The sequence below is a fragment of the Granulicoccus phenolivorans DSM 17626 = NBRC 107789 = JCM 15570 genome, from assembly GCF_000423085.1.
Lineage (GTDB): Bacteria > Actinomycetota > Actinomycetes > Propionibacteriales > Propionibacteriaceae > Granulicoccus > Granulicoccus phenolivorans.
In genome coordinates, this window is the sequence record NZ_AUHH01000036.1 from 1 (window position 1) to 44103 (window position 44103).

The 44103-nt window shown below is 69.7% G+C and carries 41 protein-coding genes; 33 read left to right on the top strand and 8 right to left on the bottom strand.

Annotated elements, in window-relative coordinates; all coding sequences use genetic code 11:
• A partial coding sequence (locus tag G531_RS25775; RefSeq protein ID WP_211221858.1) for a hypothetical protein occupies positions 1–420 on the bottom strand: 420 nt, incomplete at its 3' end.
• A 42-nt stretch (positions 421–462) separates the two neighbouring features.
• Here G531_RS25775 and G531_RS26770 point away from each other — a divergent pair.
• From G531_RS26770 to G531_RS0113960, 17 genes are all read left to right on the top strand, one after another.
• The gene (locus G531_RS26770) at positions 463–1299 is read left to right on the top strand and encodes a tetratricopeptide repeat protein (RefSeq protein WP_174522491.1); all 837 of its coding nucleotides are present in this window, start codon (positions 463–465) and stop codon (positions 1297–1299) included.
• The gene (locus G531_RS22685) at positions 1296–2288 is read left to right on the top strand and encodes an HAD-IIA family hydrolase (protein WP_035759019.1); all 993 of its coding nucleotides are present in this window, start codon (positions 1296–1298) and stop codon (positions 2286–2288) included. The genes G531_RS26770 and G531_RS22685 overlap by 4 nt, the downstream gene beginning before the upstream one ends.
• Positions 2285–2458 carry a hypothetical protein gene (locus G531_RS25780; RefSeq protein WP_155827974.1) on the top strand — a complete coding sequence of 58 codons (174 nt, stop codon included), beginning with the start codon at positions 2285–2287 and terminating at the stop codon, positions 2456–2458. Before G531_RS22685 ends, G531_RS25780 begins: the two co-directional genes overlap by 4 nt.
• Before the next feature lie 9 nt (positions 2459–2467).
• Complete coding sequence (locus G531_RS0113895) at positions 2468–3205, top strand: TlyA family RNA methyltransferase (RefSeq protein WP_026927719.1); 738 nt, start codon at positions 2468–2470, stop codon at positions 3203–3205.
• The gene (locus tag G531_RS0113900) at positions 3202–4200 is read left to right on the top strand and encodes an NAD kinase (protein WP_245630557.1); all 999 of its coding nucleotides are present in this window, start codon (positions 3202–3204) and stop codon (positions 4198–4200) included. The genes G531_RS0113895 and G531_RS0113900 overlap by 4 nt, the downstream gene beginning before the upstream one ends.
• Positions 4200–5969 (top strand): DNA repair protein RecN, encoded by a 1770-nt coding sequence (gene recN, locus G531_RS22690; protein ID WP_081684131.1) that lies wholly within the window; start codon positions 4200–4202, stop codon positions 5967–5969. Before G531_RS0113900 ends, recN begins: the two co-directional genes overlap by 1 nt.
• Positions 5970–5980: 11 nt before the next feature.
• Positions 5981–7708, top strand: a complete 1728-nt coding sequence (gene pyrG, locus G531_RS22695) for a CTP synthase (protein ID WP_051215505.1) — start codon at positions 5981–5983, stop codon at positions 7706–7708.
• 1 nt (position 7709) lies between these two features.
• A complete protein-coding gene (locus tag G531_RS26775) occupies positions 7710–8372 on the top strand; it encodes an NUDIX domain-containing protein (protein ID WP_051215506.1) in 663 nt (220 codons plus the stop codon).
• Complete coding sequence (locus G531_RS0113920; RefSeq protein ID WP_487042734.1) at positions 8365–9333, top strand: site-specific tyrosine recombinase XerD; 969 nt, start codon at positions 8365–8367, stop codon at positions 9331–9333. Before G531_RS26775 ends, G531_RS0113920 begins: the two co-directional genes overlap by 8 nt.
• 28 nt (positions 9334–9361) lie before the next feature.
• On the top strand, positions 9362–10285 hold the full coding sequence (locus G531_RS0113925) for a ParA family protein (RefSeq protein ID WP_026927723.1): 924 nt from the start codon (positions 9362–9364) through the stop codon (positions 10283–10285).
• The gene (locus G531_RS27015; protein ID WP_026927724.1) at positions 10270–10650 is read left to right on the top strand and encodes a hypothetical protein; all 381 of its coding nucleotides are present in this window, start codon (positions 10270–10272) and stop codon (positions 10648–10650) included. Before G531_RS0113925 ends, G531_RS27015 begins: the two co-directional genes overlap by 16 nt.
• The gene (locus tag G531_RS22700; protein ID WP_051215507.1) at positions 10647–11510 is read left to right on the top strand and encodes a segregation and condensation protein A; all 864 of its coding nucleotides are present in this window, start codon (positions 10647–10649) and stop codon (positions 11508–11510) included. The genes G531_RS27015 and G531_RS22700 overlap by 4 nt, the downstream gene beginning before the upstream one ends.
• Entirely contained in the window at positions 11503–12141 is a 639-nt protein-coding gene (gene scpB / locus G531_RS22705; RefSeq protein ID WP_035759022.1) for an SMC-Scp complex subunit ScpB, read from the top strand. Before G531_RS22700 ends, scpB begins: the two co-directional genes overlap by 8 nt.
• Positions 12134–12883: a pseudouridine synthase gene (locus G531_RS0113945; protein ID WP_026927725.1), complete on the top strand. Its 750-nt coding sequence runs from the start codon at positions 12134–12136 to the stop codon at positions 12881–12883. The genes scpB and G531_RS0113945 overlap by 8 nt, the downstream gene beginning before the upstream one ends.
• Positions 12884–12890: 7 nt before the next feature.
• Positions 12891–14336: a Pup--protein ligase gene (gene pafA, locus G531_RS0113950; protein ID WP_245630558.1), complete on the top strand. Its 1446-nt coding sequence runs from the start codon at positions 12891–12893 to the stop codon at positions 14334–14336.
• A gap of 62 nt (positions 14337–14398) precedes the next feature.
• Positions 14399–14962, top strand: a complete 564-nt coding sequence (locus G531_RS22710; protein ID WP_051215508.1) for an RDD family protein — start codon at positions 14399–14401, stop codon at positions 14960–14962.
• Positions 14963–16116: 1154 nt separating this feature from the next.
• Positions 16117–17163, top strand: a complete 1047-nt coding sequence (locus tag G531_RS0113960; RefSeq protein ID WP_026927727.1) for an FKBP-type peptidyl-prolyl cis-trans isomerase — start codon at positions 16117–16119, stop codon at positions 17161–17163.
• Between the two features lie 40 nt (positions 17164–17203).
• Here G531_RS0113960 and gluQRS read toward each other — a convergent pair whose 3' ends face one another.
• On the bottom strand, positions 17204–18088 hold the full coding sequence (gene gluQRS / locus G531_RS0113965) for a tRNA glutamyl-Q(34) synthetase GluQRS (protein WP_026927728.1): 885 nt from the start codon (positions 18086–18088) through the stop codon (positions 17204–17206).
• Positions 18089–18127: 39 nt separating this feature from the next.
• On the opposite strand from gluQRS, the gene G531_RS0113970 reads away from it, so the two are divergent.
• From G531_RS0113970 to G531_RS22720, 6 genes are read left to right on the top strand one after another with little or no spacing between them, the layout of a single operon-like run.
• Positions 18128–19087 carry a helix-turn-helix transcriptional regulator gene (locus tag G531_RS0113970; RefSeq protein WP_026927729.1) on the top strand — a complete coding sequence of 320 codons (960 nt, stop codon included), beginning with the start codon at positions 18128–18130 and terminating at the stop codon, positions 19085–19087.
• A complete protein-coding gene (locus G531_RS0113975) occupies positions 19084–20079 on the top strand; it encodes a WYL domain-containing transcriptional regulator (RefSeq protein ID WP_026927730.1) in 996 nt (331 codons plus the stop codon). The genes G531_RS0113970 and G531_RS0113975 overlap by 4 nt, the downstream gene beginning before the upstream one ends.
• A 10-nt stretch (positions 20080–20089) precedes the next feature.
• Complete coding sequence (locus G531_RS0113980) at positions 20090–20356, top strand: hypothetical protein (protein ID WP_026927731.1); 267 nt, start codon at positions 20090–20092, stop codon at positions 20354–20356.
• 54 nt (positions 20357–20410) lie between these two features.
• Complete coding sequence (tatA, locus tag G531_RS22715; protein WP_081684134.1) at positions 20411–20680, top strand: twin-arginine translocase TatA/TatE family subunit; 270 nt, start codon at positions 20411–20413, stop codon at positions 20678–20680.
• A gap of 50 nt (positions 20681–20730) precedes the next feature.
• Positions 20731–21597 (top strand): twin-arginine translocase subunit TatC, encoded by an 867-nt coding sequence (tatC, locus tag G531_RS0113990; protein WP_051215513.1) that lies wholly within the window; start codon positions 20731–20733, stop codon positions 21595–21597.
• Positions 21594–22577, top strand: a complete 984-nt coding sequence (locus G531_RS22720) for a diacylglycerol/lipid kinase family protein (RefSeq protein ID WP_051215509.1) — start codon at positions 21594–21596, stop codon at positions 22575–22577. Before tatC ends, G531_RS22720 begins: the two co-directional genes overlap by 4 nt.
• 12 nt (positions 22578–22589) lie before the next feature.
• Here the strand turns inward: G531_RS22720 and G531_RS22725 are convergent, their stop codons facing one another.
• Positions 22590–25277, bottom strand: a complete 2688-nt coding sequence (locus G531_RS22725) for a winged helix-turn-helix domain-containing protein (RefSeq protein WP_162143182.1) — start codon at positions 25275–25277, stop codon at positions 22590–22592.
• 270 nt (positions 25278–25547) lie between these two features.
• Here G531_RS22725 and G531_RS0114005 point away from each other — a divergent pair, with 270 nt between their 5' ends.
• The 7 genes from G531_RS0114005 to hisF all read left to right on the top strand — a co-directional run bounded on the left by G531_RS0114005 (position 25548) and on the right by hisF (position 37349).
• Positions 25548–27467 carry a hydantoinase/oxoprolinase family protein gene (locus G531_RS0114005; protein ID WP_026927733.1) on the top strand — a complete coding sequence of 640 codons (1920 nt, stop codon included), beginning with the start codon at positions 25548–25550 and terminating at the stop codon, positions 27465–27467.
• A gap of 34 nt (positions 27468–27501) precedes the next feature.
• Positions 27502–27942 carry an acetone carboxylase subunit gamma gene (locus tag G531_RS0114010; protein WP_026927734.1) on the top strand — a complete coding sequence of 147 codons (441 nt, stop codon included), beginning with the start codon at positions 27502–27504 and terminating at the stop codon, positions 27940–27942.
• A 12-nt stretch (positions 27943–27954) separates the two neighbouring features.
• Positions 27955–30099, top strand: coding sequence for a hydantoinase/oxoprolinase family protein (locus tag G531_RS0114015; RefSeq protein WP_026927735.1), 2145 nt, complete (start codon positions 27955–27957; stop codon positions 30097–30099).
• A 28-nt stretch (positions 30100–30127) separates the two neighbouring features.
• The gene (locus G531_RS0114020; protein WP_026927736.1) at positions 30128–32458 is read left to right on the top strand and encodes a hydantoinase B/oxoprolinase family protein; all 2331 of its coding nucleotides are present in this window, start codon (positions 30128–30130) and stop codon (positions 32456–32458) included.
• A gap of 82 nt (positions 32459–32540) precedes the next feature.
• A complete protein-coding gene (locus G531_RS0114025) occupies positions 32541–33314 on the top strand; it encodes a hypothetical protein (RefSeq protein WP_035759024.1) in 774 nt (257 codons plus the stop codon).
• A gap of 301 nt (positions 33315–33615) precedes the next feature.
• On the top strand, positions 33616–36498 hold the full coding sequence (locus tag G531_RS0114035; RefSeq protein WP_081684136.1) for a DEAD/DEAH box helicase: 2883 nt from the start codon (positions 33616–33618) through the stop codon (positions 36496–36498).
• An 86-nt stretch (positions 36499–36584) separates the two neighbouring features.
• Positions 36585–37349: an imidazole glycerol phosphate synthase subunit HisF gene (hisF, locus tag G531_RS0114040; RefSeq protein WP_026927739.1), complete on the top strand. Its 765-nt coding sequence runs from the start codon at positions 36585–36587 to the stop codon at positions 37347–37349.
• A 16-nt stretch (positions 37350–37365) separates the two neighbouring features.
• On the opposite strand, the gene G531_RS0114045 is transcribed toward hisF, so the two are convergent.
• Genes G531_RS0114045 through G531_RS0114060 form a run of 4 tightly spaced genes read right to left on the bottom strand, consistent with a single transcriptional unit; the run spans position 37366 to position 39658 of the window.
• Positions 37366–38127, bottom strand: coding sequence for an ABC transporter permease (locus tag G531_RS0114045; protein ID WP_026927740.1), 762 nt, complete (start codon positions 38125–38127; stop codon positions 37366–37368).
• A 3-nt stretch (positions 38128–38130) separates the two neighbouring features.
• Entirely contained in the window at positions 38131–38946 is an 816-nt protein-coding gene (locus tag G531_RS0114050) for an ABC transporter ATP-binding protein (RefSeq protein ID WP_026927741.1), read from the bottom strand.
• Entirely contained in the window at positions 38943–39323 is a 381-nt protein-coding gene (locus tag G531_RS0114055) for a DUF1048 domain-containing protein (RefSeq protein ID WP_026927742.1), read from the bottom strand. The genes G531_RS0114050 and G531_RS0114055 overlap by 4 nt, the downstream gene beginning before the upstream one ends.
• A gap of 2 nt (positions 39324–39325) precedes the next feature.
• Positions 39326–39658: a PadR family transcriptional regulator gene (locus G531_RS0114060; RefSeq protein WP_026927743.1), complete on the bottom strand. Its 333-nt coding sequence runs from the start codon at positions 39656–39658 to the stop codon at positions 39326–39328.
• A 136-nt stretch (positions 39659–39794) separates the two neighbouring features.
• Between G531_RS0114060 and G531_RS0114065 the strand changes: the two genes are divergently transcribed.
• Positions 39795–40505, top strand: coding sequence for a hypothetical protein (locus tag G531_RS0114065; protein ID WP_026927744.1), 711 nt, complete (start codon positions 39795–39797; stop codon positions 40503–40505).
• A gap of 530 nt (positions 40506–41035) precedes the next feature.
• Here the strand turns inward: G531_RS0114065 and G531_RS0114070 are convergent.
• Complete coding sequence (locus G531_RS0114070) at positions 41036–41470, bottom strand: PPOX class F420-dependent oxidoreductase (protein ID WP_026927745.1); 435 nt, start codon at positions 41468–41470, stop codon at positions 41036–41038.
• 83 nt (positions 41471–41553) lie between these two features.
• Here G531_RS0114070 and G531_RS0114075 point away from each other — a divergent pair, with 83 nt between their 5' ends.
• Complete coding sequence (locus G531_RS0114075) at positions 41554–42468, top strand: 2-hydroxyacid dehydrogenase (RefSeq protein WP_026927746.1); 915 nt, start codon at positions 41554–41556, stop codon at positions 42466–42468.
• Complete coding sequence (locus G531_RS0114080) at positions 42465–43745, top strand: glycosyltransferase 87 family protein (RefSeq protein ID WP_026927747.1); 1281 nt, start codon at positions 42465–42467, stop codon at positions 43743–43745. Before G531_RS0114075 ends, G531_RS0114080 begins: the two co-directional genes overlap by 4 nt.
• The last annotated feature ends 358 nt before the right edge of the window (positions 43746–44103 follow it).

The following is a 44103-nucleotide window of genomic DNA, read 5'->3' on the forward strand; positions in this document are numbered from 1 at the left end:
CGGTTCGATGATCGCGGCGATCGTGGTGGTCGGGGTGAGCGTTCCGGTGGGGAGCGTGGCCGGTACCAGGATCGCGAGGGCGGGCGTCGGTTCGACGATCGCGCTCGGCGTGATGATCGCGATGGCCGGGGCGAGCGCTCCGGTGGCGAGCGTGGCCGCTACCAGGACCGTGAGGGCGGACGTCGGTTCGGTGGCGAGGGACGCGGCGACGACCGTCCCTTCCGGAGCCGCGACGACCGCGGGGGACGAGCCGACCGTGGAGAGCGAGCCGACCGCGGGGAGCGAGCCGATCGGGGACCCCGACGTGATTCCGGGGAGCGCTTCGACCGCTCCCGCCCGGATCGTCGCGGGAGTGGCGACCGTCCGCGGCGCGATGACCGTCCGCGCCGCGATGACCGCCCCGCCCGCGACGATCGCCACTCCCGCGACGACCGGTACGGCGATGAGCGCGAGGAACGCTATGTGCCGCCGGGCCTGGAGGCTCGCGACGACGAACCGGACCTGCCGCGCGACCTGGACCTGAGCGGGCTGCCCCGCGGCGTCCGGGCCGAACTGCGCGGCCTGCCGCCCGAGCTCGCCGAGAAGGTCAGCGGACATCTGGTGATGGCCGGTGAACTGATCGAGGACGACCCGCCGCTGGCGTTGCGGCACGCCCTGGTGGCGCGCCGGCTGGCGTCCCGACTTCCGGTGGTCCGCGAGGCCGCCGCGGAGGCGGCGTACGCGGCCGAGGACTGGGCCACCGCACTCACCGAATACCGGGCGCTGCGCCGGATCAGCGGGGACGACGCGTACCTTCCGGTGATCGCCGACTGCGAGCGGGCCGTGGGCAAGCCGGAGGAGGCCCTGCGGGTGATCCGCGAAGCCGCCGGGCGCGACCTCGACGAGGACACCGCGGTGGAACTGCGCATCGTGGAAGCCGGCGCCCGCAACGACACCGGGCAGCGGGCGGAGGCGCTGCGGCTGCTGAAGCGAGAGATCCAGACCAAGCACCGGGGCGGCCCGGCGGCCCGGCTGCGTTATGCGTACGCCGACCTGCTGCTGGCCGGCGGCGACACCGCCGCGGCCCGGGAATGGTTCGAGGTGGCCGCGCGGCTGGACACCGAGCACACCACCGACGCCGAGGAACGCCTCGGCGAACTGGACGGCGTACGGATCGACTTCGACGATTCTCCCGCCGATGCGGTGGCCGAGGACGCGGGCACCGAGGAGACCGACGTCGCCGAGGACGGGAAGCCGGCGTCGACCGAGCAGCGCAACGGGACCCACTCCCGGGGCGACGACCCGGCGGGGGAGCAGTGAGCCCGCTGCTTGCCGATCGCCATGATGTTGCCCTCTTCGACCTGGACGGAGTGGTCTACCTGGGACCGCGGGCCGTGCCCGGCGCCCCGGAGGGAATCGCCGCGCTGCGGGCGCACGGCGTCCGGGCGGCCTTCGTCACCAACAACGCCGCCCGGTCCCCGCAACACGTCGCCGACCATCTCAGCGAACTCGGCATCCCGGCGGAATTCGACGACGTGATCGCCTCCAGCCAGGCCGGGGCGCACCTGCTCAGTGCCCGACTCCCGGCCGGGGCCAAGGTCCTGGTCGTCGGTACCGACGCCCTCGCCGCGGAGGTCCGCCAGGTCGGCCTGGAGCCGGTCAGCAGCTACACCGACGGGCCCGCCGCGGTGATCCAGGGCTACCACCCGCAACTGCGCTGGCCGATGCTGGACGAGGCGGCGTACGCGATCCAGCGCGGGGCCTGGTGGGTGGCCACCAATACCGACTCCACCCGCCCCACCGATCTCGGTCTGGTGCCGGGCGCGGGCACCGCGGTCGCCGCGGTCCGGGCCGCGGTCGACGTCGATCCGGTGGTCGCCGGGAAACCGTTCGCACCGCTGATGACCGAGGCCGTACGCCGCACCGCGGCCCAGCGCCCGATCTTCGTCGGCGACCGGATCGACACCGATATCGCCGGCGCGGCCACCGTGGGCATGGACAGCCTGTTCGTGTTCACCGGGGCGCACGGCAAGGCCGACGTCGTCGCCGCGGCCGCCACCCCGCCGACCCACCTCGGCTGGGATCTCGGCGCCCTGCTCGACCCCGTCCGCGACCTCGCCGGCACCGACCGGGATCGCCGCTGCGGCACCGCGCGCGCCACCCTCACCGCCGCCGGGCCCGAACTCACCGGGATCGGTGACACCCGCGCCGAGCAGCTGGATGCTCTGTGGGCGTACGCCAATCTGTGCTGGCACCATCCGGACGCGATCTCGACCGAGCTGCTGGATCGACTGGACCAACTGCCATGAGTGAGCTCCGGGCCGAGGCGGCGGCGGATCAGCCGCCGCAGACCGGCGACGCGCGGGTCGATGCGGTCCTGGCCGAACTGGGCGACCTCGCCACGACGCCCCTGGCGGAGCATCCCGCGCGACTGGCCGAGGCCCAGCAGGCGCTGCACCGGATCCTGGATGAGGCCTAGGCCCGGCCGGTGCGACTCGATCGGGCGCTCACCGAGCGCGGCCTCGCGCGGTCCCGCAGCCACGCCGCGCAACTGATCCGGGCCGGCCGGGTCACCGTCGCCGGTACGCCGGGGCGCCGCCCGGCCCAGGAGGTCGGTTCCGACACCCCGCTCACCGTCGCCGACGACGGCTACGTGTCCCGGGCGGCGTACAAGTTGCTCGGGGCCCTCGCCGCGACCGGGGTCGCGGTTCCGCCCCGGGTCCTGGACGCCGGCGCCAGCACCGGCGGCTTCACCCAGGTGTGCCTGGAGCGCGGCGCGCAGACCGTGTACGCCGTCGACGTCGGCCACGACCAACTCGCCGCCGAGCTGCGCACCGACCCCCGGGTCCGGGTCCGCGAACGGCTCAACCTGCGCGAACTGACCCTCGCCGACGTCGACGACACGCCCGTGGACCTGGTGGTGGCCGACGTCTCGTTCATCTCCCTGACCCTGCTGCTGGCCCCGATGCTCGGCGTCCTGCAACCCGCCGGGGACGCCCTGTTGATGGTCAAGCCGCAGTTCGAGGTGGGCCGCGAACGCCTCACCCGCACCGGGGTGGTCCGCGATCCCGCCCTGCACGACGCGGCCGTCGACGGGGTGCTCACCGCTGCCGCCGACCTGGGCTGGCACTGCCACACCCGACAGCGCAGCGTCCTGCCCGGTCAGGACGGCAACGTGGAATTCTTCGTCTGGCTGCGGCGCGACTCACCTATGCTGGCCCGGTGAGTTCCGTGCCCGACGCCCCGACCGCCCCCGAACCGCCCGCCGGCAACAACGGCATCCCCGCGGGGTCCCGGACGGTGGCCGTGCTCACCAACGTGCGCCGCCCGAATGCGATCGAGGCCGCCGCCCGCTTCGTCGCCGGCCTCACCGAGCACGGTCTGGTCAGTCTGCTGCCGGCCTACGACATCGAGCAGATGGGCGCCCGCGTCGACGGGCTCAGCGTCTCCACCCTGGACACCCGCCATCCGATCGCCGACTGCGAACTGGCCGTGGTCTTCGGTGGCGACGGCACGATTCTGCGCGGCTCGGAATGGGCGCTCAACCGGGATATCCCACTGCTGGGGGTCAACCTCGGCCACGTCGGCTTCCTCGCCGAGGCCGAGGCGACCGAGATCGACGCGGTGATCACCGGGGTCGTCGACCGGGCCTGGACCATCGAGAAACGCAGCACCGCCCAGATCACCGTGCGGGACCGGCCCCTGCTCGAGGGCGGGGACGTGGTCTGGACCTCCTTCGCGATCAACGAATGCTCGGTGGAGAAGGCCGCCCGGGAGAAGATGATCGAGGTCCTGATCGCCATCGACGACCGGCCGCTGTCGCGGTGGGCCTGCGACGGCGTCCTGGTCTCCACCTCCACCGGCTCCACCGCGTACGCCTTCTCCGCCGGGGGACCGGTGATGTGGCCCGACGTGGAGTCCCTGCTGGTCGTCCCGCTGTCCGCGCACGCCCTGTTCGCCCGGTCCCTGGTCGTCGGCCGCGACTCCAAGGTGACCGTACGCATGCTCGAACGTGACGACAACACCGGCGTGATCTGGGCCGACGGGCGCCGCAGCGTCAACCTGACCCCCGGGATGGAGATCGAGGTGGTCCGCGGCGAACACGACCTGCGGATGGCCCGACTGTCCCCGGCCCCGTTCACCGACCGGCTGGTCCGCAAGTTCGATCTGGTCGTCGACGGCTGGCGGGGGACCGCCGAGCGACGGGAGCGGCGGCACTGATGCTCTCCGACCTGCACATCACCAATCTCGGGGTGATCGCCGAGGCGACCTGTGAACTGTCCGGCGGCTTCACCGTGGTCACCGGCGAAACCGGCGCCGGCAAGACGATGGTGGTGACCGGACTCGGCATGCTGCTGGGCCACAAGGTCGACTCCGGCCTGGTCCGCCGCGGCACCGACAAGGCCCGGGTGGAGGGCACCTTCACCGCCGTCCGCGCCGACATCGCCGCCCGCGTCGACGAGGCCGGCGGAGCCGTGGAGGACGACGAACTGCTGGTCGCCCGCCAGGTCTCCGGCGGCCGCTCGCGGACCTTCCTCGGCGGGACCGCGGTGCCCACCGCCGTCTGCGCGGAGGTCTCCGAACAACTGATCACCATCCACGGCCAGTCCGGCCAGGCCCGGCTCGCCTCGCACGACCACCAGCGCCATCTGCTCGACCGCTTCGCCGGTCCCGCCCTGGCCGAGGTCGCCGCCGAGCACCGCGCGGCGTACACCCGCCGGCGCAGCCTGGCCGCCGAACTGAGCGAACTCACCGAACGCTCCCGGGAACGGGCCCGCGAGATCGATCTGCTGCGCTTCGGGCTGGATGAGATCAGCGCCGCCGACCCGCAGCCCGGCGAGGACCACGACCTGCTCGCCGAGGCGAACCGGCTGCAGGACGTCGACGACCTGCGCCTGGGCGCCCAGGAAGCCCTGGCGGCGCTGGCCGGCTCCGAGGACGACATCGACGCGGCCAGCACGCTGACCAGCGCCGCGATCGCGAACAAGGCCCTGCAGCGGATCGCCGCCGCCGACCCCACCGCCGCACCGTACGCCGAACGCGCCGCCGAGATCTCCGCCCTGGCCGCGGATCTGGCCACCGACCTGTCGGCCTACCACGGCGACCTGCAGGCCGACCCCGGCCGGCTCGCCTGGATCGGGGAACGCCGCGCGGTACTGCAGACCCTGACCCGCAAGTACGGCGACAGCATCGACGAGGTCCTGACCTGGGCGAGTGAGGCCGCGCGCTCCCTGGAGACCCTCACCTCCTCCGACGACCGGATCGAGACCCTGCGCGCCGAGATCGCCGACCTGGACGCCCAACTGGAGCGCACCTCGACCCGATTGACCGCGTTGCGCACCGACGCCGCGGCCCGGTTCGCCGAGCAGGCCCAGGCCGAGCTCGCCGCTCTGGCGATGCCGCACGCCCGGCTCCAGTTCACGCTGGACACCCTGCCCGAGCCGGGCCCGACCGGGATCGACCGGGTCGAGCTGGAGTTCACCGCCAACCCGGGCAACCCGCTGCGCCCGATCGGGAAGGTCGCCTCCGGCGGCGAACTGTCCCGGGTCCGGCTGGCGCTGGAGGTGGTGCTGGCCGGGGAGGAGGAGGCCGCGACCTTCGTCTTCGACGAGGTCGACGCCGGGATCGGCGGCCGGGTCGGGCTGGAGATCGGCCGGCGGCTGGCCCGGCTGGCCCGGCACAACCAGGTGATCGCGGTGACCCACCTGGCCCAGGTGGCCGCCTTCGCCGACCGGCACCTGGTGGTGGCCAAGGCCTCCGACGGGGCCGTCACGACCTCCGGCGTACGCACGGTCGCCGAGGCCGATCGTGCCGTGGAACTGGCCCGGATGATGGCCGGCCTGGACACCTCCGACACCTCGCTGGCGCACGCCCAGGAGCTGCTCGACACCGCCGCCGGCGACCGGGCAGCCGCCCACACCGACCCCCCGCCCCGGAACGGCCGCGCCACCCCGCGAACCGGTCCCGACAAATTCGACTCGGCAAGATAGGCTGGAATCCCGTGGGAGCGCATCAAACCAAGCACGTTTTCGTCACCGGAGGCGTTGCCTCCTCGCTCGGCAAGGGGCTGACCGCCTCCAGTCTGGGAACCCTGCTCGTCGCCCGCGGTCTGCGCGTCACGATGCAGAAGCTCGACCCCTATCTCAACGTCGACCCCGGGACGATGAATCCGTTCCAGCACGGTGAGGTCTTCGTGACCGAGGACGGTGCCGAGACCGACCTCGACATCGGCCACTATGAGCGCTTCCTGGACCGGAATCTGTCCGGGGACGCGAACGTCACCACCGGCAAGGTGTACTCCACCGTCATCGCCAAGGAACGGCGCGGGGAATACCTCGGCGACACCGTTCAGGTGATTCCGCACATCACCGGCCAGATCATGTCCGAGATGATGGCGATGGGCGGGCCCGGCATCGACGTGGTGATCCACGAGATCGGCGGCACCGTCGGGGACATCGAATCCCTGCCGTTCCTGGAGGCGGCCCGGCAGGTCCGCCGGGAGGCCGGCCGGGAGAACGTGTTCTTCGTGCACGTGTCGCTGGTGCCCTACATCGGCCCGTCGCGCGAGCTGAAGACCAAGCCGACCCAGCATTCGGTGGCCCAGTTGCGCCAGGTCGGCATCCAGCCCGACGCGCTGGTGTGCCGCGCCGATCGGGATCTGCCCGAGGGGGTCAAGCGGAAGATCTCGCTGATGTGCGACGTCGAGGAGGAGGCGGTCATCTCCTGCCTGGACGCGCCGAGCATCTACGAGATCCCCAAGGTGCTGCACTCCGAGGGCCTGGACGCGTACGTGGTCCGCAAGCTCGATCTGCCCTTCCGGGACGTGGACTGGACCACCTGGAACGATCTGCTGGACCGGGTCCGCAACCCCAAGGACACCGTCACCATTGCCCTGGTCGGCAAATACATCGACCTGCCCGATGCCTACCTGTCGGTGGTCGAGGCGCTGCGCGCCGGCGGGTTCGCCGCCCGGGTGAAGGTGAACGTCAAGTGGGTCGAATCCGACTCCTGCGAGGATCCGGCCGGCGCCCGCGAACACCTCGGCGAGGTCGACGGGATCGTCGTCCCGGGTGGCTTCGGGATCCGCGGCGTCGACGGCAAGATCGGCGCGATCCGCTTCGCCCGGGAGAACGGGATCCCGCTGCTCGGGCTGTGCCTGGGCCTGCAGTGCATGGTGATGGAGTACGCCCGCAACGTGCTGCACCTCAGCGGCGCGGCCTCCACCGAGTTCGACCCGGACACCGAGTTCCCGGTGATCGCGACGATGGAGGAACAGAAGGCCTTCGTCGAGGGCGCCGGCGATCTGGGCGGCACGATGCGACTGGGCGCCTACCCGGCCGAACTCGCCCGCGGCTCGGTGGTCGCCGGGCTGTACGGCATGCACCAGGTCAGCGAGCGGCACCGCCACCGCTACGAGGTGAACAACGCCTACCGCAAGCAGCTGGAGGACGCCGGGCTGGTCATCTCCGGCACCTCGCCCGACGGCGGCCTGGTCGAGTTCATCGAACTGCCCACCGCGGTGCACCCGTTCTTCGTGGCGACCCAGGCCCATCCCGAGCTCAAGTCCCGCCCGACCAAGGCGCACCCGCTGTTCGCCGGCCTGGTCCGCGCCGCGCTGCGGAACAAGGCCAACTCCCCGCTCCCGGTGGAGGACGAACCCGGCGACGGGGCCGACCCGGTGGCGGTGGCCGGGGACGGCGCCCGCCCCGCGGCGGCCCGGGAGGGCTGAGATGGATTTCCCCGTCCTGTCCGCCGCCGAGCTGACCGACCGGGCGACCACCTGGCCCACCGTCGGCCACCGCGAACTGGCCGCCGGCAAACTGTTCGGGTTCGTCGAGGACCGGGTCACCACCCCCGACGGTGGTGAGATGGTCCGCGAATACCTCCGGCACACCGGCTCGGTCGGCATCATCGCGCTCGACGACCGGGACCGGGTCGCGCTGGTCCAGCAGTACCGGCATCCGGTCGGGTTCGAACTGATCGAGCCGCCGGCCGGGTTGCTCGATGTCCTCACCGAGGACCCGCTGGACGCGGCCCGGCGCGAGCTGGCCGAGGAGGTGGGCCTGGCCGCCGACCAGTGGGCGGTGCTGGTGGACGTGTTCAACTCCCCGGGGTGCTCCGATGAGTTCCTGCGGATCTTCCTCGCCCGCGGGCTGCGCTCGACCCCCGCCCCCGACGGGTTCGAGGTGCACGGCGAAGAGGCCCACATGCGGCGCTACTGGGCCCACCGCGACGACCTCACCCGGGCGGTGTTCGCGGGCCGACTGGCCAATCCGGTCCTGGTCGCCGGGGTCCTGGCGCTGGCCGCCACGGGCACGGCGTACGCCTCGTTGCGCCCGGCCCACACCCCCTGGCCGGCGCGCGATCAGCGGCCGGTCCGCACCGGTGCCTGAAACCGGCCCGGACGACGTCCCCGGCGGTGCCCTGGCGGGATTCGTCACCGGGTTCTGCGATCACCTGAGCGTGGAGCGCGGCCTGTCCCCGCACACCGTCGGCGCCTACCGGCGGGACCTGCGCCGCTACCTGACCTACCTCGCCGAACAGGGCGTCACCGACCCCGACGCGATCACCCCGGCCACCGTCACCGGCTTCGCGCCCTGGCTGGCCCGGGGGGACGCCGACCATCCGCCGCTGGCCCCGGCGAGCATCACCCGTGCGGTGGCCGCGGTCCGCAGCCTGCACCGGTTCGGGCTCGAGGAGCGGATCACCGCGCACAACCCGGCGGCCACCGTGTCCGGCCCCAAACAGGGCAGACGGCTGCCGAAGGCGCTCAGCCAGCACGAGGTGCAGCGGCTGCTGGACGCGCCCGAGCCGACCGATCCGATCGGCCTGCGGGACGCCGCGCTGCTGGAACTCCTTTACGGCACCGGCGCCCGGATCAGTGAGATCACCGACCTGAACGTCGATGACGTGGCCGGGCTGGTCGGTCCGCAGGCGGCCGAGCGGGCCGGTCTGCGGCTGATCGGCAAGGGGGACAAGGAACGGATCGTTCCGCTGGGTTCGTACGCCCGGGCAGCCGTCGAGGCGTGGCTGGTCCGCGGTCGCCCCGGGCTGGCCGAGCGGGGCCGGGGGAACCCGGCGCTGCTGCTCAACGCCCGCGGCGGGCGATTGTCCCGGCAGAGCGCCTGGGCGGTACTGCGCGCCCGGGCCGAGCAGGCCGGGCTGACCACCGAGATCTCCCCGCACACGTTGCGGCACTCCTATGCCACCCACCTGCTCGACGGAGGTGCCGATGTCCGGGTCGTGCAGGAGCTACTTGGACACGCCTCGGTCACCACGACGCAGATTTATACACTGGTGACCATTGATCATCTGCGTGAAACTTACCTGACCGCCCATCCCCGGGCGTACTAGGTTGGAGGGCCCAGCGGAAGGAGCCCGTGTGCCTCAGGACCAGCAGGTCGATGAACTCTTCGATGTCCCCGATGTCGAGGAGGGACATACCGTTGACGAGGAGACGGTGATTCTCGGCCCGACCCAGCGGCCGGTGCCCGATTTTCCCGAGCCCGGACCGCCCCCGCCCGGACCGAAGCACGCCATGGTCATCGCCATGTGCAACCAGAAGGGCGGCGTCGGCAAGACCACGACCACGATCAACCTGGGCGCGGCACTGGCCGAGACCGGCCGCCGGGTGCTGCTGGTCGACTTCGACCCGCAGGGCTCGCTGTCGGTGGGGCTGGGGATCAACCCACACACCCTGGACCAGAGCGTCTACGATCTGCTGCTGGCCAGCAATGTCGATGCCTTCGACGTGATCGAGGAGTCCGTGGTGGAGAACATGGACATCCTGCCGGCCAACATCGACCTGTCCGCCGCGGAGATCCAGCTGGTCTCCGAGGTGGCCCGGGAAACGATTCTGAACGGGGTGCTCACCCCGCTGAAGAGTCACTACGACATCATCCTGATCGACTGTCCGCCGTCGCTGGGTCTGCTGACGATCAACGCGCTGACCGCCTCCGACGGCGTGATCATGCCGCTGGAGTGCGAGTTCTTCGCGTTGCGCGGGATCGCACTGCTGACCGACACGATCTCCAAGGTGCAGGCCCGGCTGAATCCGCGTTTGGAGATCATCGGGATCCTCGGCACCATGTACGACCACCGCACGCTGCACAGCCGTGAGGTGCTGGAGCGGGTGGTCGAGGCGTTCGGGGACCGGGTCTTCCACACCGTGATCAAGCGCACGGTGAAGTTCCCCGAGACCACCGTCGCCGGGGAGCCGATCACCACCTACGCCTCGTCCACCGCCGGGGCCACCGCGTACCGCAACCTGGCCCGGGAGGTCTTGGCGCGATGCCCAGGAAAGTGAGCGGCGCCGATCCCGGCGAATTGCTCAACAGCGGGCCCGGCGGGACGCCCGCCGATCCGCCCGCGCCGGAGCCGGACATTCCGGCCACGGCGGAGCCGGAACGGGCAGCCGCGCCGGCGCAGCCGGATCCGGCAGCTGCGCGGCCCACCGCCTCCGGTCGGGTCCGGCACGAGGACAAGATCACCGTCTACGTCAGCCGCCAGGAGTTGCTGCGGCTGGAACAGGCCCGGTTGAAACTGCGCGGGGAGCACGGGATCAGCGCCGACCGCGGCCACATCGTGCGCAGTGCCGTCGCCGCCGCCCTCGACGATCTCGCCGAGCACGGAGCGGACGCCGAACTGGTCCGCCGGCTCGCCCAGGAGTGAGCGCCGGTGAGCAGGAGTTCCACCTGCGCCTGGACAACTTCGAGGGACCCTTCGACCTGCTGCTGCAACTGATCGCCAAGCACAAACTGGACATCACCGAGGTGGCCCTGTCCCGGGTCACCGACGAGTTCATCGCGCACGTCAAGGCCCTCGGCCCGGTCTGGGATCTGGAGCAGACCTCCCATTTCGTGCTGGTCGCCGCCACCCTGCTGGACCTCAAGGCCGCCCGGCTGCTGCCCAGCGGAGAGGTGGAGGACGCCGAGGACCTGGCCCTGCTCGAGGCCCGGGACCTGCTGTTCGCCCGGCTGCTGCAGTACCGGGCATTCAAACAGATCGCGGCACTGATGGGGGAGTCGCTCACCGACCAGGACCGTTGGTACGCCCGGCCGGGCGGGCTGGAGCCGGCGTACGCGACCCTGCTGCCCGAGGTCACGATCGACCTGACCCCGCACCAGTTCGCGCTGCTGGCCGCGACCGTGCTGACCCCGAAGCCGGATCCGCAGGTGTCACTGGCGCACCTGCATGCCCCGCGGGTGAGTGTGCGCGAGCAGGCCGACATCATCGTGGCCCGCCTCCGCTCGCATCCGGTGCTGACCTTCCGGGCGCTGACCGGGGACGCACCGGACCAACTGACCGTGGTGTGCCGGTTCCTGGCGCTGTTGGAACTGTTCCGGCAACGGGCGGTCTCCTTCGAGCAGGCGGCCCCACTGGGCGAACTGACCATCCGGTGGACCGGCCGCGCGGAGACCGAACTCGCCGAGATCGACGAATTCGACGCGCCGGTGCCCGGCGCCGATGACGATGAGCGCGAGGATGACCACGACGACGACGCGCAGACCCGGGGAGAGGGCGATGGCTGAGGTACCCGCCGACCGGTGGCCGGCCGCACTGGAGGCCCTGCTGCTGATGGCCGACGAGCCGATGCGTACCGCCACCATGGCCGAGGCGCTGGGCATCCCCGAGCCTGCGGTGACCCCGATCCTGACTGAACTCGCCGCCGAATACACCCGGACCGGGCGCGGTTTCGAGCTGCGCCGCGCCGGTGGCGGCTGGCGCTACTACACCCGGCCGGAGTTCGCCGACGTACTCGCCGAATGGGTCGTCTCCGGGCGGCATGCCCGGCTCTCCCAGGCGGCCCTGGAGACGCTGGCGGTGGTGGCGTACCTGCAACCGGTGTCGCGGGCGCGGGTGGCCGCGATCCGGGGTGTCTCGGTCGATGGGGTGATGCGTACGCTGGTAGCACGCGGCCTCATCACCGAGGCCGGCGCCGATGAGCGGACCGGGGCGACCCAGTTCGTCACCACCGATCATTTCCTGACCAGGCTCGGGCTGAACTCGCTGACGGAGTTGCCACCCCTGGCCCCGCACCTGCCCGATACCGCCGACCTGGCCGACGAACTCGGGCGGCTCGCCGAATCCGGCCCGACCGAACCCGACCCCACCCAGACCAACCCCAGCCAGACCCCGACCGAGAGGCAGCCCGATGAGTGAGACCCCCGAGACCGACGAAGGCATCCGCCTGCAGAAGGTCCTGTCGCAGGCCGGCGTCGCCTCCCGACGGGCGGCCGAGCAGATGATCGCCGAGGGCCGGGTCGAGGTGAACGGGGAACTGGTCCTGGAACAGGGGCGGCGGGTCAATCCGCAGAAGGACACCATCCGCGTCGACGGGTCCCGGATCCCGGCTCCGCGCCGGCACATGTACACCGTGTTCAACAAGCCCCGCGGGGTCGTGTCGACCATGGACGACCCGGAGGGCCGCCCGACCCTGACCGACTACCTGCCCCGGAACACCCGGCTGTTCCACGTCGGCCGCCTCGACACCGACACCGAGGGGCTGCTGCTGATGACCAATGACGGCGAGTTCGCCAACCGGCTCGCCCACCCGCGCTACCAGGTCCCCAAGACCTACCTCGCCGACGTCGAGGGCCTGGTCGACAATCACGCGCTGAAGCGGCTCACCCAGGGCGTCACCCTGGAGGACGGACCGGCCCGGGCCGACAAGGTCAAGCTGATCGCGCGGAACCCGCAGGCCCAGCGGACCCAGCTCCAGATCACCCTGCACGAGGGCCGCAACCGGATCGTGCGCCGGATGATGGATGCGATCGGCCACCCGGTGAACCAGCTCGCCCGGATCTCGATCGGCCCGGTCCGCCTGGGGCAACTGAAGGCGGGGGAGTGGCGCGACCTGACCCGCGAGGAACTCGGCGGCCTGCTCGACCTGGTCCAGATGTGAGGCCGTGATGAGCGAGCACCCGTACCTGCCGCGCCGGATCTACGGCCTGGAGACCGAGCTCGGCGTCGCGTACGTGCCCGCCGAGACCCAGGAGCGCAGCCGTCGGGTCACCCCCGACGAGATCGCCCGGTACCTGTTCCGCGGCGTCGTCGACTGGGGGCGCTCCAGCAACGTGTTCCTGCGCAACGGGTCCCGGGTCTATCTGGACGTCGGGTCGCATCCGGAGTACGCCACCGCCGAATGCGACGATCCGACCGAGGTGACCATCCAGGACCGGGCCGGGATGGAGATCCTGCAGGCCCTGGCCGATGACGCCGAGGGGGCCCTGGCGCAGGAGGAACTCGGCGGCGACATCTACCTGTTCAAGAACAACACCGATTCGCACGGCAGTTCCTACGGGTGTCACGAGAATTATCTGGTGGCCCGGGAGGGGCGCTTCGGCGATTTCGCGCACCAACTGCTGCCGTTCCTGATCACCCGGCAGTTGCTGTGCGGGGCGGGTCGGATCGTGCCGCACACCGGGCTGGTGCTCTCCCAGCGTGCCGCGCACATGTGGGACACGGTCTCCTCGGCGACCACCCGGACCCGGCCGATGATCAACACCCGTGACGAGCCGCATGCCGACCCGGCAGAGTACCGCCGGCTGCATGTGATCATCGGCGACTCCAACATGGCCGAGCCGACCACCCGGCTCAAGGTCGGGATGACCGAGTTCGCGTTGCGGCTGATCGAATCCGGGACCCCGATGCGGGATCTGAGTCTGGCGAACCCGGCCAAGGCGATGCGGGAGATGGCCGCCGATCCGACCGGCCGGGTGCCGCTGGAACTCAGCAACGGGCGGACCGCCAGTGCGCTGGACCTGCAGCAGGAGTACTTCACCGCGACGCTGGACCTGGTCGCCCGGCACGGCGATCCGGGGCCGACCCTGACCGCGGTGCTGGACCTGTGGCGGCGCGGCCTGACCGCGATCGGGACCCAGGACTTCACCGGGGTGCAGACCGAGCTGGACTGGGTGATCAAGCGCCGGGTCCTGCAGCGGTACGCCGACCGGCACCAGTTGCCGCTGGATGATCCGCGGATCCGCCAGTTGGAGCTGGCGTACCACGATCTGAATCCGCGGCGCAGCCTGTTCGCCCGGCTGGAGCGCAGCGGGGCGATCACCCGGCTGTCGACCGCGGAGCAGGTGACCGCCGCGCGGACGGTCCCGCCGCAGACGACCCGGGCCAAGCTGCGCGGAGATTTCGTGGCCGCCGCCGAGGACGCCGGGGCCGGCCATGTGGTCGACTGGACCTCGGTGCGGTTGCTGGAAAAGGCGCAGCGGCCGTGGTCGGCGCCGATGGCCGAACCCCGGCTGCCGGTGCACACGGTGGTGGTGACCGATCCCTTCGCCACCAGTGACCCCGATGTCGATGAGTTGATGGAGGCCGTCGCGCACTACCGCGCTGAGGACTGAGCCCGGTTTGAGCAGCCGGGAACCGGGATCGGGGACGCCGGCGCAGGATCAGGAGCCCTGAGATGAGACGACACCCGTGGCGCCGGATCGCCGCCTGGCTGATCGACTGCGGCCTGATCATGTTGTACGCCGGGCTGCTCGCCCTGGTCGGCGTACCGCTGACGAGGGCGGGGGTGCTCGGCCCCCTCCCGCTGGCGGCGGCCAACGTGCTGGCCGCGCTCGTGCTGGTCGTTCCGGTGGTGCTGGTGCTGGCCGGTCTGGAGGCCGGGCGGCGCGCGGCCACGGTGGGGAAGCGGGTGCTCGGGCTGCGGCTGGCCGGTGCTGCGGGTGCCGGTGCTGCGGGTACTGGTGCCCCGGGGGCCCCGGGGTATCCCCGGGCACTGCTGCGCAATGCGGTGAAGGTCGCCCTGCCGTGGCTCATCGCGCACAGCGCGGTCTACGGAATCTGGGACGGTTCGGCCCGGGGCGCGGTCCCCGGCTGGGTGTGGCCGGCGTTCGCCGTGGCGTACGCGATCCCGCTGGTGTGGCTGGTGACCCTGTTCGTCGGGACCGGGCGGACCCCATACGACCGGCTGGCCCGGGTCTCGGTGATCGAGGCATCCGGGGACGCCGCGACGCGCGCCTAGTCCGGATCGGCTGGTCGGGCGGGTCCGCTGGTCAGCGCCCGTGACGGGGTCAGCCCGGGCGGGCCCGCGTACCGCCACTGGGGCTCCCGCTGCGATCTCCGGCTCCGGTTTGCGGGTTGGGTTCGGTCGCGCGGGTCCTGCAGGGGCCGCGGGCCGGATCCGGACCCGCGAGACGGCACGAGCACCCGCGAGCAGCCGGAAGGGCCCCCGCACCGTCAGGAAGCTCCCGTGGGACCTGCCGAGCAGCACCCGCGACTCGGGTGAACATCCGCGAACCGGCACCAGCCACCGCGAGCAGCCGGGAGGCCCGCGTGCCGCGAGGAAGCCCCGCGCGCTGGACGTGGCCAGCACCGGCGAACCGGGGGAGGGCCCGCGTACCGCCACCGGGCCCCGCGGACGGTCGGGGAGGCCCGCGGACTGCGATCTCCCGATTCGGGTTTGCGGGTTGGATTCGGTCGCGCGGGTTGGGTTCGGTCGCGCGGGTTGGGTTCGGTCACGCGGGTCCTGCAGGGGCCGCGGGCCGGATCCGGACCCGCGAGACGGCACCAGCACCCGCGAGCAGCCAGGAGGGCCCGCGCACCGTTATGAAGCTCGCGTGGGACCTGCCGACCAGCACCTGCGGGCCATATCTGGACCCGCGAGACGGCACGAGCACCCGCGAACTGGGGGAGGGCCCGCGTACCGCCAGGAAGCCCCGCGCGCTGGATGTGGCCAGCACCTGCGAACCGGGGGAGGATCCGCGTACCGCCACCGGGGCCCGCGGACGGTCGGGGAGGCCCGCGGACTGCGACCTTCCGATTCGGGCACGCGGGTTGGGTTCGGTCGCGCGGGTTGGGTTCGGTCGCGCGGGTCCTGCAGGGGCCGCGGGCCGTATCCGGACCCGCGAGACGGCACCAGTACCGCGTGCTGCCAGGAGAACCCGCGAATTGGCACCTGCATCCGCGTACCCGGCCCGGGCCGGGCTCCGCCCCAGGGGAACACCGGCGCCAGGACCCGCGAACCGGCGCCAGCACCCGCAAACCAGCGCCAGCCCCGCGAGCCGGGCGAACATCCGCAAATCGACACCAGCCCCCGCGCCCGGCCGCGTCCGGCCGCGCCCCGGACCACGATTCGCGCGATTCCGACGCATCCGGGGCGTCGGGTAGCCTGTCCGGGTGCCGAGAACGATCCTGAACCGCCGCTTCATCACGGGCCTGGCGGGTGCGACCGCAGCCATGGTCCTGCTTGCCGGATGCTCCTCCCCGCAACCGGATTCGGGGCAGTCCCCGAGCCCGACGCCGGCCTCGGCCAGCCCGACCGCGCCCGCCTCGGCGGACCCGTCGGCCACCCCGACGCCCACGCCGATCCCGCCGGCGGCGAATCTGGACGGGATCGCGGTCGCCGGTGCGTTCAACGCCGAGCCCCAGGTGACGTTGCCCGGCCCGTTCGCGGTCGAGGAGACGATGTCGAAGGTGCTCACCGAGGGCACCGGTTCAGTGATCAAGGAGAACGGCGTCGCCGAGGTCCACTATGTCGGGCTCAACGGCCGCACCGGCCAAAAGTTCGACGACTCCTACTCCCGCGGGCAGACCGTCGAGTTCACCCTGTCCCAGGTGGTACCCGGGTTCAAGAAGGGCCTGACCGGTAAGAAGGTCGGCAGCCGCGTCCTGATCGCGATGCCGGGCAAGGACGGCTACGACTCCTCCGGCGGCAACGCGAATGCCGGCATCGAGGTCGGCGACACCCTCGTGTTCGTCGTCGACATCGTCGCGGCACCGCTGGACACCGCCGCCGGAACCGAGCAGCCCGCCCCCCAGGGCGGGCCGACCGTCCAGTTCGGCGCCGACAACAAGCCCACGATCACGATCCCGGCCAACACCAAGGCGCCGACCGAGCTGCAGTCCCATCCGCTGATCGTCGGCACCGGCAAGAAGGTCGCCGCGGGGGACACCGTCACCGTTCAGTACGCCGCCTCCTCCTGGCGTACCGGCGAGTCGATCATCGACATCTACGGTCAACCCGAGCAGGGCGCGCTGAACAAGATGATCCCGGCCTGGCAGGAGGCGCTGGTCAACCAGCCGGTCGGCAGCCGGATCCTGATCGTCGCGCCGCCGGACAAGGCGTACCCCGAGGGCAGCGATCGGCCGCGGGTCCAGGCCGGCGACACCGTCGTGTTCGTGGTCGACATCCTGTGGACCGCGCAGGCGCAGAGCGGCTTCTGAGCCCCGCCCCCACGGGGGCCCGGGCCGAAAACCCCACGGTTCAGCCGAACACCCACGGGTCACGGGGGAGCCGGGCCGGATCGAACCGGTCCAGCAACAGCTCCGGCGTGACCGGTTCGCCCGGGGCGGCCAACCCCACCGATGCCGCCAGCAAGCTGAGCACCGCGGCGGCGTCGGTGCCGGCGGCGGCCAGATCGGCCAGGGTCACCGCGCCGTCGCGCTTGGCCAGCCGCTGACCGGCGGCATTGACCACCAGCGGCACATGGGCGTACGCCGCGGGCGTACCCCCCAACCGGCTGGTCAACCAGGCCTGCCGCGGCGCCGACGACAGCAGGTCGTCGCCGCGCACGATCTGGTCGATGGCCATCGCGAGATCGTCGACCACCACCACGAAGTTGTACGCCCAGGCGCCGTCATTGCGGCGGATCACGAAATCGTCGACCTCACCGGTCACCTCCCCGTGCAGCAGATCGGTCACCGTCCAACTGGTCACGTCGGCGCGGATCCGCAGCGCGGCCGGCCGTTCCCGGCGCCGGCGGGCCCGCTCGGCCTCGGTCAGGTCCCGGCAGGTGCCCGGGTAGGCCGTCGGGGAGGTGTGCGGGGCACCCACGGACTCCGCGATCTCGCGGCGGGTGCAGTAGCACTCGTAGACCGGCAGCCCCGCCGCTGCCTGCTGGTAGGCGGCCAGTCGCGCGGACTGGAACACCACCGGAGGATCGAAGTCCAGACCCAGTGCGGCCAGGTCGGCGATCTGTTGCTCGGCGCTCGCCGGGGACGCCGCGACCCGGGCCCGATCCAGATCCTCCACCCGGATCCGGAACCCGCGTCCGGTCGAGCGTGCGAACAGCCAGGCCAGCAGCGCCGTCCGCAGGTTCCCCACGTGCAGGGCGCTGGTGGGGCTGGGGGCGAACCGGCCGGCCGACATGGGCCTCCTCGGGGCGGGGTGGCTGATAACTTCAGCATCATGGCACCCCGGACCACTGAGCGCTTGGTCAACCTGACGATCTGCCTGCTGACCACGCGCCGCTTCCTGAGCAAGGAGGAGATCCGGCGCGTCGTGGAGGGCTACCGTGGTCTGAACGACAGCAACTTCGAGCGCACCTTCGAACGCGATAAGGACGATCTGCGGGAGCTGGGCATCCCGATCGAGGTGGGCAACCATGAACCCCTGTTCGATGACGAACCGGGGTACCGGATCTCTCGGCAGGATTTCGAACTCCCGCCGATCGAGCTGACTGCCGAGGAGGCCGCGGTGGTGCTGGTCGCCTCCCGGGCCTGGCAGCAGGCCCGGCACGCGGAGTCCTCGATGACCGCGATCAGCAAGTTGCGCGCGGCCGGGGTGACCGCCGACACCGCCCGGCTGGATGCCCTGATGCCGACGGTGAACGCGAGCGAGCCGGCCTTCGACCCGGTCTGGGACGCGGTCGCCAGCGGGACTCCGATCCGGTTCGAGTATCGCGGATCCGAGCAGCGTCACCTCGAACCGTGGGGCATCCTCACCCATCGCGGCAAGTGGTACGTGATCGGCTTCGACACCGATCGGCAGGACCGGCGGATGTTCAAGCTGTCCCGGATCAGCGACGGTCCGTACCGCGACGGCCCCGCCGGCAGTGTCACGATTCCGCCGGGCGTGGTGCTGCGTGATCTGGCCGGCGCGCTGGATCCGGCACGTCCGGACCGCACCGCGACCCTCGCGATCCGGGAGGGGACCCTGGCGGTGTTGCGGCGGACCGCGAGCCCGACCGAGTGGCCCGCGCCGCTGCCGGCCGGCTACACCGCCCACCGGGTCGAGTACGCCTCCACCTCCGACTTTGCCGCCGAGGTGGTGGCCGCGGGGCCGGATGTGCTGGTGCTGGACCCGCCGGAACTGCAGGAGCGGGTGATCGCTGCGCTGCGCGATCTCCGGGACGGGGGACAGCGATGAGTACGTCGGCGGATCAGGTGGCCCGGTTGCTCGCGCTGGTGCCCTACGTCCAGGCGAATCCGGGAATCAGCGTGAAACAGGTGGCCCGGGAGTTCGGGATCGCGCCCCGGCAGGTGGTCAAGGATCTGCAGGTGGCGTACATGTGCGGGCGGCCCGGGGGCCTGCCCGGTGACCTGATCGAGGTCGACATGGAGGCGGTCGAATCCGACGGGGTGATCCATCTGGACAACGCCGAGGAGCTGCAGCGGCCGATGCGCCTGCGGGCCGACGAGGCGCTGTCGCTGACCCTGGGGCTGCAGTCGGTTCGCGAGGTCGCCCCGCCGCAGTTGACCGGTCACGTCGACAGTGCCCTGGCCAAGCTCCAGGGGGCCGCCGGTGCGGCCGCGGACCGGACCCAGGTGCGGGTCCTGGCCGCCGACGAGGCGGTCCGTCGCACCATCGGGGACGCGATCGGCGGAGACCGGCGGCTGCGGCTGGTCTATGACGCGCCGACCGGGACGACCACCCGGACCGTCGATCCGCTGCAGGTGAGTTCCAGCGACGGGTACGCCTATCTGCAGGCGTGGAGCGAGGTCCCCGACACCGTGACCCCGGCCGCGGACGGTCGCAGCGCGCCGGGCTGGCGACACTTCCGGTTGGACCGGATCGCCGAGGCCACGGTGCTCGAGGCACCCCGGCACACCCACTCGACCCGGCCCGAGCCGCTCGACGGCTGGCTGGACCGGGTGGACAGTGTGGCCGAAGTCACATTGGAGCTGGGCCCAGAGGCTGCGTGGGCGGTGGATTACTACCCGATGGACCTGCTGAGCACCGGCGCCGACGGGTCGGTACGCGTCCGCGTCCGGGTGGCCGAACCGCTGTGGCTACGGAATTTGCTGCTGCGGCTGGCCGGGGGCGTACGCCGGGTCGATCCACCGAAGGCCGCCGACTCGGCCCGGGCCGCGGCCGCGGAGGCCCTTGCGCGCTACGAACAACTGGGGTTGGGCAGGTAGGCTGGCGTCCGTGATATGGGTCTGGGTCGTCGTCGGGATCGCACTGTTCGCCGCAGTGCTGACCATCGGCTACGCGGTCTGGCTGTGGCAGAAGCTCGGCGACCTCTGGTCGGAGATCGAGATGCTGATGCAGCGGGCCAACGAAATGGGTGAGCTGGCCGCGCAGCTCGACATTCCCGACTTCGATCACAGCGCCGTCCGGCGTGCCGCGGCGTCCATGCGGGTGCCCCTGACCCGTGGCGCAACTCCCGCGCCGACAACCGAAATCCGGCTTTGATCTTGCCCAGCTGGCTGGGTACGCTCCGAGCACAGTCAAGGAAAGAAGACCACGATGGCTAGCATTGGATGGCCGGAACTACTGATCATTCTGGTCGTAGTTCTGGTTCTGTTCGGCGGCTCGCGCCTGGCCGGTATCGGCAAGGCCAGCGGCAAGGCGATTCGCGAGTTCAAGGAAGAGACCCGCGATCTGGAGAAGGACAAGAAGTCCGACACCGAGGAGAAGACTTCGGAGGCCAAGGCCGAGCCCGAGCCCAAGGCGATCGAGGCGGGTCCCTCCGCGAGCAGCGCGAAACGGACCGAATCCGCCGGCGAAGAACGCTGACCCGAGGCCGCTGATCACTCGTGTCGACCGAGATCGAACCGGAACGCCCCGTGGATGATCCGGGTGAGCCGCGTCCGCACGCGCGCCACTCGGCGCTGAAGCGTCGCCTGGGGAAGTTCGGCTGGCTGCTGCCACCGGACGTCCCCCCGGACGGCACGATGACGCTCACCGAGCACCTGAAGGAACTGCGCTACCGGGTCATCGCGGCCGTCATCGCCGTGATCATCGGGATGCTGTTCTGCGGGCTGTTCTTCGACTCGCTCTACAACTGGCTGCAGCAGCCCTACAACGTCGCCGCGGCCGATCTCGCGCAGACCCGCCCGGGCACTCACACCCAGATCGTCAACATCGGTGTCACCGCACCGTTCATGCTGGCGATGAAGGTGGTCGGTATTGCCGGCCTGGTGGTTTCCTCCCCGCTCTGGCTGTACCAGTTGTGGGCGTTCATCGCGCCCGGACTGCTGCGCCAGGAGAAGAAGTGGGCGCTGTTGTTCGTCGGGTCGTCGGTGCCGTTGTTCGCCGCCGGCGTCTGGGTGGGCTACCTGGTGATGCCCAAGGGCATCGAGATGATGCTGAGCTTCACCCCGGAATCGGCACAGGTCACCAACATGCTCGACCTGCCCTACTTCCTGGACTTCCTGGTCCGGGTGATGCTGGTCTTCGGCGTCTCCTTCCTGTTGCCGGTCGTGATTGTCGTGCTGAACATGGTCGGGGTGGTACGCGCGGAGCAACTGTCCAAGGTGCGCTCCTACGCGATCTTCGGCTGCTTCGTCTTCGGTGCGATCGCGACCCCGTCCACCGACCCGTTCTCGATGATCGCGTTGTCGCTGCCCATGTCCGTGCTCTACGTGATTGCGGAGTTCATCTGCCGGGCGCGGGAGAAGGGCCTGCGCAAGAAAGAAGTCGCCACGCAATGAATGCCGGCCTGAGTCGCTACGACGGGCAGTCGCTGACGCTGGTGGTGAATCCGCAGGCCGGACGCGGCCATGCCCGCCGGATGCTGCCGTTCGTGTGCGCCGAGATCCTCAAGGGGATGCCCGGCGCCAGCCTCAAGGTGTACCAGACGACCAGCTATCGGGAGGCCCGACAGCGCACGATTGCCGCTGTCGCGGCCGCTCGTCCGGCCCATGAGGGCGCACCGGCCGACGGGCTGCTGGTGATGGGCGGGGACGGCATGATGCATCTGGGCGTGAATGCCTGCGCCGACACCGACGTGCCGCTGGGCCTGATCCCGGCCGGGTCGGGCAACGACATGTCCCGCGGGTTCGGGCTGCCGGCGGTCAATCCGATCCAGGCCGCCAAGATCATCGCGACCGGCGGGCGGCGCCGGGTGGACCTGCTCCGGGTGTCCGGGCCACTGGCCGATGGTGCCGAGACCCGCTACGTCGGCACCGTCGTGGCCACCGGATTCGATGCCCGGGTGAACCGCCGGGCGAACCGGATGCGCCTGCCGCTGGGCAGTCTGCGGTACGCCGCCGCGGTGATCGCCGAGATCGCGACCTTCGAGCCGACGCCGTACCGGATCTCGATCGACGGCCGGGAACGCACCGAGCCCGCCCTGCTGGTCGCGGTCGGCAATGCCGGCTACTACGGCGGCGGGATCCACATCAACACCACCCACGACGTCACCGACGGCCGGCTGGACGTGACCGTGATCCACCCGGTCAGCCGGGCCACCCTGATCCGGCTGATGCCGGCGCTGTTCACCGGCGCCTTCGCCAGTGACCCGTCGGTGGAACAGCTCAAGGCGACCAGCGTCCGGATCGACGGGGACGGCCTGATCGCCTACGGCGATGGCGAGGAACTCGGCGACGTCCCGCTGCAGATCGAGATCGCGCCGCAGGTGCTGTCGATTTTCGCTCCGGTCAGCGATCAGGTGGTACGCACCCGCCGCTGACCCCCGGTGGGCTCAGCGCGCGGAACTGGCGATCACACTAAGTTCCTGCGCTTTCTGCGCACACTCCTCTCGGCTGGTCACGCCCAGCATCCGATAGAGTTTGCGCAGATACCACTTCACCGTGTTCACGCCGATGAACAGCCGTTCGGAGATCTCCCGGTTGGTGTATCCGGCGTCAACCAACTCCAGGATCTCGCGTTCCCGTTCGTTGAAGTCACTGGGCTCCACCGGCTCCGGGGCGGGGGCCGGCGCTGCAACGGCGGGGGTCGGGGTCGTCTCCCACAGGGTGCCCAGCCACTGCTGACAGCCCGCCAGCCGGTGCACGGGGCGGCTCAGCAGCCGCTGACTGACCTCCCGGACCAAGGGGCCGCCGTCGGCCACCGGCTGGCGCAGCCCGCTGATCTCGAAATCCTCGAGAACAGCGCGGAGCAGGTTCTCTGCGGCGGACTGGTCGCCGCACGCCTCCATCATCGCCAGCAGGTCGAGTTGATCCCGATGAGCCTGGAAACGGTTGGCATGCGACAGGGAGCGGGCGATCAACTCCTCGGCCCGCGCGATCAGGGCCGCATCCCGGTGCGGGGCCCGCGTACTCGCGGCCCGGGCCAGGTCGAAGCGGACGGCTTCGTCGGTCAGCAGGGCGCGCTCCCGGGCCGTCGAGTCGGGGCCGGCCATTGGCCGCTCCGCGGGAAGCCCGAGCCGCGCCCGGGTCGTGGCCATCCGGGACCACAGCCGGACCAGGGACAGGTCATGGCCGGCCCGTTCGCCCATCTCCAGAACCGCCAGGGCCCCGTCGGTGTCCCCGCGGGCGCTGCGGATCAGGGCCAGCGATTCGTAGACGGGGAACATGAAGTCGACCACACCCGCCCGATGCCCGATTCGCAAGGACTCCTCGAACATCTCCTCCGCGACCGCGACATTGCCGAGGTTGTAGTGCAGCTTGCCCAACAGCCCCAGCGCGAGTCTGGCCGCGTGCGACTGGGCGCCGGACCCCTCGGTGCCGATCCGGAACGCGCTCTCCCAGTGGTGGCGGGCCAGCGGGGTGTTCAGGTCGTGGAAGGCGATCAGCCCGGCGAAGCAGTCCCCGTACACCTTGCTGAAGCAGCCGGTCACCTGCCGGTGATGCTGCTGGGCCCAGTGCTGCCGCTGCGCCCCCGCGGCGGCCCGATCGCGGTTTATCTCGATGAAGGTCTGAACATTGGCCGCCACCGACACCGTCCACGCGTCCAGTCGATCGGCCTCGTCCAGCACCTCGGTCGACAGCCGGTCATCGGTGGACACGACATCGCGATACATGAGGACGCATTCGCCGACCACGATCGATTCGCGGCTGAGCTGGAAGCGCTCGTCGGCCGACAGGGTCCGGTCCACCGCCAGGGCGCGCGCCAGCGCCGTGCGCGCCTCCTCGGCCTCGATCGGGAAGTGCAGCAGGCAGTACGCCCAGGCCAGGGCGACCTGGAGTCGGGCCCGGCCGCGGATCTCCTCGGGCGGCAGCTTCTCCACCAGCGCCAGCAGCGTCGACATCTGGGAATGCTCGACGACCAATCGGCCCTTCTGCTCCACGATGTCGGTCGCGTACGCAAACTCCCCGGCGAGGATCGCATGATCGACGGCAAGCGACAGCATCCGGTGCTGGTGATACCACCGGGCGGCCCGGGCGTGCAGATCCGCGACGATCTCCGGATGCTCGTGCTGCAACCGGTCGCGCAGGAAGTCGGCAAACAGGTGGTGATAGCGGAACCAGCCGCCGGTCGCGCCGAGCCGCTGCAGGAACAGATCGCCGACCAGCGCGCGCTCCAGCTGATCCTCGGCATCGGGCTGCTCGGTGAGCACGGCGGCGAGTTCGGCGTTGACCCGGGACAGCACCGAAGTGCGCAGCAGGAACTCCCGAAGCCGCGGCTCGAGCAGATCCAGCACGTTCTCGGCCAGATACTCCGCGACCCCGTGCTGTCGGGACCCGAGTTCGACCAGCAGCGCGCCCACATCGGCGCGGTTGCGCAGTGACAGGGAGGTCAGCTGCAGGGCGGCGACCCAGCCCTCGATCTTGCTGTGCAGCTCGGCCAACTCGGCCTGGCTGAGGTCGATGCCCTTCATCTCGACCAGAAACTGCTGCGACTCGTGCTCATCGAAGCGCAGCACCTGTGGGTCCACCTCGACCAGCTGGTCATGCACCCGCAGGCTGGACAGGGGCAGCCCGGCCGCGGTCCGGCTGGTCACGATGAAGGCCAGCTTCTCGCCCGAGTCATCGATCAGACGGGCCAGCACATTCCGCGTCCGCCGATCGGTGATCTGGTGCCAGTCGTCGAGCACGATCACGGTCCGCTCGGGGGCCTGCTGGACGGCGTTGATCAGCAGCGGCAGCAGATAGCGTTCGGCGTCCTCGGGCCGTTCCTCCAGCATCTGACGTGCGTTCTCGTCGATGTCGGGATGGATCCGTTCGAAGCACTCGAGCAGATGACGCAGGAACCACAGCGGGCGGTCGTCGTCCTCGTCCAGGGACAGCCAGGCGGTCCGAGACCCGCGCGCGGCGATCGTCTGCATCCACTGGGCGGCCAGAGTGGACTTACCGTACCCGGCCGGAGCATGCACCAGGGCGAGCTTGCGGCCGGTCAGTTGGCGCAGCAGCGCATCCATCCGCGGACGCGACAGCCACCGGCTGACCGGCAGGGGCGCCTGAAAGCGGGTGGCTGCGCTAATGGGCATGCGAAACATCGGAGCACTCCATTGTGGTCAACGTCACGATCTTCAGAGTGGACTCAGTGTAGTTCCTGCCTCGGAACACTCACCCGGGTAGCCACGCACCCACCCGTTCCACCACCCGGGTGGTGGCGTCCCGAGGCTCCCGTGGACCCTCCTGTGCCAGCCTTGTCGGCCCTCCCGGTGGCGGCATTAGCGTCGGCTCACGGCGCGGGGCCCACCGCTGGGCGCCGGCCGACCGAACCACGAGGAATGACTCAAAGAGGAGATCATCCGATGGACTATCTCATCAACATCGACAACGGGGGAACGCTCACCGACATCTGCGTCGCGAGCGACACCGAGGTCTACTACACCAAGACGCTGACGACGCCGACCGACCTGTCGGACTGCTTCTTCACCGGCATCACGAAGGCCGCGGAGGAGGTGTTCGGCGCCGATAGCCTGCCGACGCTGCTGCAGCACACCAGCCTGATCCGCTACTCCTCGACCCAGGGCACCAATGCGTTGGTGGAACGCAAGGGCCCGAGCATCGGGATCATCACCGACGAGCCGGATCTGGCTCAACGGCTGCAGTTCAGCGAGGCTACGACGTCGCTGTTCCACGACCTGGTCGGTTCGAAGGTGGCCGTCCTGGCCGGTGCCGCGGACGATGCCGACACCGCCCTGGTGCAGGCGATCAACTCGTTGACCACGGCGGGCGCGGAGCGGATCATCGTGGCCATCTCGGATCCGGCGCAGGAAAAGGCGTACAAGCACATCTTTCTGACCCGCTTTCCGCGGCACCTGCTCGGCTCGGTGCCGGTCCTGTTCTCCTGGGAGTTCACCTCCGACTCGGTGCGCACCCGCCGCTTGTGGTCGGCGATCCTGAACAGCTTCCTGCACCCGACGCTGGAGCGGTTCCTCTACAGCGCCGAACATCGGCTGCGCGCCCACAAGGTGAAGAATCCACTGCTCATCTACCGCAACGACGGGGCCTCCTCCCGGGTGGCGAAATCGGTCGCGCTGAAGACCTACTCCTCGGGTCCGCGCGGCGGACTTGAAGGCACCCGGGCACTGGCGGAGGCGTACGGCCTCGAGCATGTGCTGATGATCGATGTGGGCGGCACCACGACCGATGTCGGCGCGGTGGAGAACCTGCGGATCGCGACGGCCCGCCGCGGCGCCGTCGAGGGAGTGCCGATCTCCTTCGAGCTGAGCGATGTCCGTTCCTTCGGCGTCGGCGGCAGCTCGGTGATCCGGGTCGCCGACGGCCGGATCACGGTCGGCCCCGAATCGGTGGGCGCGGCGCCGGGCCCGGCCTGTTTCGGCTTCGGTGGGACCGAGGCGACGATCACCGACGTCAACCTGCTGCTCGGGATCCTCGATCCGGAGACCTACCTGAACGGTGAGCTGCGCCTGGATCCGGAGCGGTCCAAGCAGGTCGTCACCGCGAATGTCGCCGAACCGCTCGGCCTGTCGCTGCACGAGGCACTGCTTCGGATGGAGGAGGCGTACGCGGCCAAGGTCGCCGAGTCATTCGCCCCGCAGGTTCAGGCCGGGGTCACCACCGTGGCCGCCTTCGGTGGCGGCGGGCCGATGAGCGCTTGCTTGGCCGCCCGGGCCGCCGGCGTCCGGCAGGTCATCGTGCCCCGTCTGGCCGCGGTGTTCTCCGCGTACGGGATCAGCTTCTCCGACATCGCGCAGAGCTATGAGGCCGACATCACCGGGCTCGACGCCGAGGCCATCGAGACGATCCGGGAGGACCTGATGCTGCAGGCCGAGCGCTACATGTTCCAGGAGGGGTACGACCTGGCCGACTGCGCACTCAGCTGGACCGGCATCGTCGAGAACGCCGACGGAACCGAACATGCCAAGCTCGACCTGACCGAGGCGCCCGTTCTGGTCGACGGTCAGCGGCGCATTCTGGAGCTCAGCGCCCGCTACACGTTGCAGCACCCGACGCTGCAGGCGTCGCTGCCGACCGCGGCCCTCGCGGCGCATTCGACGGGCCAGCGCGCCCTGCTCGGGGCCAGCGGCATCCAGAGCGCCCCGGTCTTCGTCCTGGAGGATCAGCCGGCGAACGCGTCGGCGCCCGGCCCGGCCATCATCGAGGGCCCCTTCTTCACTGCGCGCGTGCCCGAGGGCTGGCGGTTCGTCGTCTCCGACGCCGGCGACCTGCTCCTTGAGGACACCCGGCCGGCCACCCAGGCCTGAGCGCCCACCACCCACACTTTCGAAGGAACATCTGATGCGAATTCCCATGACGGAGTATCTGCTCATCGACCTGGACAGCGAGCGCTGGCTGTGCCGCTTGTGCGGTCACGACCTGGGCGATGCCAACGGAAACTACAAGGAGGGGACGCTGATCTATGACCGCAACCCCCAGGAGATTCACCCCCCGGTGCTGGACCCGGAACGCTACGAGTACACATTCGCGCCCGATCCGAATTTCTGCCGGATCGTCGAGTACTACTGCCCGGGCTGTGCGACCCAGGTGGAGGCGGAGTACCTGCCGCCGGGCCACCCGCTCACCGTCGACATGATCTGGGATGTCGCGTCCCTGCGGGAGCGCTGGGCGAAGTCGGGCAAGAACCCCGAAGAGGTCCTCAACTACGGACCCGGGGAGAACGCCATCGCCGACCTGCGGGCCCAGTTCGACCAGCCGACCACTCGTACCCACCGGAACTGAGGGAAGACAACCATGAAGCGAATCTCTGTCGACATCGGTGGCACCTTCACCGACTGCTTCTTCGTGTGGGACGACACCTACATCGAATCCAAGTCGCTCACCACCCACCACAATCTGGCCCTGGGCTTCAACTCGGCCCTGGACAATGCCTGCACCCGGGCCAATCTGACCCGCGAGGAGGTGCTCGGCCAGGTCGATTCGGTCCGCTACGCGACCACGCTCGGGACGAACGCGCTGATCGAGGGCAAGGGCCCCCGGGTCGGGGCCCTGGTCACCCATGGCTTCGAGGACACCATTCACATCTCCCGGTCCAAGGGCTACGGTGTCGGCCTCAACGAAGTCAAACAGGGCGACATGGCAGATGCCCAGCGACCCGACCCGATCGTGCCTCGCCATCTGGTGCGCTCGGTCAAGGAACGGATCGACTCGGTCGGCGAGGTGCTCGTCCCGGTCCAGCGTGAGGATGTGCGCGAGCAGGTCCGCGAACTGGTCGACAACGGCGCTCAGGCGATCATCGTGGCATTGACCAACTCGACCGAGAACGGTGCCCACGAGCAGCAGATCCTGGAGATCATTCTGGAGGACTACCCGGCCCACGAGCTCGGGTCGATCCCGGTGCTGCTGTCCAGCCAGGTATCCGGCCGCAAGGGTGAGTACGTCCGGGCGATGTCGACGGTCGTCGACGGGTTCCTGCACGAGACGATGTTCCATGCGCTGAATCAGCTGTCGTCGAACCTTCGGGGCTCCGGCTATGAGAAGCCGATGTTGGTCATCCACAACTCCGGCGGGATGGCGCAGTCGAACTCGACCGATGCCCTGCAGACCATCCACTCCGGCCCGATCGCCGGTGTCTCGGGTGCCCAGCACCTGTCGGAGAGCACCGGACTGGGCGATGTGGTCAGCATGGACATGGGCGGCACCTCCTTCGACATCGGCCTGGTGCCCGAGGGCGGCGTCCAGCACTACGACTTCCAGCCGGCCATCGGTCGTTGGCTGGTCTCGGTGCCGATGATCCACCTGAACACCCTCGGCGCCGGCGGCGGTTCGATCGCCTCCTACGACCGCATCCACCGCGCGGTCCAGATCGGCCCGGAGTCGGCCGGCTCGGACCCGGGCCCGGCCTGCTACGACCGGGGTGGTCTGAACCCGACGGTGACCGATGCGGACCTGCTGCTCGGCTACCTCGATCCGCACAACTACGCCAACGGGTTCATCAAGTTGAACCCGAAGCGGTCCCGGTTCGCGATCGAGGAGGCGCTGTGCGACGAACTCGACCTGGATCCGATCGAGGCCGCGAAGGTGATCAAGCGGACCGTCGATGAGTCGATGGCGATCGGCATCGAGATGGAGCTGCGTTCGCGTGGCGGCGTCGTGGAGGACTACACGATGCTCGCCTACGGCGGCAACGGTCCGCTGCACGCCTGCGGGATCGCCGAGAGCGCCGGCATCTCCAGGATCCTCTTCCCGCCGTTCGCGTCGGTGTTCTCCGCCCTGGGGGCGGGCAACATGAAGCCGCTGCACATCCACGAGCGCAGCGCGTACGTCGTGCTCTACGAGCCGATCGGCCGCAAGCTGTTCGACGAGTACGAGCGCTTCAACGACTACGTCGCCGAACTTGAACGTCGCGGCCGGGAGGATCTGATCCGGCAGGGCTACGACCCGGCCCTGGCCAAGCACCGGCTCGAGATGGACATGCGTTACGGCAACCAGTTGGTGACCACCGCCGTGGCCTTCGACCTGAACCGGATCAACAGTGTGGGCGACGTGCTTCAGGTGATCAAGAAGTTCTCCGACATCTACGGCGAACGCTACGGCGAGGGTACGCAGGCGCCCGAGGCCGGGGTCCGGGTCCAGACCATCCGCGTCGCGTCCTATATCGACGGCGAAGTGGTGCAGTTCGACGACCTGACCAGTGGCAGCGACCGTGCCACCCCCGAGGCGGTCGGCCAGCGTCTGGTCCACTTCGTCGGCCACGATGAGCCGATCGAGACGCCGATCTATGACGCCCGTGCCCTCCACGCCGACTATGTCGTGCACGGCCCCGCCGTGATCACCACCGAATCGACCACCTACCTGGTCGAACAGGGCTGGCGGATCGAGCCGACCCCGCAAGGCGCGGTCTGGTTGCTCAAAGAGTCCGTGACCGCCGCCCAGTAAGTCCCCGTTCGAGCAAAGGAGCAGAACAATGACGATGACCGATACCACCGAACACTCGCACGTCCATCCCACACCGGAGACGCACCTCACGCCGGAGGAGCAGCAGTGGGTCGATGCGTTCATGAACGACACCACCCTGTTCATCGGGCCGGATCCGCTGATCATGCGCGAGCACCAGATCGCCGAGCGGACGCCGCTGGAGCAGCGGATTCTCGAGCTCGAGGCGGATCCGCTGCGGGCGGATCGGATCCGTCGCCGGCTCGCCGGGGCCCTGGACGAGGCCTTCGAGATGTGCGAGAGCATGGGTGCCGCGCCGGGCGCCAAGTGGGCCGACCTGTCGGTCGCGGTGTACACCGCGTCTGGCGATGTGGCGTACATGTCGAACCGGGGCGTGATCGCGTTCTCCGCGGTGCTGCACCACCCGATCCGGCACATCATGAAGTACTGGAAGGACGAACCGACCGTCGGGATCCGCCCCGGGGACGGGTTCTTCCACAACGATGCCCGCTTCGGCATGGTGCACAACACCGACCAGTCCATGCTGGTCCCGGTCATGCGCGAAGGCGAGATCATCGCCTGGGTCGGCGCGACCATCCATGAGGGCGAGAACGGCGCCTGCGAACCGGGCGGCATGCCGTCGGGCTCGGAGACTCCGTTCGACGACGGCCTGCGCGCCTCGCCGATCAAGATCGTGGAGGAGGGCAAGCTGCGTCGCGACCTGCTGACCTTCCTGCAGCACTCCACCCGCGACCCGAAGCTGATGCTCGCCGACATCAAGGTGAAGATGGGCGCGGTCAAGCGGGTCATGGACATCGTGGACCGAGCGATCGAGGAGTACGGCGTCGAGGCGTTCGTCGGTGCGATCCGGATGACCGTGGAGGATGTGGAGAACGAGGTGCGCCGCCGGATCGGGGAGATGCCCGATGGCACCGTGACGGTGAACCAGTTCGTGGACTCCACGCTCAAGGAGAACATTCTGATCAAGTTCGCGGCCAAGATCACCGTTCAGGGAGAACGACTGATCGTCGACCTGACCGGGACCGGGCCGGAGATCATCAACCGCGCGATCAACTCGCCGTTGTCGTCGACCAAGGCGTTCTTCGCGCAGGCGATCCTGTCCTATTGGTGGCCGGATCTGCCTCGGTCGACCGGGGCACTGTCGCCGATCGAGATCATTTCCGAGGTCGGGACGTGGGCCGACTGCTCCTATGACGCCCCGACCGGACAGAACCTGCAGGCGTCCTTCCGTGCCTTCACCGCCCTGCAGACCGCGTACGCGAAGCTGCAGTTCTCGGTGGAGGAGAAGTACGCGAACGTGATCAGCCCCTGGTTCAACCAGATCAACAACTTCCTGTGGGGCGGCACGACCCAGCACGGGGAGCAGGTGGGCAACCTGTGCGCCGACCTGAACGGCATGGGCGGGGGCGCGAAGGCGTTCCATGACGGCGAGGATGCGGTCGCACCGCTCTTCTGCGCCATGGCCGACACCGGCGAGCAGGAGGTCATGGAGGAGGAGGTGCCGTTCCTCCAGCTGGTCAGCAAGCGACTGGTCCGCGACAACCAGGGGTTCGGCAAGTACCGCGGTGGGATGGGCTACGAGATGATCGTGGCCGCTCGCAACACCGACTCCTGGGGCTTCATGACGGTGACCTCGGGGGCGAAGTTCTCCTCGGTCGGCGGACTGTTCGGCGGGTACGGCTGTCCGACCTATCCGCTGGCGATGGTCAAGGGGATCAACATCTTCGACATCGTGAAGAACGATCCGAGCGCATTCGATCTGTCCATGGAACGGGTGATGAACGAACAGCCGTACGAGGGCGGTTCCTACACCACCTATCACATGGGCCTGCAGTTCGACATCGCCCAGGAGGGCGAGCTGTACATGATCTCGCAGGGTTCAGGGGGCGGCTACGGCGACGTGCTCGAGCGCGATCCGGAGCTGGTGATGGAGGACCTGCAACTGGACCGGATCTCCGCTCAGGTGGCGCACGACATCTACCGGGTGGCGTGGAATCCCGACACGTACGTGGTGGACGCCGAGGCGACGAGCAAGCTGCGCGCCAGCGAGCGTCAGGAGCGGCTGCGTCGGGGTAAGCCGTACGCGGAGTTCGTGGCCGAGTTCGTCACCGAGGAGCCACCGGCCGAGTTGCCCTACTACGGCTCGTGGGGTCAGGACAATGACCAAGAGGTGCTGGCCACCGTCTGGGATCACCAGGGTCCCAAGCGGGTCCGAGGGCCCATCTCGGAGATTCCGCTGATCAATGTGCCGAATCGGCATGTGATGAAGATCGCGCGGTTGGAGGCGCGGATCGCCGAACTTGAGGCCAAGCACGGCGAGACGGTCAAGCGTCTGGTCTGAGGGATCACCACGGCACGGGGTCCGGGGCTGCTGCTCCGGGCCCCGCGCCGCCGCCGAATCACTATCACAGGAGATGAAACAGATGTCTGACACCTTTGTGGCGCTGTTGACCAGCGCCGACGGCGGCCTCATCCTCGATGCCGCCGATTACACCCAGCGGGTGCTGTTGCAGGGGCGGGCCGAGCCCTGGTCCGATGCGACTGCGTACGCGAACCATCTGCGCCAGGCTCAGGCGCTGCTCAAACCAGCGGTGGCCCTGCTGCCGCTGGATCGCCTGATGCGGACCCAGCTGGCCACCGACCAGGCACTGCGGGAGGCGATGGTGGCCAAGTCGCGTCGCGGGTATGCCGCGCGGGCCCTGCTCAGCGACGAAACACTCAAAGAGCTGGCCCGGGCGCAGGTCCGCACAGCGACGCAGACCCAGCGGGAGCCAGTGCTGCTGCAACTGCCGGCGCCGAAGGTCCTGCTCCAGCTGGCCGCTGCGGCGGTTCGCCCCGGAGCCGGCGATGAGTTCGACGACGATGATGCCGAGAACGTCGCGATGTACTTCGCCGACTGGTCACGCGGGTTCGCCGAGGCGCCGGTGGCCGGGGTTATCTTCGACGAGCGCGGAGGTGTTGCTTCGGCCGAGAGCTGGGGGCCGATCCTCAACACCGCGCGCCACTACGGGTGGCCCGTCGGGCTGCGGGGCGTCGACCGCGTCCGGTTCCTCGAGCCGGAAGTAACGCTGCCGGTCATCTCGGCTGCTGAGTTCGACACTGCGACCTTGCCGACCGCAGTGGCGCTCGTGGAGGTTCCGGTCGATGCCGTGCCCGAGGATGTCTTGGCCCGGCTGGCGACGCTGCGCGCAGCCTGAGCCTGGCGGCAACTGTCCGAATCAAGGTCTCCTCGTCCGGCTGGGCTGCCCAAATGCGGGCCGACCGGAACCGCCTGGTTGTGAGACCTTGATTTCAGGCAATTCCGGGTCGGTTCCATCGCGAGCCGAGCCGGTTCAGCCGCGCTGCAGCACGGTGGCATGGTTGGCGACCGCCGGCCCACCCAGGCCGAACCCGCCGATCCGCTCCGCGCCGGGCAGGGGCACACCAGGAGCGGCGATTCGGGCGCCGGGGGAACGGGTTGCGCGCGTGTAATCTCAACTCAGCACCCTAGGAGGACGCATGGACTCAGATGTCGAGTTGAGCCCGGCGGAGCGGATGGCCCGGTTCAAGGCTCGTCAACGCTCCCCGCTGGCCGCCGAGTTCGCCGATGGGTACGGCTTCGAGTTCGATCCCTTCCAGCAGGAGGCCTGCGCGCATATCGAGGCGGGCCGCGGCGTACTGGTGGCGGCCCCGACCGGTGCGGGCAAGACGATCGCCGGGGAGTTCGCCGTCTGGCTGGCCCGCAAACAGGGCAAGAAGGCGTTCTACACCACGCCGATCAAGGCGCTGTCCAATCAGAAGTACAACGACTTCGTCGCCACCCACGGGGCCGACCACGTCGGGCTGCTGACCGGGGACACCTCGATCAATTCCGAGGCGCCGATCGTGGTGATGACCACCGAGGTGCTGCGGAACATGATCTACGCCCGCTCGGCCACCCTGGAGGGCCTCGGGTATGTGGTGATGGACGAGGTGCACTACCTCGCCGATCGGTTCCGCGGCGCGGTCTGGGAGGAAGTCATCATCGGCCTGGCCGAGTCGGTCCAACTGGTCGCCCTGTCGGCGACGGTGTCGAACGCGGAGGAGTTCGGCGACTGGCTCGCCGAGGTCCGCGGCGACTCCGGATCCGGCGAGCCGGGGTCGCGCCAGGTCGAGATCGTGGTCTCCGAACGGCGTCCGGTCCCGCTCTACCAGCACGTCCTGGTGGGCCGGCGGCTGTACGACCTGTTCGAGGACGAGGCCCCGACCGCGATCACCGACGCGACCGTGCCGCAACGGCGGGCCGAGGTGAATCCGGCGCTGCTGCGGGTTTCCAAGCAGGAGGCCCGGATCGTCCGGGACGATTCCCGGCACGCCCGGGGCCGCTCCGGTCGGGGCAAGCGCGGCCGGCCCGCGTCCAAGTACGGCGGCGACGCCCATCGCAGTCATACCGAGCGCAGCCAGCACAAACCGGCCAGCCGCGCCGACATCGTGCGTACGCTGGAGAACGCCGACCTGCTCCCGGCGATCATCTTCATCTTCTCCCGGGTCGGCTGCGACGCGGCGGTCAAGCAGATGCTCGGCTCCCAGTTGCGGCTCACCAACTCGGTGGAACGCGCCGAGATCCTGCACATCGCCGCCGAACACACTGCCGGCCTCACCGATGCCGACCTGGCCGCGCTGGAGTACGACACCTTCCTGGACGCCCTGGAACGCGGGATCGCGGCACACCACGCCGGGATGCTGCCGGTGTTCAAGGAGTGCGTCGAGGAATGCTTCGTACGCGGCCTGATCAAGGTCGTGTGCGCCACCGAAACCCTCGCCCTGGGCATCAACATGCCGGCCCGCTCGGTGGTGCTGGAGAAGCTGGTGAAGTACAACGGCGAGACCCACGCCGACATCACGCCGGGGGAGTACACCCAGCTGACCGGTCGCGCCGGGCGCCGCGGGATCGACACCGAGGGCCACGCCGTGGTGCTGTGGCAGCCCGGGTTCGACCCGCGCGCGGTCGCGGGGCTGGCGAGCAAGCGTACCTATCCGCTGAAGTCGTCGTTCCATCCGACGTACAACATGGCGGTCAACATGATCGGTGCCGTCGGCCGCGACCACGCCCGCTCCCTGCTGGAGCAGTCCTTCGCGCAGTACCAGACCGACCGGTCCGTGGTCGGACTGGCCCGGACGGTGCAGCGCAACACCGAGAAGATCGACCAGTTCCTGGCCCAGGCCGAGTGTGACCGGGGCGATTTCGCCGAGTACGCCCACCTGCGCGCCGAGATCTCCGATCTGGAGGCCGAGGCGGCCCGCTCCCGCAAGGTGGACCGGCGCGCCGAGGCGTACCAGTCGCTGCTGGAACTCAGCCCCGGCGACATCATCCACGTCCCGACCGGCAAGATGCAGGGCTGGGCGGTGATCCTGGACCCGGGGGTGCGCTCGCACCGCGAGGAGCCGCACCCGCTGATCCTGGCCGAGGACCGGCAGACCAAGCGGCTCACCCTGCACGACTTCCCGACCCCGGTGAAGCCGGTCGGCCGGATCCGGATCCCGAAACATTTCAGCGTCAAGGAAGCCCACGACCGGCGGTCCCTGGCCGCCGCGCTGCGGTCGAAGCTGGGGGAGATCGACCTGTCCCCGGAGCGCTGGCGCCCCGGTGCGATGGACGAACTGGTCGTCGAACAGATCGCCGAACTGCGACACCAACTGGCGACCCATCCCTGCCACCGCTGCCCCGACCGGGAGGAGCACGCCCGCCTGGCCGAGCGCGCGATCCGGCTGGAACGGGAGAACCAGGGACTCGAGGACCGGATGGCGAAGCGGACCAATACGATCGCGGTCCACTTCGACCGGATCTGTGTCGTGCTCGACGCCTTCGGTTACCTCGCCGGCGGGCCGGAGGCGGGGACCGGGGAAGTCACCCCGCAGGGCCGGATGCTGGCCCGGATCTACAACGAGTTGGATCTGGTCGCGGCCGAATGCGTACGGCGGGGCGTGTTCGACGACCTGTCGGTCCCGCAGCTGGCGGCGGTGCTGTCCTGCCTGGTCTACGAGGCGCGGCGGGACCGGCGCAACGAGCCGCCGCGGATGCCCGACCAGGAGACCGATTCCGCGATCGAGCAGGTGCGGGCGATCCATCGTGAGGTCTCCCTGGCCGAGCGGGACACGAAACTGGAACGCGGGCCCGAGCCGGAGGCCGGCTTCGCCGAGGCGGCGTACGCCTGGGCGGCGGGCCGGCCGCTGAGCACGGTGCTGCGCCAGTCCGGCCTGACCGCCGGGGACTTCGTCCGCTGGGTGCGGCAGGTGATCGACTTCGCCGATCAGGTGGGCAACGCCGCGGCCGGGATCGAGCGCGGCGAGCTGCGGGCCCAGTGCCGGGCGGTGGTCCGGGCGATGCGTCGCGGCGTCGTGGCGTACCAGTCGGATCAGTGACCCCGGACGCGGGCAGCCGATTGTGCCGCGCTCCGGGTGGGACCGGCTAAGGTCGGGGTCACCATAACCGAATGGGGGAGCGAATCATGGCTGTGGCGATCCGGGTCATCCCGTGCCTCGACGTGCACGATGGGCGCGTGGTCAAAGGGGTCAACTTCGTCAATCTGCGCGACGCCGGCGATCCGGTGGAGTTGGCCACCGCGTACGGAGTGGCCGGCGCCGATGAGCTGACCTTCCTCGACATTTCCGCCTCGGTCGAGGGCCGGGCCACCACGCGGGAGGTAGTCGGCCGGACCGCGGAGACCGTGTTCATCCCGCTGACCGTCGGGGGTGGCGTCCGCAGCCCGAAGGATGTGGACGACCTGCTGCGTACCGGCGCCGACAAGGTCGCGATCAACACCGCCGCGATCGACAACCCGCAGGTGATCTCCGACATCACCACCCGCTTCGGCAATCAGGTGCTGGTGCTCTCGGTCGACGCCCGCCGGGAACCGGGCCACAAATCCGGCTACGGCGTCACCACCCACGGCGGCCGGACCTCCGCCGGCCTGGATGCGATCGAATGGGCCAAGCAGGCGGTCGACCTGGGGGCCGGGGAGATCCTGCTGAACTCGATGGACGCCGACGGCACCACCGCCGGGTTCGACCTGGCGATGCTGGAGGACATGCGGGCCGCGGTGAACGTCCCGCTGATCGCCTCCGGGGGCGCCGGCACCGCGGCCCATTTCGTCGACGCCGCCCGGGCCGGTGCGGACGCCGTCCTGGCTGCCAGCGTGTTCCACTTCGGGACCGTCAGCGTCGCCGAGGTCAAACAGGCCCTGGCCGAGGCAGACTTCCCGGTCCGCCGCTGATGCGCTGAGCAGGGGTTCAGCGGAGCCGCCGGCGGTAGAGCGCGATCGCCCAGAACCAGGCCAGGAGCAGGACGCCGACCAGCCAGCCGAGGGCAACCCAGATCTCCCCACCCACCGGTTGACCGGCGAACAACGCCCGCAGGGTGTCCACGATCGAGGTGACCGGCTGATGCTCGGCGAACCACGCGACCGGAGCGGGCATGGTCGTGGTGGGCACGAACGCCGAACTGATGAACGGCAGGAAGATCAGCGGGTAGCTGAAGGCGCTCGCCCCGTCCACGGTCTTCGCCGACAGTCCGGCGATGACCGCCAGCCAGGTCAGCGCCAGGGTGAACAGCAGCAGGATGCCGACCGCGCCCAACCACGCGCCGAGCGAGGCGGAGGTGCGAAAGCCCATCGCGAACGCGATCGCGGTGACGATCGCGACCGAGAGGAGATTCGCCACCGCCGAGGTGAGCACCTGCGCCCACAGCACACTGGAGCGCGCAATCGGCATCGACTGGAACCGCTCGAAGATCCCGCCCTGCATATCGAGGAAGAGCCGGTAGGCGGTGTACGCGACCCCCGAGGCGATCGTGATCAACAGGATGCCGGGGAGCAGATAGTCGATGTAGGCGCCGCTGCCGGTGTGGATCGCGCCCCCGAACACCCACACGAACAGCATCAGCAGCGCCACCGGGGTGACTGCGGTCGTGATGATCGTGTCCGGGCTGCGCAGGATGTGCCGCAGCGACCGCCCGGTGAGGACCCGGGTGTCGCGGATGACATGAGTGGACATCGGTCATTCTCCTTGGGCGGTGGATCCGACGTTGCTGGTGGGGGATCCGACGTTGCTGGTGGGGGATCCGACGTTGCTGGTGGGAGATCCCACCAGGGCGAGGAAGACCTCTTCGAGGGTGGGTTGCTTCTCGACGTACTCGATTTCGGCGGCCGGCAGCAGCCGCTTCAACGCCGCCGGCGAGCCGCTGTGGATGATGCGCCCACGGTGCAGGATCGCGATCCGGTCGGCCAGGTGCTCGGCCTCGTCGAGGTCCTGGGTCGTGAGCAGCACGGTGGTGCCGGCATCGGCCAGCTCCCGTACCAGCTGCCAGACCTCCAGGCGGGACTGCGGGTCCAGGCCGGTCGTCGGCTCATCGAGGAAAATCACCGGTGGTCGGCCGACCAGGCTCATGGCGATGTCGAGGCGGCGGCGCATGCCGCCGGAGTAGGTGGCGGCCCGGCGGTCGCGGGCCTCGGTCAGCGCGAAGCGGGAGAGCAGTTGGTCGGCTACGCCGCGCGGGTCGGGGAGGTGCCGCAGTTGCGCGACGAGCACCAGGTTCTCCCGACCGGTGAGGGCCTCGTCGACGGCGGCGAACTGACCGGTCAGACTGATCGATTCCCGCACCTGCTGGGGAGCGGTGGCGACGTCGTGGCCGTTGATCACCGCGGTACCGGCGTCCGGCCGACACACCGTGGCGAGGATCCGGATCAGCGTCGTCTTGCCGGCCCCGTTCGAGCCGAGCAGGGCGACGATCTCCCCGGTGGCCACATCGAGGTCGACGCCGCGCAGCACGGAGACATTCTTGAAGGCCTTGGTGAGGCCGCTGACGTGGATCATGGTTCCTCCTGCGGACCCGCCCCGGCGATCGCGTCGTCGATCGCGTCGGCGAGGCGCCGACGTTGCTTGTCGGCCCAGTGCTCCCCGGCGTACGCCTGGACGAAGGTGTCGGCGAACTCCGCCGGGTCGTCGCCGACGATCTCCCGCACCGGGGTGTGGTCGGCAGCCGCCTGTTCCCACAGGTCGGCGAGACCGTCGACCATCCGGACCACGGTGTCGCCGTCGACGACTCCGCCGCAGGCCAGGACGTAGCGGTGCAGCGCTCTGGCGACGCTGCGATAGGGATCGGGCAGCGCGTCGATGCGCGCCATGCTGTGGCGGTACTGCTTCTTCTGCTCGAACGATCCGGTGATCGCTTCGAACCATTTCGCGGCCATGCTCATGCTCCTTGAGTGCGGTGGAGATGTTCGATGCGCTCGGCGAGGAAGCTCCACGTCTTCCAGAACTCACCGAGTTGGCGGCGGCCCTGCGCGTTGAGGGAATACACCTTGCGGGGCGGGCCCTTGTCCGAGCGCACCTTCTCCACGTCGACGAAGCCGCGCTGCTCGATCCGGACCAGCAGGGCGTACACCGTGCCCTCCACCAGATCCGCGAAGCCCTCATCCCGCAGCCGGGCGGTGATCTCATAGCCGTACGCCGGACGCTCGGCGAGGATCGCGAGGACGATGCCTTCAAGGGTGCCCTTGAGCATCTCGGTCATCTGACTGGCCATCACGATTCCTCTACTCAGTAGTGCTGACTACCAGTAGATAGTAACGCTGAATAGAGCTACTTGGCAAGAGTGAGTAGCGGATTGTCGGACCCGGTGCGAGTACCCGCTGACCCGGGTCGGTGGAAGGCTGACCCGCATGCGGATGCGACGCCGGGGACTCCTGGCCGGGGCCACACTGGCGGCGGCCGGGCTGGTGGCCTGTGTCCCCCGGCCGGAGAAGCGAACTGCCGCCAGGTCGAGCAGCCAGTTCGAGTACTGGCCGACCGAGCGGGTGCAGACCTTCCGGGTGCGGCCCGACGGCACGCTCGCCGTCACCGTCGACCTGATCCTCGATGCCGGCGAAGGCACCGACCGACCGTTGCGGGTGACCTGGCCCACCCGGGTCCAACTGCACCGGCACAACGACCGGTTCGTCGACATGCGCCCCGAGCTCGTCGAACCGGCGATGGTGCACACCTCGAGCGGGGGTGGGGCCCTCACCTTCGAACCCGAACCCGACGAGCGCAGTCTCCGGGTCTGGGCGGTGCCCGGCCCCGGCGGTACCTGGGCCCCGGGTCGGCACCGGATCACCCTGACGCACGGCACCGCGAACACCTGGCTCGAGGTGGACGGGGATCCGCGCCTGGTGTTGTGGGCACTCAGTTCCGTTGCGCCCTGGACCGATTCCGGCGACTCCTTCCTCCGCGTGGAGACCGAGGACCAGCGATGGGAAGCGACGTCCGACGGAACGGTCGCCCCGGTCACCGACCCGTATGTGGCGCGGTCCACCTCGGATCAACCCACCTATTCGTTCCTGCGGCCCGAGCTGTCCGTGGCGCCGCCCCCTGCCCCGACGAGGCCGCGATGACCCGGCGTACATTCCTGGCCGCCGCGCTCGCGTACGAGTTCGGCCTTGCCGCCGCGTTCAGCGACGCGTTCCGGCTGCCTGATCAGCTGGGGGAGATGTTTCCCCGGATGCTGGTCCCGAGGCTGGAATCCTGGGCGGCCGAGCGCGACCGGACCGCCCTGGCGGTCGAGCACAACACCACCGGCCACCGGGTCGAGCTGCGGGCGCGCAGCCAGCGACTGGAGCCGGGGACGTATCAGACCACGCTGACCCATCGGTGGAGCGGCGGCAGCATCGCCGCCGACGGCGCCGTCGAGACCTACGTCCAACTCGGGCATGTCTGCACCGAGGCCACCGTGACCGGGCCCGGCATCCGTGCCGTCCGTCGGCAGCGATACCTGGGGATCTACACCGATGTCGGCGAGGCCGTCGGCGACCGCTGGCAGCTGAGCGTCGACGGCCTGGAAGCGCTGAACAACCTGCAGATCGTCCGAGACCCGATCGACCTTCCGCGCCGAACCTGGTCACCGACTGAGGCCGTCGACGGGGGGTCAGTCGGCGACGTCGCGGACGCCGTAGCGCTGCTCGATCTGCAGTCGGCACAGCAGTTCGCCCGGTACGGCATTGCGGTCGCCGTACTCCTGGGCGCGCTCGGCGCCCATGTATCGGCCGCCGAGGATCGCGGCCCAATGGCGGACCTGTTCGAGGTCCTCGATCAGCTCGACCGGTCCGGAGACGCCGGCATACGAGAACGGTGGCCGGTCGTCCTGAACCGTCAGGGCCGCCCACCCGGTGCGGCGCAGGGTGCGGCCCTTGATCGTGTCGCTGCCGGTGTTGAAATACAGCGTGTCGGGTCCGTCGAGCACGTACCAGACCGGGGCCAGGTGCGGCCGCCCGTTCTTCCGGGTGGTGCCCAGGATGCCGGGGCGGACCGGGGCGGTGAGGAAGGCCTGCAACTGATCGGGATCCATCGGGGTGTAGCCCATGCGGGGAGTCTAGGACGTGGATCCTGGCCGGGCTGGGAGGATGACGGCAGAATGGATCGGCGACACCGACGAGAAGGAGTCTCATGCTGGCCTGGTTGCCCTGCGAAACCCGTGAGGAGGCCGAACGCCGCTTCGGTCCGCTCCCGTCGAACGTCGAGGTCGACTTCTATCCCGACGCGGACGTGGTGCCTGATTCGATCGATCGGGTGCAGTTCCTGGTGCTGCCGTACGGCGGTCACCTGAAGGCGCTGGACCGGGTGGGGGAGATGTCGGCGTTGCAGGTGGTGTTGACCCAGAACGCCGGGTTCAACGATGTGCTGGACCTGATTCCGGACGGCGTACAACTGGTCAACGCCGTCGGTGTGCATGACACGTCGACCGCGGAGATGGCCCTGACGTTGGCGCTCGCTGTCGGCCGGAACCTGGACCGTTACGTGCGCGCGCAGGACGAGGGTCGGTGGGATCGCTATTGGGGCGACTCGCTGGCCGATCGTCGGGTGTTGATTCTCGGCTACGGGGGGATCGGCAAGGCGATCGAGGCCCGGGTGGTGCCGTTCGAGCCGGCCGGTATCACCCGGGTGGCCCGGACCGCCCGCGACGGGATCCATGGCTTCACCGAACTGGATGCGCTGCTGCCCGAGGCCGATGTGGTCTTCCTGGCCGCCCCGCTGACCGAGGAGACCGAGGGCATTCTGGACGCCCGACGGCTGGCGCTGCTGCCCGACGGTGCCCTGGTCGTGAACGTGGGCCGAGGCCCGCTGGTGGTCACCGAGGCGCTGCTGGCCGAGTGCCGGACCGGTCGGCTGCGGGCCGGTCTGGACGTGACCGACCCGGAGCCGCTGCCGGCCGACCATGAGTTGTGGCGGCTGCCCGGGGTGGTCATCAGCCCGCACGTCGGGGGTACCTCCAGCGCCTTCCGGCCGCGCAGCGATCGTCTGATCGGGTCCCAGTTGAGGGCCTGGGCCGGCGGCGAGGAACTGAGGTACCGGGTCAAGTGAGTCGGCGACTCCAGCGCTGGGCGGTCGAGATCGGGCCGGCGCTGCTGGTCGCGATCATGCTGGTGCCGTTCATCATCTCCGGCGGGCGGCTGGTCGGCTGGCAGCCGGCGATGATCGACCTCGACGTCTATCGGTACACCGTTGCCGATCTGTTGGCCGGCAAGGACATCTATCTGACCCGGACGCCCTACTACCAACTGCCCTTCCTGTATCCGCCGGTTGCCGCGATCGTGCTCATTCCGATCGCGCTGATCCCGCTGCGCCTGCTGCAACTGTTGTGGATCCTGCTGCTGGTGTGGTGCCAGTGGCTGGTGCTGCGCTGTCTCGGGGTCCGGCGGGGCTGGTTGCTGGGGGCGGTGAACATGCTGGCGGTGATTGCGGTCGAGCCGCTGCGGACCACGCTGGGCTATGGCCAGGTGAACACGATCGCAATGGCCCTGGTGGTGGTCGATCTGCTCGGCCGCCGGTCCGGGACGCGGCGGCTGCCGCCGGGAGTGCTGATCGGGCTGGCGGCGGCGCTGAAGCTGACCCCGTTGCTGTTCCTGGTGTTCGCCGCGGCTCGGCGGGACTGGGCCATGGTCCGCAACGGGGTGCTCAGTTTCTGCGGGGCGATGTTGGTCGGGCTGCTGATCCTGCCGCAGGCGACGCTGACCTATTTCAACAAGCTGCTGGCCGGGGACATGTACGGCAACCCGGTCTACGTCGGGAACCAGTCGCTGGCCGGGCTGGTGACCCGACTGGCCGGGGGGCAGCCCGGTCCGGCGGGGACGGTGACCACGGTGCTGTGTGTGGTGCTCGGGGCGGTCGCGGTCTACGGCGCAGTCCGGGTGTGGAGTCGGGGTGCCCGGGCGTACGCCGTGGGGCTGCTGGGGATGGCGACTGGGGTCGTCTCGCCGATCAGTTGGACCCACCACTACGTGTGGGTGATCGTGGTGGCGATCGGCGCGATCGCGGCCGGGGCGCGGATCCCGGACTGGCTGCGCTGGATCAGCCTGGCCTGGTCGGCGTGGGTGAGCCTGTGTCCGGTGCTGGTGTTCCTGCCCTACGGGATGAACGCGGAACTGGGCTACAGCATCGGCCAGCACATCGTCGGGGGAGTGACCCCGGTGCTCGGTGCGGTGATCATTGCCGCGGTCGGGGTGAGTTCGGCCTGGTGGTCGACGCCGGCGGACGCGGGTCCGGGGAGCGAGCCGGGTGACGCGAACAGGTCAGCAGCCGAGGCGACCAGGTCTGGGGTCGAGGCGACCGGGGCCGCGGCCGAGGGTACGAAGAGCTGACCGTCGTTTTTGGTGCAGCAGATTTTCCCGGTTGGGGTGGATTTTTCTCTGACTGGGGGAAATGCCGTTCGGGGTATCGGGGTCGGTGATTTTGCTGCACCGGGAACGACGGTCGGTGGTGGATTCGCTTCCGGAAGTTCACGCAAAGTTGGCTGTGGATAGGTCGGTTGCCGGGTGTTCGGGGGGCCTGGGGTGGGGCAGGATCGGCGGGGAGTGCTCGCCCCCGAGTCTGCCGAGGTTGTCATGCGTGTGGCTGGTGTTGTTGTTGCGTTGGGTGTGTTATTGGTGACCGCATGTGGTGGGGGTGAGCCGGAGGGGGCGGAGGAGTCAGCTCTGACGGTGGCACCCAGTTGTACCC

Excerpts from the sequence above, each read along its gene's own strand:
- G531_RS25780 (WP_155827974.1), top strand. The coding sequence starts at position 2,285 with ATGAGTGAGCTCCGGGCCGAGGCGGCGGCGGATCAGCCGCCGCAGACC.
- recN (WP_081684131.1), top strand. The coding sequence starts at position 4,200 with ATGCTCTCCGACCTGCACATCACCAATCTCGGGGTGATCGCCGAGGCG.
- G531_RS26775 (WP_051215506.1), top strand. The coding sequence starts at position 7,710 with ATGGATTTCCCCGTCCTGTCCGCCGCCGAGCTGACCGACCGGGCGACC.
- G531_RS27015 (WP_026927724.1), top strand. The coding sequence starts at position 10,270 with ATGCCCAGGAAAGTGAGCGGCGCCGATCCCGGCGAATTGCTCAACAGC.
- scpB (WP_035759022.1), top strand. The coding sequence starts at position 11,503 with ATGGCTGAGGTACCCGCCGACCGGTGGCCGGCCGCACTGGAGGCCCTG.
- G531_RS0113945 (WP_026927725.1), top strand. The coding sequence starts at position 12,134 with ATGAGTGAGACCCCCGAGACCGACGAAGGCATCCGCCTGCAGAAGGTC.
- pafA (WP_245630558.1), top strand. The coding sequence starts at position 12,891 with ATGAGCGAGCACCCGTACCTGCCGCGCCGGATCTACGGCCTGGAGACC.
- G531_RS22710 (WP_051215508.1), top strand. The coding sequence starts at position 14,399 with ATGAGACGACACCCGTGGCGCCGGATCGCCGCCTGGCTGATCGACTGC.
- gluQRS (WP_026927728.1), bottom strand. The coding sequence starts at position 18,088 with ATGTCGGCCGGCCGGTTCGCCCCCAGCCCCACCAGCGCCCTGCACGTG.
- G531_RS0113970 (WP_026927729.1), top strand. The coding sequence starts at position 18,128 with ATGGCACCCCGGACCACTGAGCGCTTGGTCAACCTGACGATCTGCCTG.
- G531_RS0113975 (WP_026927730.1), top strand. The coding sequence starts at position 19,084 with ATGAGTACGTCGGCGGATCAGGTGGCCCGGTTGCTCGCGCTGGTGCCC.
- tatA (WP_081684134.1), top strand. The coding sequence starts at position 20,411 with ATGGCTAGCATTGGATGGCCGGAACTACTGATCATTCTGGTCGTAGTT.
- G531_RS22720 (WP_051215509.1), top strand. The coding sequence starts at position 21,594 with ATGAATGCCGGCCTGAGTCGCTACGACGGGCAGTCGCTGACGCTGGTG.
- G531_RS22725 (WP_162143182.1), bottom strand. The coding sequence starts at position 25,277 with ATGCCCATTAGCGCAGCCACCCGCTTTCAGGCGCCCCTGCCGGTCAGC.
- G531_RS0114005 (WP_026927733.1), top strand. The coding sequence starts at position 25,548 with ATGGACTATCTCATCAACATCGACAACGGGGGAACGCTCACCGACATC.
- G531_RS0114010 (WP_026927734.1), top strand. The coding sequence starts at position 27,502 with ATGCGAATTCCCATGACGGAGTATCTGCTCATCGACCTGGACAGCGAG.
- G531_RS0114015 (WP_026927735.1), top strand. The coding sequence starts at position 27,955 with ATGAAGCGAATCTCTGTCGACATCGGTGGCACCTTCACCGACTGCTTC.
- G531_RS0114020 (WP_026927736.1), top strand. The coding sequence starts at position 30,128 with ATGACGATGACCGATACCACCGAACACTCGCACGTCCATCCCACACCG.
- G531_RS0114025 (WP_035759024.1), top strand. The coding sequence starts at position 32,541 with ATGTCTGACACCTTTGTGGCGCTGTTGACCAGCGCCGACGGCGGCCTC.
- G531_RS0114035 (WP_081684136.1), top strand. The coding sequence starts at position 33,616 with ATGGACTCAGATGTCGAGTTGAGCCCGGCGGAGCGGATGGCCCGGTTC.
- hisF (WP_026927739.1), top strand. The coding sequence starts at position 36,585 with ATGGCTGTGGCGATCCGGGTCATCCCGTGCCTCGACGTGCACGATGGG.
- G531_RS0114045 (WP_026927740.1), bottom strand. The coding sequence starts at position 38,127 with ATGTCCACTCATGTCATCCGCGACACCCGGGTCCTCACCGGGCGGTCG.
- G531_RS0114050 (WP_026927741.1), bottom strand. The coding sequence starts at position 38,946 with ATGATCCACGTCAGCGGCCTCACCAAGGCCTTCAAGAATGTCTCCGTG.
- G531_RS0114055 (WP_026927742.1), bottom strand. The coding sequence starts at position 39,323 with ATGGCCGCGAAATGGTTCGAAGCGATCACCGGATCGTTCGAGCAGAAG.
- G531_RS0114060 (WP_026927743.1), bottom strand. The coding sequence starts at position 39,658 with ATGGCCAGTCAGATGACCGAGATGCTCAAGGGCACCCTTGAAGGCATC.
- G531_RS0114065 (WP_026927744.1), top strand. The coding sequence starts at position 39,795 with ATGCGGATGCGACGCCGGGGACTCCTGGCCGGGGCCACACTGGCGGCG.
- G531_RS0114070 (WP_026927745.1), bottom strand. The coding sequence starts at position 41,470 with ATGGGCTACACCCCGATGGATCCCGATCAGTTGCAGGCCTTCCTCACC.
- G531_RS0114075 (WP_026927746.1), top strand. The coding sequence starts at position 41,554 with ATGCTGGCCTGGTTGCCCTGCGAAACCCGTGAGGAGGCCGAACGCCGC.